Origin of the sequence: Halorussus marinus, from assembly GCF_004765795.1 — an archaeon.
In the GTDB taxonomy this organism is placed as follows: Archaea; Halobacteriota; Halobacteria; order Halobacteriales; family Haladaptataceae; genus Halorussus; species Halorussus marinus.
Genome location: NZ_SBIV01000012.1, coordinates 1 through 55,501, shown reverse-complemented (window position 1 = coordinate 55,501; position 55,501 = coordinate 1). Strand labels below are relative to the sequence as shown.

The following is a 55,501-nucleotide window of genomic DNA, read 5'->3' as shown; positions in this document are numbered from 1 at the left end:
CTGCGACGACCGCTACGCGTTCACCAAGGACCCCGACGGCCACGAGTTCGAAGTGCTGTCGCGGGACTGAGCTACCGATCGACGCCGGTTTAGTGACAGGGCACCCATCGACCGTTCGGTTCCGCGACTCGGCGGGTCGGGATCGGACGCCGTGACAGAATTCGAGCGCGCGCCGCACACGCTCCATTCTACCTCCGTTCCGTCCCTCGAAAGGCACCGTTATGACCCCGAGCTGACTACTCGTACGCGACGGTCGATCGCTCGCCCGAGCGCTCGCCTCGACACGGCGCGCTACCGTGGGAGTGTCCCAGCGGCCGGCACTCGACCGGAAACACTCCGTTTCGGCCGGGACATGCGACATTTCGTGCGCGCAAACGATGCACAACGACGTCGTTCCTCTCTACAGAACCCGGACGTGTGAGGGGTTCGCACGCCCGAATCGGCGGTTAAGATAACACAAAGTATTTACCACACCCGCCGGTTGATTCCTACTGTACCCCTACCCATGGTGGCAGTAGCGAGTACAGTCGGCCCGCGCCCGGAAACGCCGGGTTACGAAACTAGGGTCGCCGGAAAGGTGCTGTCGCCGACCGAATAACCAACCAAACCATGACAACAACAAACGATAAGATCCGCAGTGTGGTGCTGTCTGCGCTGATGGTCATGTCCGTTTTCGCGGGCGCGACCGCCTTCGCAGGTTCAGCAGCTGCGAATCACGGTGAACAAACTGATACTCTGACGACCCCCAATTCCTATTGGGACGGCGAAACGCTCGAAGTCGACGTAAGTGGCTCGAACGTCGGTAACAACGACATCGTCGAGCTGCGTGAGTGGGACGGCAGTGACGGCGTCGGTTCGCGCGTCACGCAGATCCCGCTCTCGGAGGGCACGGCGACCCTCGAAGAGGACGGTCTCGACGGCCAGTACGTGATCACCACCACCGGCCGTGAGCCGATTCACTTCCCGGACGGTGAAAACGCAGTCCTCGACCGGAACGCCGACGGAGAAACCGGCGACGCAGTGTTCTCGTTCTCGCCCCAGGACTTCGAAGTGAGTCCGGACAGCGTGAACGTGAGCTCGGGCAGTGGAACCACGACTGAGGTCACTCTGGACTCGAACCGCGGCCGCTACGCCCTGAACGTTTCGGCCGACGGCGACCTCAGCGCTGACCAGCTCTACGATGCCTTCGTCACCAACGGCGACGTCGCCGACGGTGACGTCACTCTCCACAGTGGAGACGACGACACCAGCAGTGCCGACGCCGAGAGTTCGATCATCATCGCGGGCGCCTCGACCGACACCACCTACAATGCCGACTTCAGTAGCTTCGACGTCGACGAGTACGACCTGACGCTCGCGGCGACTGATTCCTCGGCTTCGGACACGATCGATCTCAACGTCACCGAAGAGGAAGACGCCGCTGTCACCCTCCCCGGGAGCGCGGTCTCCCAAGAGCGCGGTGACGACCTGACGTTCAACGTCAGCATCGAGAACGCCGACTCCACCGACGTCCAGTTCGGTGACACCGGCGCCAACTTCGTCTCGCGGTTCCGCGTCACCAAGAACACGGACACCGACACCGACGAAGTCGAACTCACGATCGAAACCGACGAAATCCACGGCGACAACTACCAGGACCCGACGGACTTCGTCACCGCCGAAAACGGTGAGGTGACCACCGGTCAGCCCGAGCACGGTGTCTGGGTCGGTGGCAGTATCTCGCTCGAAGACGACGACGGGAACGCCGTGACCGACGGTGACCAGCACCTCGAGAACGCGATTGCGGCCGGTAACTACGATCTGGTTGCCTACACCGCGGACGCCTCGTTCGACAACCGCGCGGACAAGACGAGCCTGAGCATCAGCCAGCGCTCGACCGACGACATCAACACCTGGGTCCACCAGGACACCAGCCAGAACAACCTGCCTGACGACGTCGAAGGCCTGCTCGAGGGCGTCTCGCAGTCCGACAGCATCGCCCAGGACGACCTGGTCGTCGTCGAGACCCAGGCGTCGGGTATCTACGGCTACATCGACGATCTCAACAGCTTCTCGTACGCCGCGGACGACGGTGACGTCACGAACCAGGGCACCGGCGTGTTCCTGAACGTGACTCAGCAGGACCCCGGTCCGAACGCGAACGCCGAGCAGTTCAACGCCAACCAGGACGCGCTTGGCTACTACGAGGACGCGGAGAACAACACGTTCTACGCGGTCTTCGACAGCGCGGACATGACCGCCGGCAGCGACTACGCGGCGGACTTCCACGTCACCGACAACAACGACTTCACGAAGAACTCCGAGAACGTCTCAACCGAGTTCAGCGTTGATGAGCAGAGCCTCGAGTTCGACAACCTCAACGAGGACGACGAACTCGAACTGGCGAACTCCGAGAACGCGACGGTCGAAGGCTCGAGTAACCTCGCACCCGGCACGGAAGTCGACATCGAGATCGAGTCCGACAACGACTACTGGTCGACCACCGCTGATCTCGACGAGAACGGCGAGTTCTCCGGCACGTTCGACCTGAGCGCGCTCGAGAACGGCTCGGAAGTCGATGTCACGGCCGAAGCGACCGACGACGCGTCGGCGTCCGTGACCGCGACGATCCTCGAATCCGTCGACACCGGTGAGGACGAGACGACTGAGGAGACGACGACGACCGAAGAGACGACTGAGGAGACGACTGAGGAGACGACGACGACCGAAGAGACGACCACGACTGAAGAGACGACCACGACCGAAGAAGAGGAGACGACCGAAGCGACCGAAACCACGGAAGGTGACGGTGGCGACGGCGGTATCCCCGGCTTCGGCATGGCTGTCTCGCTGGTCGCACTCATCGCGGCCGCGCTGCTGGCAGTCCGCCGTAGCAACTAACGCTCGCTAACCACCGAACCCCCACGGGTTCGGTTCGACGTGCCGTGCGATTCGCGGTTCCCATTCTTTCGTAGCCGACCCACGTAGCGACGGCGCCCGGCGCAGAAACGGTACGTTTCGCGTGAGCTAAGCCGCGGTTACCGGTCGCGGTCGGAGCCGTCAACGCTTTATCCTTCGCGGACTTGGTACCGCTTAACTGTGACTTCCGCGTTCACGGACGCGCTCGCGTGGCTGATCGTCGGACTGTTCGCCGCGGCCGTCGCCTACGACTGGTACGAGGGCGAGCGCGGTCGCGGTCGGGCGCGCTATCTCGCCGCCGCGTCGTGGGTGGTCTTTGGCGTCTTCTGGGCCGCCCTCTTCCCGCACTTCGCGTTCGAGCAGCGCAGTTTCATCGAGGGCGCACTGAGCTTCGCGGCGCTACCGGCGTGTCTCTACGCCGCCTACCTCCTCGTCGACGGCCGCGAGACTCTCTTTCTGCTCTCGCGGGCGGTCGCCATCATGGGGCTGATCTACCTGCCGTTCACGATGATCACGCCCGCAAAGCACCTCCTGATCGAGACCGTGGCGGCCCAGGGGGCGTTCGTCATGGACGCGATGGGCTACGAGTTCGAGGTCATCAACCACGGCCGCGAGATTCAGGGTACGTACCTGTTCGTCCACCCGACGAAGGGCGAGTTCACCACCAACGTCCTGCTGGCCTGCACCGGCCTCGGGAGCATGGCCATCTTCGGCGGACTGATCGGCGCGGTCCGGGCCCCGCTCGGTCGGAAGCTCCGGGCGCTGGCGATCGCGATCCCCGTTATCTGGGGGCTCAACCTCGTCAGAGTCGTGTTCATCACGCTCGCGTTCAGCTTCCAGTGGTTCCAGATCTTCGTCGACCCGATCAGCGGGTTGGTGGGCTACCAGAACCCCAACATGGTCTCCTATTTCATCTCCGATCGGGTGCTCGCCCAGAGCCTCTCGGTCGTCGCGCTGGTGGGCATCGCGTGGGCGGTCGCCCGCGAGGTCCCCGAACTCCTCACCGTCGCCGAGGACGTGCTGTACATCGCGACCGGCGACGACTACGACCTCCACGACGCCGTCGGGACCGACCGCCCCGTCAGGGCCGACGGCAACGGCGAAAAACGGTAGTCACTCGACGTCGAGCAGTTCCTCCGGCGCGCCCGTGAGCGTCCCGAGCGCGTCGGCCTCGATGTGGTGGAGGTCGCCCGGCACCACGAGCAAGTGAAGCGGGTCGCCGAACTCCCGATCGGCGAGCGCCGAGAGCCGATCGGCGGCGACCAGCGGTTCGGGGCTCCCGGCTCGCGCGACCACTACGCCGAGCGTGTCACCGTACTCCGCCGCGAGCAGGCCGGCCGCGTGGTCGGCGGTCATGTACTCCTCGCGATCGGCTTTGATGTCGAGGTACACCAGCGTGTGGAGCCCGCGCTCGCGGTTGTCGTCGATGGTGTCGGTGACGCTGGCCGGCAGTCCGTCGGCGCCGTGGGCGTACTCGAAGGGGAGCGTGGTCGCCTTTCCGAACCGGTAGTTCTGGAGTCCCGTAAGCCCGCTGGCGGCCGACTCGGCGGTCGGAGCGTGGACGATCCGAGTGTCGATCCCCCGGTCTTCGGCGCGCAGTCGGAGGTCGACGTGGGTGGTCGAAATCATCGTGTCGCCGGCGGTGAGGAAGACGGCGTCGCCGTCCTCGGCCGCCCGGAGGACGGGCTCGGGATCGCGCTCGACGCCCGCCCGATCGCGAACGTCGATGTCGACGCCGTGGTACGATTCGAGGTCCTCGACGGTCGCGCCGAGGAGCCTGCTCGTGTAGAACTCCGCGAAGACCCGATCGGCGCTCCGAACGGCGTCTCGGCCCTCGACGGTGATCGAGCGCTCGTCGTAGAGGCCGAGTCCGACGAAAGTGAGCATACCAGGGCTACGAGCGGACCGGTGTATAGCTTTTCGAGTGCGGCCGAGCGAGCCCGGCGTCGCCGTCGGCCGGCGAAGCGTCAGGGTTAACGCCGGACCGACCCAACGCCCGGTCATGGAAGCGCCGTGCGTGCGCGTCGACCGCGAGCGCGGCGAGGAGACTCGCCGCAGGCTCGCGGACGCAGACCTCGTCGCCGAGGACCGCGAGATCGAATCCGAGGACGGCTCTCTGTTCGTGCCGGTCACCGACCCCGAGGCGGTGTCCGAGGACCTGACCGTCGTCGTCCGCGAGGTCGACGAGCGACGCACGCAGGACACCCCCGCCGACCTGCTCGGGTTCGAACCCTCCTACGAGCGGCTCGGCGACATCGTGATCGTCGACGAGGACGACGCCGACCGCGCTCGCGAGCTCGCCGACGCGGTGATGTCGTCGGACGTTCCGGCCGAGACCGTCCTCAACCGCGCCTCGAAGGTCAAAGGCGAACTCCGGGTGCGCGACTGGGAGGTGCTCGCCGGCGACGGGACCGAGACCGTCCACCGTGAGTACGGCTGTGAGTACCTGCTCGACGTCGCCGAGGTGTACTTCTCGCCGCGGCTCGCCACCGAGCGCCACCGGGTCGCCAAACAGGTCGAGTCCGACGAGCGGGCCTTCGACATGTTCGCGGGCGTCGGCCCGTTCGCGATCCCGTTCGCGAAGCGCGGCGCGGAGGTCGTCGGCGTCGATCTGAACGAACGAGCCGTCGAGTACCTTCGGGAGAACGCCCGTCGGAACGGCGTCGCGGATCGGGTCACCGCGAGACGGGGCGACGTCCGAGAGATCGCCCCCGACTACGCCGACTGGGCCGACCGCGTGGTGATGAACCTCCCGCACAGCGCCGACGACTTCCTCGATACCGCGGTCGAACTCGCGGGCGACGACTGCGTGATCCACTACTACGACATCCAGCACGACGAGGACCCGTTCGGACCCGGCGAGGCCGCGATCAGGGAGGCCGCCGAGCCCGAGTACGCGGTCGCGGTCGAGACCCGCCACGCGGTCCGGTCGTACGCGCCTCACGAACTCAACGTCTGTCTCGACGTGCGGCTGAGTCGCTGAGGTCGTGCGATTTCGGAACGCTTATCTTCACCGTCGCAGGTAGTAATGAGTGCAGGCGAGCGCGACGAGGTCGCGCTCGGTGTGCGTACAAGCCGAGCGTGCCGGTGTAGCTCAGACTGGCTAGAGCGATTCCTTCGTAAGGAATAGGCCGAGGGTTCAAATCCCTCCACCGGCTCTTTCTGACGGAACGAGGCGACGGGTCGTTCGGATGTCGTGTCTCACCCATCGGACACTCTCTACCGGGTGGGCTGTCCGATCGACCGGCGACGCCACGTCACTCGAAGGCGCGTTCTTTCTCGCGGGACTGCGATCGGGATCGGGACCCGCCCGAGCCACCGGAGCCGCCGAACAGTTTCGAGACTCCGAGGTACGCCAGATACAGCAACAGCGCCAACACGAGCAGCGAGACGACCGTGCTCACGACCCACGAGAGGAAGCCGAGGACGACGCTCACGACCTCGAAGACCACCCAGAGGCCGACCAGTGCGAGCGCGGCCCACCCGCCGATGCGTAGCCACTTGTTCATACCGAACAGTTGTGAGTCGTTCCACATGAGTGTTTGCCCGGACGGCGGGGTCGCTCTGACCCTACGACGCCTCGAGCATCGCCCCGAGCGCGTCCATCGTCTGGTCGACGCGCTCGATCGTCGCGCCGTACCCCATGTGGCCGACTCGGAGCAGGTCCTCGGCGTGCTCGCCGAGTCCGGTGGCGACGACGATGCCCCGGTCGGCTTCGAGTCGGTCCCGGATCTCGTCCGCGCGGCCCTCGATCTCGAACGCGGTCACGGTCGGCGACGCCATCGACTCGGGCGCGAACGGCTCCAGCCCGAGGTCGCGACCGCGCTCGCGACACCGCTCGGCGGCGGCCTCGTGGCGCTCGAACACCGACCCCAGCCCCTCGTCGAGGAGCAGATCGAGCGACGCCTCCAGCGCATAGAGGTTCGACACCGCGTGGGTGTACGGGAGCATGTCGGGGTCCTTGTCGGCCAGATCGAGGCCGCGCCACGGTTCGAGGCTCGCGTAGAAGCCGCCTTGATCGGTCGCCGCGACTTTCTCCCACGCTCGGTCGCTGACCGAGAGAGTCGTCAGCCCCGGCGGCGAACTGAGACACTTCTGGGACGCGCCCAGACAGACGTCGATCCGGTCGGTCGGAACCGGCGTCCCGCCCAGCGAGGAGACGGCGTCGACCACCGTCACCACGCCGGCGTCCTGTAGCACGCCGAGTAGCTCCTCGATGTCGTTGAGCACGCCGGTCGGGGTCTCGCAGTGGACCAGCGTGGCGACCGCGTAGTCGCCGTCCTCGACCGCGGCTTTGACCGACTCGACGTCGAATCCCGCATCGAACGGAGCCTCGTGGAGCGTCGGCTCGCCGCCGTGGGTCGTCACGAAGTCCGCGAACCCCTCGCCGTAGATCCCGTTGGCGAGCGAGAGCACCTCCTCGCCGTCGTCGACCAGCGACGCGACCGCGGCCTCCAGCCCGAGGATACCCTCCCCGGCGAGCACCACCACGTCGTCGTCGGTGCGGTAGACGCTCGCCAGTTTGTCGAGCAGCGAACGGTAGTAGTCGGCGAACTCGGGCTGGACGTCCGGGTTCAGCGGCGGACGGGACATGGCCTCCCGGACCGCCGGCGGGAGCTCCGTCGGACCGGGCGTCATCAGCAGGTCGTCGCGTTCGTCCATGCCGGCGCTTGGACGCTCACCGCCCTAAAGGTGGCCGAACCGGCAGGGCTCGGCGACGATCTCGCGATCGGGCCGATCGGCGCCCCGACATTTAACACCGAGGGGGCGGCGACCACGCCACATGCGTGACCTGCTGGCGCGACTCGGCGATCCTGCGAGCCCCGATCCGGCCTGCGCGTGCGACCCCGGCTTCGAATCGGGGGCGCTCGTCGTGGACGCGACCGACTGCCCCGGCGACGGCGACCTCGCCGACAGCGCCGACTGCCGAGCCACTGTGATCCGTGCGCTCGCCGACCGGGCGGCCGACGCGGTGGTGACGCGGACCGACTGGCTCGAACGCGCCTACGAGGCCGACGCCGCGGCGCTGCTGGCGGCGGCGGGTCGGTTCGTCGAGCGCGTCGCGTTCTACGACGCTGACCTCGCCGACCGGGCGACGACGGCGCCGATTCGGGCGGCGCGCGACGCCGTCGGTCGCGCCGGTCCCGCGAGCGAGATCGCCGCCGAGACCGGTCTGGCCGCGATCGCCGAACGCGAGTCCTCGGCCGCCGACGCGCTCGCGGCGTTCGTCGGCCCGCCGATCGCGAAGGCCCGGGTCGGGGCTCGCTCGCCCGCGGACGCGACGCTCCGCGACCGCCGAACCGCCGCGAACGGCGCGACCGTCCGGATCTACGACGGTCCGGGGCCGATCGCGACCTATCACCTCGACCCCGTCGAGCGCGACCTCGACCGCCCCGCGCTCGAAACGCTGGCTCGGGCCCACGACCTGCTCGCGGCCGGCGACGTCCCGGGCGGCGAGCGCGCCCCGGGCCGGGCGGTCCGCCGGGCGGCCGACGACGCCGACGCGCCGGTCGCGACCATCGCCGGCGTCCTCGAAAAGCACACCCGCGGGTACGGCGTGCTCGCCGATCTGTTCGGAGACCCCGCGGTTTCGGACGTGTTTGCCACCGCGCCGGTCGGCGACAACGCCCTGCGGGTCGTCGCCGACGGCGAGCGGATGCGGACCAACGTCCGACTCACCGAGACTGGCGCCGAGACGCTGGCCTCGCGGTTCCGGCGCGCGAGCGGCCGGGCGTTCTCGCGGGCCTCCCCGACGCTCGATGCGACCGCCGACACCGCGGCCGGGAGCGTCCGGGTGGCCGGCGTCACCGACCCCGCGAGCGACGGGCCGGCGTTCGCGTTCCGGGCCCGCGATCCGACGCCCTGGACCCTGCCGGCGCTCGTCGCGAACGGGACCCTGCCGGCCGACGCCGCGGCGTTCCTCTCGCTCGCGGTCGAGCGCGCCGGGGCGGGGCTGATCGCCGGGCCGCGTGGCGCGGGCAAGACCACGATGCTTGGCGCGCTGTTGTGGGAACTGCCCGCTCGGATCCGGACGGTCGTCATCGAGGACACGCCCGAACTCCCGGTCGCCGGACTCCAGCGCGAGGGCCGGGACGTCCAGTCGCTCCGGACGTCGACCGACGACGGGACCGGGCTCGACCCGACCGAGGCGCTCCGAGCCGCGCTCAGGCTCGGCGACGGCGCGCTGGTGGTCGGCGAGGTCCGCGGCGAGGAGGCCCGCGTCCTCTACGAGGCGATGCGGGTCGGCGCGAACGGCGATGCGGTGCTCGGCACCATCCACGGAAGCGGGGGCGCGGGCGTCCGCGAACGGGTCGTCTCGGACCTAGACGTGCCGGCCTCCTCGTTCGCGGCGACGGACTTCGTGGTGACCCTCGACGCCGGCGACGCTCCGGAGGGCGGCCGCCGCGCCGCGCGGATCGAGGAGGTCGTCGACGGCGACCGGTTCGAGCCCCTGTTCGAGCGCTCGGGCGGCTCGCTCGACCCGGCGGGGCGGATCGAGCGCGGCGAGAGCCGGTTCGCCGCCCGACTCGCGCGCGGCGACGAGCGCTACGCGGACGTCCGGGCAGCGCTCGCCGACCGCGAGGCGCTGTTCGCCGAGCTAGCCGCCGACGACTGCACCGACCCGGCGGACGTGACGGCGGCCTACGCGGACCGGAGGCGCTCGTGAGACTCGTCGGGCGGTTGGGTCGGCTCGTCCCCGGACCGGCGTCGACCGATCCGGAACTCGAACGCGCGCTCTCGTACCTCGGCGCGGACGCCGACGCCGATGCGGTGGTGCGTGCCGGGCGCGGAGCCGGCGTCCTCGTCGCCTGTCTCGGGGTCCCTGCGCTCGCCGTCGCCCCGACGGGGCTCCAACCGCTGGTCGCCGCGGCGTTGCTCGCGGTCGCAGTCGGCGCGGCTCGGTGCGTTCGACGCGCTCCGATCGCGCTCGCGACGGCTCGGCGGACCGCCGCGATGGGAGCCGCGCCAGCGCTGGTCGCCCGACTCGTACTCCGGATGCGCGTCGAGCCCGCGAGCGAGCGGGCGGCGTCGTTCGCCGCGACCGCCGAGGGGCCGCTCGCGGCCAGCCTCCGCGATCACGTCCGGCGCGCCGCGGGCACGCCGGGATCGGGACTCGCGGCGTTCGGCGCGACGTGGGCCGACCGGAATCCACCGCTCAGGCGGGCGGTCCTGCTCGTCGAGGCGGCCGCCGATGCCCCCGCGAGCGAACGCGCCCGGAGCCTCGATCGGGCGATGACCGCGATCCTCGACGGCACCCGCGACCGGATGGCGTCGTTCGCCGACGACGCTCGGGCGCCGACGACCGGGGTGTACGCGTTCGGCGTCCTGCTCCCGCTCGCGCTGGTCGCGGTGCTCCCGGCCGCACGGGTCGCTGGCGTCCCCGTCTCGATCCCCGCGCTCGCGGTCGTCTACGACCTGTTGTTGCCGGGACTGCTCGTCGGTGCGGGCGCGTGGCTCGTCGTGCGCCGACCGGCGGCGTTCCCCCCGCCCGACGTGGCCCGCTCTCACCCCGACGTGCCCGAGCGCCGCTGGCCGGTCGTCGCCGCGAGCGCGGCCGCGGGACTCGTCGGACTCGCCGTGACGACGCCCCTCGCGGCGTGGACGCGCTGGCCCGCGACGCTCGGGATCGCGGTCGGGGCGGCTCTCGTCGTGCGGTTCCGGCCGGTCACGCTCGTCCGGAACGACGCCCGGCGGGTCGAGCGCCATCTGACCGACGCCCTCTACCTCGTGGGCCGGCGGGTGAGCGACGGCGCGGCCGTCGAGTCGGCGATCGCCGACGCGGCCCCGGAGGTCGCGGGCCGCACGGGCGAGACGCTCGCGACCGCCGCGGGCGTCCAGCGTCGCCTCCGGGTCGGAGTCCGGACCGCGTTCCTCGGCGAACACGGCGCGCTCGCCGACGTGCCGAGCCCGCAGGCCCGGAGCGTCGCCGCGCTACTCGCGCTCGCCGCCCGCGAGGGCCGGCCCGCGGGCCGGGCGATCGTCTCGATGGCCGACCACGTCGAGGACCTCCAGCGCGTCGAGCGCGAGGCCCGCCGCGAGCTCGCCCGCGTCACCGGCACGCTCCGGAACACGGCGGCGGTGTTCGGGCCGCTGGTCGGCGGTGCGACGGTCGCGCTCGCCGACGGGATGGCCGCGAGTGCGCTCGGCGAGCCGTTCCCCACTGGCGCGCTCGGCGTCGTCGTCTCGACCTACGTGCTCGCGCTCGCGGCGGTGCTCACCGCGCTCGCCACCGCGCTGGAACGGGGCTTCGACCGCGCGCTGGTCGGCTATCGGGTCGGACTCGCCCTTCTGGCGGCGGTCGGGTCGTTCCTCGCGGGGTTCGTCGGTGCGGGGCTCGCGGCGTAGCTTTAAGTCCGATCCCGCGACCAACCCGGGCCATGTTCGATGCCCCTGCCGACGCGTGGTACGTCTGGATCGGCGTGGCGCTCGCGAGCACAGTCGCGGTCGGTCTGGCGACGTCGCTGCCGCGCGCCCCACCGCCGGACGCCGCGGGGGTCGCCGACACGGTCGATACGGTCGCCGCGGCCGACCACGCGACGACCGCGGGCCACCCGATCGCGGCCGAACGGGTGAAGGTCGGCCCCTACCGGGTGTGGCTCCGGGACGACGCCGCGACCGGTCACGCGTCGTTCGCCTACGGCCCGGTGGCGCCGGTCCCCCGAGACACCGCGCTCTGGGACGTGCTCCGCGGGACGCCGCCGGACGCCGCGTTCGGGTCGCCGACCGCGTTTCGACGGGCCGTCGCGGCCGCGCGCGACCGAACGCCGGAGTGGCGATCGGTCGACGAACTGACCGTCCGGGCGGTCTCCTGGGAGGGCGTCGATGTCACGCTGGTCGGATAGAGGGCAGGTCGAGCCGCTGGCGGCGCTGGTGGCGGTGTTCGCGGTTTGCGCCGCGCTCTCTACGTACGCGGGCGTGCTCGACGGCGCGGTCCCGACCCCCGATCGGAACGTCGCTTCGCCCACCGTCGACCGCGTCGAGCGTCGAATCGCCGACGCCGGTGTCGTCGACCCCGACCGGATCGCGGACGGACTGCGCGCCGGCCCCGACGGCTACGGGCTGAACCTCACGCTCCGGGCGGCCGGCGAAACGTGGTCCGCCGGCCCGACGCCGCCGCCGAGCGCCGACGCGGGCGCCGCAACCGTGAGCGTCCGGATCGGCTCGGGCCGGGTCCGTCCCGGTCGGCTCCGCGCGGAGGTGTGGCGGTGACTCGCGGGATCAGCACCGTCCTCGACGCGTCGGTCTGTCTCCTGCTCGTGAGCGCGAGCGCGCTCGCGCTCGTCGGGATTCCGGCCGACGAGTCCGACCCGGACCGCGCCGACGAGGCCGCCGAGACGCTCGCGTCGAGCACCGCGCGCGTGTCCTACGACGACGGCTCCCGGACAGCCCACGGTACGCTGGCGGGCCTGCTCGCCGCGACGGCCGTGCGAAACGCAACGCTCGGCGAGTCGCGACTCCTCGCGGATACGGGACTCGCGCGGGCCGTCACGGAGCGCGTCGAACGGTCGCTGGGGCGTGTCGAGTACCACCGCGTGCAGGTGATCGCGCGCTGGGAGCCGTTCCCGAGCGCGAGTCTCCGCGGGCGAGTCGCGGCGGGACCGACCCCGCCGCCCGGCGTCGACGTCCACGCGGCCGCGTTCTCGGTGTCGAGCGGCCTCCCGAGCGTTCGATCGAGCGCCCGAGCGGCGGGCCGCGGCGGCGGGTTCGAGCGCGTCGCCCGAGCGATCGCGGGCGGCGTCGTCCGCGGGCTGTTTCCGCCGATCGAAACTCGGACCGCGCTGGGTGCCCGCCCGGACCGGGCCGCCCGTGCTGTCGAGCGATATCGGACGTCGGCCGACGCGGTCGGCGCTCGGTCGGCGGTCGAGGAGGCGCTCACCGACGGGAACGCGACGCGGGCCACCCGGATCGTGACCGACGCGCTCGCGACACTGCTCGAACCGACCCTCCGCGAGCGCTTCGACGGGGCGACCGACGCGGCCCGCGAAACCGCCGTCGGCCGGGTCCGGATCACGGTTCGGACGTGGTCGCGGTGAGGCTGGCCGACGACCGCCGCGGCCGGGTCCCGTTCGCTCTGGTCGGGGTCGTCCTGCTCGTCGGGAGCGCGGGCCTCAGCGCGACGCTCGCCGGCGGCCCCGCCCCCGAGGTCGACCGTTCGGTCGGGATCGCCGTCGAACGAACGACGGCCGCGAGCTCCACCGCGCTCCGCGGGGCGGTCGCCCGCGCCGGACGGGCGGCCGCCCGAGACCCGGTCGTCGCGCCCGCCGAAACGCCGGCGGGCCGCGTCCTGAACGACTCCGCGCCGTACCGCGACTACCTCCGGGTTCGAATCTATCTCGCGGCGCGGGCCGCTCTCGACGACGTCGCCGTTCGCGCGAACGGCGTGCGCGGAACCGCGTCGCTCCCGGCGGTCGGGAACGCGAGCGCGCTCGGGGACGCCAAGCGTCGAGTCGAGATCGCGGCCGCCGGCGACTCCGAGAGTGCGGGGCTCCGGGTTCGAATCCGGAACGTCACTGTCGTCGCGAGTCGGGACGGGCGTGCTGTCGAACGCGCCGCGGTCTCGCCGACGCTGGTCGTCGCGACGCCCGCGCTGGCGCTCCACGAACGGGTCGAACGCTTCGAGAGTCGACTCGAACGCGGGCCGCTCGCGCCGGGGCTGGGGCGTCGGTTGACCGCACGTCTCTACGCCGTCGCGTGGGCACGGGGGTACGCCCAGCGGGGCGGGGCGCCGATCGAGAACGTCGTGGCGAACCGCCACCTCGAACTCGCGGCGAACGGCGCGCTCGTCCGCGAACAGCGGGCCGCGTTCGGTCGGTCGGACCCCGCGGCTCGCGGAGCGCTCGCGATGGCGACCGCCCGAACCGGCCTGACCGACCTGCTCGCGGGCGCCCACAATCAGCGCGGCTCCAGAGCGACGGAACTCCTGACGGCCGGATTCGACCGCTACCGCTCGGCGACCCCGCTTCCCGGCGGCCCCGCGACGGACGCCCCCGAGCGGCCGCCGTCGCGGACCGTCGCTGTCAATCGGACCGCAGACCGTGCGTTCGCGTCGTTCGTCGGCGACGAGACCGACGAGGGGTTCGACGCGACCCTGCGGTCGGCGTACGCCCCGAACGTGCGAGTCGTGACCGCGACTCGGACGGTCCGCGACGGGCGTCGGCCCTCGCTCGACTCGCCCGGCGGGAACTGGACGCTCCGCGAGCGCCGGGTCGAGACCACGACCCGGGTCGAGCGCGCCGACGGCCCGCGTCCGGCTTCGCCGGGCGGCTGGCACCTGCTGGCCCACGAGACCCGGCGGGTCGTCCGAGCCCACGCGCTCGTCGGCGAGTGGACTCGGGGCAACGACTCGCGGACGACCGTCCAGCGGTGGGCCGACGTCTCTGCGGTCGGAGTGGGCCTCGCGGGCAACCACCGGGGCTCGGTCGGCCCGGATCGCCCGATCCGACACGTCCACGAGCGAGGCGGCGCCCTCGACGGGCCGAAACTCCGGGGGGTCGCCGAGACGGCGACCGAGCGCCTGATTCGGGACCGCGGCGGGTTCGACGCGGCGGCCCGCCGGGCGGTCGAGGGGGGGATCGACGCTCGGTCTGCGTCCGTCGCCGGGCGTCGGCCGTCCGAACTCCGGCCGTGGATCTATCGGGACCTCGCCGGGCTCCGCGAGCGCGTCCGGAACGTCTCGGTCGCGGTAGCGCGCACGGCGACGGTCGCCGACGGGCGGCCGCCGGCCGCCGCGCTCGCCGGGGAACTCCGGTCGCGCCGCGCGGCCCTGCTCGATGTGCCCGAACGCTACGACGGTGTGGCCGACCGTGCGCGCGTCGCGGCGCGGGCGGCATACCTCGACCGGACGGTCGCGCGCCTCGACGCGCGGGCGAATCGGACGCGCGAGACCCGAGCGGGCCTCGACGGTGCGCTCGCCGACGCGGGTGTGGACCTCGACCGTGCGCGGCGGATTCTCGCGGATCGCGGCCGCCCCGCGACCCCGCCCGCGGAGCCGATGGCGGCCGCCGGGCCGGGCGCGCCCGCGAACCTGACCGTCGCCGGCGCGCCGCCGTACCTCACGCTCGCCGAACTCGACCGCGAGCAGGTCGCCGCGATACCCGAAGGCGAGACGCGCCACCCGCTCGCGGCCCGGAACCTGAACGTGTTCTCGGTGCCGTACGGCGACGCCGCCGACGCCGTCGCTTCGGCCCTCGACGGCGCGACCGACCGATCGGCGACCGACCTCCGGACGGCGGGTCTCGCGCTCCGTGCGGCAAACCGGACGCTCGACGCCGTCGGAAATGAGACGCTCGACGCCCGCCGCGACCGGCTCCGGGCGGAGGTGTCGAGGTCGCTTCGAGCGCTCCGCGCGCGACTCGTCGCCGAGTTGGCGACCGCGGGACTCGAACTCACGGCCGCCGAGCGCCGCCGTGCGGTCCGGGCCGGGTTCGATCGGTGGGACACGACCGCGGGGCGCGCGCTCGCGGCGGCGAACGGTTCGGCCGCCGATGGCGTCGTCGCGGAACTGCTCGCGGCGACCCCGTCGCTCCGGGGGACCGAGCGACGCGACTGGACGTCGGTGACCGTCGAGTTGGCGCTCGAAGACGCCCGGTCGGCGGTCGACGGACCGTCACGGTCGACGGTGAACCGGACCCGCTCGGTCGCGCGCGATCTCGCGAGAGACGCGCTCGCCGACGCGGGCGAGCGGGCGGCCGACCGGGCCAGAGAGCGGTGGTTCGGAGCAGTGCTGTCGTCGGTCCCCGCGGGGCTGCCGGTCGCGCCCGTGCCCGGCTACTGGTACGCGACGCTCAACGTCTGGGACGTCTCCGTCCGGGGGGCGTACGAGCGGTTCGCGGTTCGGGCGCCGACTGCGGCCGCCGGGGCGGGCGATCCGGACGGGGCGGTGACCTACACTCGACGGAACCAGACAGTCGAGTTCGACGTCGACGCCGACGGCGCCGTCGAGCGACTCGGCCGGACGACGCGGGTTTCGTTCGAGACCGAGACGGTCGTCGTGGTCGTCGTTCCGCCGGGAGCGCCGGGGGTCGGCGACACCGACGGGAACGCCGACGAGCGCTCGCCGGGGTGGAGTATCCCCCGGCCGGCCCGCGGCGGCTAAGTGAAACCCTTTCAACGCCGGCCCCCTGTGTTCGGGTATGCTGTACGACGACATCGAGGACCCCGAGTCGACGACCCCGGCCGAGCTTCGGGCGGCGTACCTCTCGGAGCTCGCGACGGTCATCGCCGAGGTCGGCGCGCCGACCGTGGCCGACCGGAGCGACGTGGCCCGCGAGACGATCGACGCGATCGCCGCAGGCGAGGAGCCGACGGTCGAGTTGGAGACGGCCGCCGCTGTGCTCGGGGTCGCCGAGGACACCCCGCCCGCGGACGCCATCCTGCTCGAAACTCGCGACCACCTCCTGATGGGGATGACCACCGCGGTCCTTGACGTCGACACGATCGCGGTCGAGATGGACGGGATGGACGCAAAGCAGATCCAACAGAAGATCGAGGGCCGCGCGCCGATGACCCTCGGGGAGTTCGCGCGACTCCAGCACTTCATCGCGTCGCGCAACGACCGATAGTTCGGCGCTCTCGTCGCGGACTCGTCGGTACGCTATCGCGGCGAGCCGTCCGGGCCGTCGTTCGGATCGTCTCGATCGTCCGTCCACCCGCTCTCGCGGCGTCGCTCGGCGTCGCCCGGACCGCTCTCCTCGCGCTCGGCGGCCGCCATGTCGGCGACGAACTCGGTCGTGGCGACCGTCAGCGCGAGCGCGAGCGGAGCGGTGGCGACGGCGCCGACGAGGATACCGACCGGGCCGAAGTTCACCGCGACGACGGTGACGAACACCGATACGATCGCGGTGAACACCGCGTATCCCACGGCGTACGAGAGGTAGGGGCCGGCCGCGGTCGCCCACTCGTAACTCCGGGCGAGCGCGGCCCCGACACCGAGATCCTCGACGACCAGCAGGTACGGGGCGGCGTAAAACAGGTACGCCAAGACGAAGTAGCCCGGAATCGCGAGCACCAACAGCGGACCCGCGACCGCCCCGATCGCGACCCCCGCGAGCGCGACCCCGAACACCAGCAGTTGGTAGCCAAGGACGCGGACGAAGTACCGCTTGACGTTCCGGACGAAGTCGTACGTCCCCGTAGAGAGCAACTGGTGGACGCTCCCCAGGAGGCCGGCGACGAGCGCGGCCTGAACCGCGACGACCACGGGGAGCAAAGAGAGGGTCGGCGAGACGTGGAGACCCGGCCCTCGGCTCGGCAGGCTCACGAACGACCAGAGATCCGGCGGCGACGCCGGGAGTCCGAACGCGATTCCCCCGTGCCAGCCGGTCGAGGAGAGCGCTCGCTCGACGTCGTCCGGGCTCGTCAGGCTCGACATCAGCGGGACGACCGCGAGCGGGAGGGCGTCGGTCGCGACCTCCCACGCGGCCTCGAACCGCTCGGCGAACGGCGTGTCGGTCGCGGGGGCGTCGGCGGAGACCATCGGTCGTCACTGGCACACGTCGCCCGCATAAGTCTTGTCGACGACGTCGGATTTCGTCCCGATCGGGCGGAGTCGGACCGCTTAACTGCGACTGCCGACTACGCCCGGTCGATGAAGTTCGGGGAGTTCGCCGACGCCGCCGCCGAGATCGAGTCGCTCAGCGCCGACACCGAGATCACCGAGCGGGTCACGGCCCTGTTCGAGACCGCCGGCTCGGATCTCCCCGTTGTCGCGCGGTTCGTGCAGGGCCGGGTGTTCCCCGCCTGGTCGTCGCGGACGCTCGACATCGGGCCGAACTACTGCTACGAGGCGATCGCGCGGGCCGCCGGGCGGAACGTCTCGGCCGACGACGTCGAGGCCCGACTCGCGGAGGTCGGCGACGTCGGCGAGGTCGCCGCGAGCTACGAGTTCGGCGGCCAGCAGGGGCTGGGCGCGTTCGGTTCGGGCGGGGCCGAGGACCTGACGGTCGCGTCGGTCGCCGACGAACTCGACGCCCTCGCGGCGGCCGCGGGATCGGGGAGTCAGGACAAGAAGATCGACCTCCTGTTCGGGCTGTTCAACCGCGCGAGCGCCGAGGAAGCCCGATATCTCGCACGGCTCGTGCTCTCGGAGATGCGGATCGGCGTCGGCGAGGGGACCGTCCGGGACGCGATCGGGGCCGCCTTCGACGTGCCCGTCGAGTCGGTCGCGCGCGCCCTCCAGGTGTCGAACGACTACGGCGAGGTCGCCCGAGTCTCTCGCGAGGCCGGCGCGGCGGGGCTCGACGAACTGGAACTCGAAGTCGGCCGACCCGTGCAGGCGATGCTCGCGCAGGCCGGGACCGTCGGCGACGCGCTCGACGACTGGGGCGAGGTCGCGGTCGAGTGGAAGTACGACGGCGCGCGCGTCCAGATCCACTACGATCCCGACGGCCTCGGGTGGGACGACGCCGACGGCGAGGTGGCGGTCTTCTCGCGGAACATGGAGGACGTGACCGACGCGCTCCCCGAGGTGGTCGAGCACGTCCGCGAGCACCTCTCGGCGCCGGCCATCCTCGACGGCGAAGTGGTCGCGACCGACGACGACGGCGACCCCCTCCCGTTTCAGGCGGTGCTCCGTCGGTTCCGGCGGAAACACGACGTGGCTCGGGCCCGCGAGTCGGTCGCGCTCGATCTGTTCGCGTTCGACTGCCTCCACGCCGCCGGCGAGGACCTGCTCGACGCGCCCGTGCCCGAGCGCCGCGATCGGCTCGACGGCGTCCTCGACGCGGGCGTGTCGGCGTTCTGGACGACCGACGATCCCGACGAAGTCGCCGAGATCGAGGCCGACGCGCTCGAAGCGGGCCACGAGGGGATCATGCTCAAAAACCCCGAGTCGACGTACACGCCGGGCCGCCGCGGGCGCAACTGGCGCAAGCGCAAGCCGGACGTCGAGACGCTCGACCTCGTCGTCACCGGCGCCGAGTGGGGCGAGGGCCGCCGGGCGGAGTTTCTCGGCACCTTCCTGCTGTCGGCCCGGGCCGACGGCGGGTTCGAGACGATCGGGAAGGTCGCGACCGGCATCACCGACGAGGAGCTCGGGGACCTCACGGCGCTGCTCGAGCCCCACGTCCAGTCGCAGGACGGCCAGACGGTCGACGTTCGCCCCGAGGTGGTGTTCGAGGTGGGCTACGAGGAGATCCAGCGCTCGCCCACCTACTCGTCTGGGTACGCCCTGCGGTTCCCCCGATTTCTCGGCGTTCGGGACGACAAAGACCCCGCGGACGCCGACTCGCTTCCGCGGGTCGAGCGACTCGCGGAACGTCAGTGATCGACCGACAGGTATCGCTCCCCGGGTCGTTCGCCGTCCGGGCCGCCGGAGAGACGCGTTCGTGGCCCCGCGGCGCAGATGTCGAATAGTTTATGGGATGCGACGAGCTACTCGGCGACAAGGATGCGAGAGTACGCGTACCTCGCCGCGGCGATCGCGGCCGAAGTCGGCGGCACGACCGCGCTCAAGTTCTCCGACGGGTTCACGAACGCCGTTCCGTCGGCGATCGTCGTCGTCGGATATCTCGGGTCGTTCTACCTGCTCAGTCTCACCCTCCAGGAGCTACCCATCGGGCTGGTGTACGCGACGTGGTCGGCCGTCGGCATCGTGGCGGCCGCGCTCGTCGGGGTTCTCTTTTTCGACGAGACGGTCGATCTCGCGGGTCTGGTCGGGATCGCGCTCGTAATCGGGGGCGTCGTCGTGCTCAACGTCCTCTCGGAGACGTACAGCCCCGCCCACTGATCGCCGCGCTCGGCGCCGCGTCGAGCGCGACAGCAATCCGAACCGTTTACTACGGACTGTCCGAACGCCCGACCATGACCGTCCGACACCGCGACCTGACCGTCGAGTGGCTCGGCTACGCCGGGCTCCGGCTCGAATCGCCCGGCGACACCGTCGTCTACATCGACCCCGGCCGGTACGGCACCCTCACCGGCGAGTACCGCCCCGAATCGGCCCAGAAGCCCCACCCGGACCCCCGCGATTACCGCCCCGAGGACGGGGACCTCGTCCTCGTCACGCACGATCACCACTACGACTCGGACGCCATCGAGCGCGTGGCCGACGCCGACGCGACCGTCGTCGCCTACGAGGCGGTCTACCCGCCGAAGATCGACCGGGACGTGGTCGACCTCGACGATCTCCCCTACGAGACGCTCCGGGTCGACGAGGAGACCGACCGGCTGTTCGGCGACGCGATCGTCAGGACGGTCCCGGCGTACAACGAGCCCGACGGCCCTCGCACGGACGCGAGCGGCGACCCGTACCACCCCGAGGGGTTCGGCGCGGGCTTTCTGGTGACGCTGGCGGACGCGACCGTCTTCTTCCCGGGCGATACCGATCCGCTCGACGGTCACGCGGAACTCGACGTTTCGCTGTTTTGCCCGCCGATCGGGGGCTCGCTCACGATGGACCGGCGCGAGGCCGCCGAACTCGCGGCGGCGCTGGACCCCGACCTCGTGGTCCCGGTCCACTACAACACCTTCGAGTCGATCGAGACCGACTCTGGGGCGTTCGCCGCCGACGTGGCGAGCCGCGGCGTCCCGGTGGTGCTCGACGAGGCCTGAAAGGTTAGATTCTTAACTCTTCTGCCGGAACGTGGGCGTATGTCGCGACGGGAACCGACGGCGGCGGTCCCCGACGGGTGGCCCTACACCGACGAGCCGACGGCGTGTGCCGCCTGCGGGAGCGACGACGACCGCTACGCCGTGGTCGACTCGCTCGGACTCGTCTGGGGCGGGGCGACCGACGGCGGGCTCGCGCCGACCGACCTCGGCGACTACGTGGGGACGCTCGCGTTCCGGTGCTGTCACGACTGCTGGACCCGCGAGGGCGTCGCGGCCCTGGCTGATGCCCGGACGCTCACGAGACCGGACGCGGTCGGCGCCCGCGAGGCGGTCGCGCTCGACGACGCGAAGGTGGCCGCGGCCGCGAGGCTCGCCGCCGACCGTGTCGCGGTGGACACCCTCCACGAACTCGACGTCCGGAGTGCCGCCGAGCGCGAACACCTCCGGGCCCGCGACGCGGCGATCGAGGACGCGCTGGCGTCGTGGAGCCGGGAGTGAGCGGACTGCGGGCGACCGACGCGACCGCTCAAAAACCGCGGGCGCGTTTCGCGGGACGGAAACGTGTGACCAGCATTTACTTACTGGGGGCCTAACACCTTCGCATATGAGTCCTCCAAACGGCTCGAACTTCTGCTCGCAGTGCGGGTCGGCGCTGGGTCCCGACGACTCGTTTTGCTCGGACTGCGGGGCGCCGATCGGGAGCCGCCGGTCGAACCGCCGCGACGACTTCCGGCGCCGAGTCGAGGACCACACGGTCGAGGGGTGGGACGTGAAACACGACTACGGCGATCGGGTCGTGCTGATCGACCGGGGGTTCGGCTCGCTTGGCGTCCACGCGCTCTTGTTCCTGTTCACCTGGGGCTTTGGCAACCTCCTGTACGCGTGGTACAGCTACTCGCCGGGGGCCGACCGGATCGAACTTCGAGCCGACGGCACCGAGCGGTACGTCTCCGGGGGCGGCGAGGACGACGCCTCGGGCGATGACCTCGTCTCGGATCCGGCGAGCTACTTCCTCAGCTTCCTGTGTGCGATCTTCGGATTCGCGGTCCTCGGCGACGCGGTCGCCCTCCCGGCCGCGCTCTTCGGCGTGACGTGTCTGGCCGTCGCGCTGTTCGCGTTCCCCCCGTTCCGGAAGCGGTTCGCCGACCGCGAGTCGGTCACCACGTTCGGCAGGGTCCGATCGACCGACGAGGAGGTCGTCGAGGCGCCAGACGTGCCCTGCACGGCGTGTTCGCGGCCGGTCGGCACGGGCGTCAAGCGCACGTTCGGGGAGACGCTGTACGTCGCGGGACTCCCGATCTCGACCGACGAGAAGGGCGAGAACTGGTACTGTCGGTCCTGTGCGCAGGGCGATCCGTTCACGGGCGGTGAGGTCGGGGACAGCGCGACCCGAGACGCCGACGAGTTCGTCAGGGAGCGCTAGAGGACGCCCATCTCGTCGAGGCGCTCGGGCAGGTACGTCTCGGTCACGAAGTCGAGTCCGTGGGACGCCAGCGACTGCTGTTCGGACTTTTTCTCGATGTCGAGTTGGATCTCGATCTGTTTTTCCCAGTAGTCGGTCTGGTAGCGGGGGTCCTCTAGCTCGCTCTCGAGGGCGTTGACGTCGGAATCGCTCAGCGGGTCGGTCGGGAGGTCGTACTCCACGATGTCCTCGGGCTGGATGCCGATGAACTGGGCTTCCGGGGTCGCGAGGTAGTCGCTGAGGTGGGCCGACTTGATCGAGCCGTACGCCACCGAGCCGAAGATGCGGTACGACCACGGGTCCCCGTCGGTGAACACCGTCACCGGAAGGTCGAGTTCGTCGTGGAGTCGCTTCGTGATCCGGCGGGTCGCGCGGGCGGGCTGGCCCTTGAGGTGGACGATGATGGTGTTGTACTCCTCGTCGAAGCCGTTTTCCACCAGCCGGTCGCGCATGCCGCCGGTCTCGACGCAGAGCACGAAGTCGGCGTCGTTGTCGAGGAACTCGATCGTGTCGGGGTTGTTCGGGATCTGGTAGCCGCCCTCCCCGACGTCCTCCTGACAGTGGATCTCGCGTTCGCCCCGTCGGGTCTGCTCGCGGAGGTACAGCGGCCCCATGATGGTCGCGCCCGACTCCTCGGGCCGCATGTGGAAGTCCTCGCGGGTGACCTCCGAGACGATCTCTAAGTCCTCGACGAGCTGGTTCGACTCGTCCTGAGAGGAGAACTGCGCCTCGTCGACGTCCCAGCTCTCGCTGAGGTAGTAGAGTTCACGCAGGGTCGACGACCGGTCGGCGTCGAGCTGGTCGGCGAGGAACTCGATCGTGTAGATCGCCTTGAGGAGTTTGCGCGCCCCCCGGACGCTGTTTGCGCTCCGGGTGCTCTCGCGGTCGCCGTACACCCACACGTCCGAGTCCTCGTCGAAGACGATGTTGCTCTTGGTCCGGGTGGGGACCGACATCTCGGGGATCTCGCCCCGCTCTAGCTGATCGTAGAACTCCGCGGCGAGGTCGATGAGTTTCTCTTGGGCTGTGGTGTCCGTGCTCATTGGTTGAGGGTGAGTTTGGGGTCTTCGATTCCTTCGACGCTGAGGTCGAACGATGCCTCCGCCGAGACTTCGTACTCCAGGACGGCCTCCTCGCCGCTGGGCACGGTGGGCGACCACTTGACGAACCACTCGCCGTCCATGTCGACCGCGGTCGCGCCGTCCGAGAGGTTCGACGGCTCGGCGGTCACGATGTCGGTGATGTCGGGCGACTCGTTGGTGTCGGTGTGGTTCTCGACGACGAGCCGAACGCGTCCGTCCTCGCGCTCGCGTTCGACGAGGACGTTGTTCATGATCCGGGCCAGCGCGTCGTCGTACTGGGGCTCGTCGTTGTCGGTGACCTCCGCGACCTTCTCGGCCATCTTCGGGAGGATCGAGGCGATGACGTTTTGCTTTTTCTTGCGCTTTTCGAGGGACTTGCGCTTGTTGAGATACGACTTGAGCTCGCGGGCGGCCTCCCGGATCGCGAGCTCGATCTCGTCTTCGATCTCGGGGACGTTCGCCACCGCGTCCTTGCTCTCGCTCGTGAACGGGACGTTCGTCGAGGCGACGTGGACCATGATCACCGCCGGGCCGTTCGGGATTCCGGAGCCGCCGGGCTGGCTGAGGTTGTAGTTTCGCCACCCGATCGACTTCACCACGTCGGTCGTCGCGCAGGCCCCGCGCTGGTAGACCAGCGGCACCCGGTTGGCGAACCGCAGGACGTCGGCCTGCCCGTCCGCCTCGAGGTCGCCGCCGTACGCGATGCCCGCCTCGACGATGAACGGGTCGCCGCCGTGGACGTCGGCGTCGCGGGTCGAGGCGGCGTAGAAGTCGGCGTCGTACTCCTTCTTGAGTCCGGCCTCCACGAGGTCGGCGGTGATCGGCGACAGACAGTTGGTCGGCGGCGAGATGATGTCGGTCTCGCGCATCGCCTCCAGCAGGTCGCTGGCGGCGTCGCGATCCTCGGCGAGGTCCCGTACCTTCGGCACCTCGTCGGGCACCGTCACCATCACCGACCAGAGCTCGGTCACGACGTTCTCGCGGGCGGTCTCGCCGAACGTCGCGTCGTCGTACTCCTCGGTCTGGTCGGCGGCGCGGTCGACGTACTTTCGGAGTTCGGAGTGGGTCGCCCGATCGCGCTCGCGGCCCTTCTCGAAGCGCTTTGCGAGTCGCTCGGCCAGCCCGTCGATCGCCTCGTCGTCTTTTCGGGTGGTCGTGGCCGCGTCGACCAGCTGGTAGAGGTCGCTCGTCCGGTCGGCGGTCAGCTCGTCCCACGCCGCCCCAATCGCGTTCTCCCGGACCGTCGCGCCGAACGTCACGCCGTGGTCGTCGCCGATCTCGGCGGCGTCGGCGACGATCTCGCGGAGCTCGCTGTGGGCCACCCGGTCGCGGGCCGCGACCGCGTTCGCGACCTCGTCGGCGAAGGCGTTCGTCGCCTCCGCGCCCTTGTTGGCGACCGCCTGCTGGACCGCGCGGGCCACGTCGGCCTCGTCGTGGGACCGCGGCGCCCGCCAGGCGGCCTCCCGGCCGAAGTGGCGGTCACGGAAGTTGTCGACGATCGAGTCGGCGGTCTTCTTCCCGACGCGGGTGAACTCCGATTGGACGAACCCAGAGACGCTGTGTGAATCGGTCTCGGCGAGCATCTTCAACACCGTGCCGAGTTCGACTCCGTGGGGGTGCGGGCGGATCTCCTCGGTCTCGGCCGGGAGCTGGTCGGTCGCCCGCTCGAACTGGCGGGGCTCGTCCATGCTCGGCTCCTCGAAGGTGATCCGGGCGTGGGGGTTGACGACCGCGGTGTGTTTGATGTACTTGAGCAACTGGGACCGCGCGCGCATGTTGCCCTCCATCTCCAGCTCGATGCGCGTGCCGTGGGTCCGGTCCCACGAGGTGGTCTCGGCGTGCTGGATCTCGGGTTCGTTCTCGTCGGTGTCGATGATGAGTTCGAAGTACTCGGCCTCGGCGCTACCTTTCGTCCGGCTCGTGATCTTGGCGGGCTTGCCCGAGGTGAGCTGGGAGTACAGGACCGCGGCCGAGATCCCGATCCCCTGCTGGCCGCGGGACTGCTCGCGGGCGTGGAACCGCGAGCCGTAGAGGAGCTTCCCGAACACCTTGGGGACCTGTTCTTTGGTGATGCCGGGACCGTTGTCCTCGACGACGAGGGTGTAGTAGTCGCCCGCGTCGTCGATCTCGACGTAGATGTCGGGAAGAATGCCCGCCTCCTCGGTCGCGTCGAGGGCGTTGTCCACCGCCTCTTTCACCGCGGTCACCAGCGCCCGGGCGCCGCTGTCGAACCCGAGCATGTGCTTGTTCTTCTCGAAGAACTCGGCGATGGAGATCTGTTGTTGGCTCTCGGCCAACTCCTCGGCGATCCCCTCCTCCTCGCCGAGCGTCGACTGAATAGATGGCATTCTGTGGGCTCAGGTAACGACGGGACATTTATAGCCTTCTCGGTGGACCGGAGTGAAAGTGAAAGTGGAGACGGCGGTCGGGGGCGACCGCGATACACACCATTCGACTATACGAATTGCCGAACCGAGATGACACCCGACGTGACAGGACGCTCTCCGCGCCGTTCGCGGCGAAACCCTCAGTCACCTGACTTAGCATTCGCGCGCGCGTGTGCGAGGGTTTTATCCGTACCCGACTACTACCGTGAGACAGTCTTTATGAGTCAGGAAAGTGAGTACGGGGCCGGGCAAATCCAGGTCCTCGAAGGGTTACAGGCGGTGCGCAAGCGCCCGGCGATGTACATCGGGTCGACCGACGCGCGGGGGCTCCATCACCTCGTGTTCGAGGTCGTTGACAACTCTATCGACGAGGCGCTCGCCGGCTACTGTGACTCGATTGATGTAACTATCCACGGTGACGGGTCGGTGAGCATCTCCGACGACGGCCGGGGCGTCCCGGTCGACACCCACGAGGAGTACGACAAGCCCGCGGTCGAAGTCATCCTGACGGTCCTCCACGCTGGCGGGAAGTTCGACAACAAGTCCTATCAGGTCTCGGGCGGCCTCCACGGCGTCGGCGTCAGCGTCGTCAACGCGCTGGCCGCCGAGCTCCGGATCGAGGTGAAACGCGACGGCGCGCTCTGGCGACAGGAGTTCGAGCGCGGCGAGCCCGCCGCCCCGCTACAGCGGGTCCGGGATCTCGACCCCGACGAGGGGACCGGCACCACGATCCGGTTCTGGCCCGACGGCGACATCTTCGAGACCACCGAGTTCACCTACTCGACGCTCGAGAGCCGACTGCGCGAACTCGCCTTTCTCAACTCCGGGGTCGAGATCGGCCTCGCCGACGAGCGCGAGGCCGACGGCCAGTCGGACACGTTCAAGTACGACGGCGGCATCCGGGAGTTCGTCGCGTACCTCAACGAGACGAAGTCGCCGCTCCACGACGACGTCATCTACTTCGAGGACGAAGCGCAGGACATCCGGGTCGAGGTGGCGATGCAGGCGACCGACGAGCTCCAGGGGTCGCTCCACGCGTTCGCCAACAACATCAACACCCGCGAGGGCGGCACCCACCTCACCGGATTCAAGACCGCGCTGACGCGGTACGTCAACGACTACGCCGACGAGAACGGACTGCTCGGCGACCTAGACGAGAACCTCAAGGGCGAGGACGTCCGGGAGGGGCTGACCGCGGTCATCTCGATCAAGCATCCCGACCCCCAGTTCGAGGGCCAGACCAAGACCAAACTGGGCAACAGCGAGGTCCGGGGCATCGTCGAGTCGGCGATCCACGAGGGGCTCGCTACGTACTTCGAGGAGAACCCCCGGACCGCCGAGGCGATCGTCTCGAAGGCGGTCGAGGCCGCGAAGGCGCGCAAGGCGGCCAAGAAGGCCGAGGAGCTGACCCGACGGAAGAACGCGCTGGAATCGAGCGCGCTCCCGGGCAAGCTCGCGGACTGTCAGTCCAGAGACCCCAGCGACTCAGAGCTGTTCGTCGTCGAGGGCGACTCGGCGGGCGGATCGGCAAAGCAGGGTCGAAACCGCGAGAATCAGGCCATTCTCCCGCTGAAGGGGAAGATCCTCAACGTCGAGAAACACCGGCTCGATCGCATCCTCGAGAACGACGAGATCCGGTCGCTCATCACCGCGCTCGGGACGGGTATCGGCGACGAGTTCGACATCGAGGAGGCCCGGTACAACCGGATCATCATCATGACCGACGCCGACGTCGACGGCGCCCACATCCGGACGTTGTTGTTGACGCTTCTGTATCGCCACATGAAGCCGCTGATCGAGGCGGGCTACGTGTACGCGGCCCAGCCGCCCCTCTACCGGGTCCGGTATCGCGGCGAGACCTACGACGCGATGACCGAGGCCGAGCGCGACCGGATCGTCGAGGAAGTGTGCGACGGCAATCCCACGCAGGTCCAGCGGTTCAAGGGCCTCGGGGAGATGAACCCCGACCAGCTCTGGGAGACCACGATGAACCCCGAGAACCGCGTCCTCAAGCAGATTACCATCGAGGACGGCGCGGCCGCCGACAAGATGTTCTCGGTGCTGATGGGCGACGCCGTCGAACCGCGAAAGCAGTTCATCAAAGAACACGCAACCGAAGCGGAGTGGGTCGACATATGAGTTCGGAAGTACCCGATCCCGCCGACGTCGGCGCCGCGGAAGTCACGTCGGCCCGGATCGAAGACGAGATGGAGCAGAGTTACATCGACTACGCGATGTCCGTCATCGCGGGGCGTGCGCTCCCCGACGTCCGCGACGGGCTGAAGCCGGTCCACCGCCGGGTCCTCTACGCGATGCACGAGGAGGGGGTCACCAGCGGCTCCAGCCACCGCAAGAGCTCCTCGGTGGTCGGCGACACGATGGGTGACTACCACCCTCACGGCGACTCGGCGATCTACGACACGCTGGTCCGGATGGCACAGGACTTCTCGATGCGGTATCCGCTGGTCGACGGACAGGGGAACTTCGGTTCGATCGACGGCGATCCCGCCGCCGCGATGCGGTACACCGAGGCCCGGATGAGCCCCATCTCCGAGGAGTTGCTCGCCGACATCGAGATGGACACCGTCGACTTCCAGCCCAACTACGACGACCGCCTCCAGGAGCCGGAGGTCCTTCCCTCGGCGTTCCCGAACCTGCTGGTCAACGGGTCGTCGGGCATCGCGGTCGGCATGTCGACGAACGTCCCGCCCCACAACCTCGGGGAAGTGATCGACGCGACCGTCGAGCTCATCGAAGACCCCGACGCGACCGTCGAGGACCTGATGGACCACGTCAAGGGGCCCGACTTCCCGACCGGCGCGAACATCGTCGGCCGGAACGCGGTCCACGCCGCGTACAAGACCGGCCGCGGACGCATCCGGATGCGCGCGGAGTTCGAGGTCGAGGAACGCGAGAACGGGAGCGACCGCATCGTCATCACCGAGCTCCCCTACCAGACCAACAAGGCCCGGATGATCGAGAAGATGGCCGACGCGGTCAACGAGGGGTCCCTGGAGGGCATCCGGGACCTCCGCGACGAGTCCGACCGCGACGGCATCCGAGTCGTCGTCGAACTCAAGCGGAACGCGATGACCGAGGTCGTCAAAAACCAACTGCTCGAGAGCTACCTCGAGAAGACGTTCGGCGTCATCAACCTCGCGCTGGTCGATGGCGAACCCCGGGTCCTCTCGCTGAAAGAGACCCTCGAACACTACCTCGACCACCGCAAGGAGGTCGTGCGCCGGCGGAGCCAGTACGAACTCGACGAGGCCCAGGACCGCGCCCACATCCTCGAAGGCCGGCTCACCGCGCTCGAACACGCAGACGACGTGGTCGAGATCATCCGCGACGCCGAGGACCGCGACGCCGCGAAAGACGGCCTCCAGTCGGCGTACGGCTTCTCGGACGATCAGGTCGATCACATCGTCCGGATGCAACTCGGGAGCCTCACCTCGATGGAGGCCGCCGAGATCGAAGACGAGTACGAGGACGTCCAGGCCCGCATCGAGCGTCTGGAGACCATCCTCGGCGACGAGTCCGAACTGCTCTCGGTCATCGAGGAGGAACTGCTGGAGATCAAAGACCAGTACGCCGACGAGCGGCGGACCTCGTTCATCGACGACGACGAGGAGGTCACCCGCGAGGACCTCATCGCCGAGGAGGACGTGGTCGTGGTCGTGACCGAGCAGGACTACGTCAAGCGGATGCCCGCCGCCCAGTTCGACGCCCAGAACCGCGGCGGCAAGGGGATCATCGGCGCCGACGTGAAGGAGGGCGACCGGGTCTCGAAGGTGTTCCGGGCCAACTCCCACGACTACCTGCTCTGTTTCACCAATCAGGGGCAGGTCTACCGGCTCAAGACCTACGAGATCCCCGAGATGTCCCGGACCGCCCGGGGCAAATCGGCGGTCAACCTCCTCGATCTGGACGACGGCGAGGAGATCACCGCGGTCGTCAACACCGACGAGTTCGAGGACGACGAGTCGATCAGCATGGTGACCCGGGACGGCTACGTCAAGCGGACCGCCGCCGCCGAGTTCGAGAACATCCTCTCGACCGGCATCATCGCCGCGAAACTCGAAGACGGCGACCAGTTGGTCGACGTCGAGGTCACCGACGGCTCGAAGGACCTGCTGTTGGCCACCGCCGACGGGATGGCGATCCGGTTCGACGAGTCGGAGGCTCGCGAGATGGGTCGGAGCGCCCGCGGGGTCCGCGGCGTCGACCTCGAAGGCGATGACGAAGTGGTCGGCATGGTCGCGGCCGACGCTTCGGGACCGTCGGACGGCGACGACCGGGACCTGCTGACGGTGACCGAGCGCGGCTACGGCAAGCGCACGCCCCTCGGCGAGTACCGGCGCCAGTCCCGAAACGGGAAGGGGCTCGTCGACATCAAGACCGGCGGCCGCAACGGACGGGTCACCTCGGTCAAGGCGGTCGGCCCCGACGAGGACCTCGTCATCATGAGCGCCGACGGCCAGATCATGCGGATCCGGGCGGCCGACATCTCCGAGGTCGGCCGGAACACGATGGGCGTGACGGTGATGGAACTCGAAGGCACCGACGCGGTCGCGAGCGTCGACGTGTTAGCCGAGGCCAGCGACGAGGCGAACGCGGACGCCGAGTAGCTACGTTCGGCCCGCTATCTCTGCGACGCCCCAGAGGTCTTCGACCTCGTAGGTCGGATCGACCGACAGTTCGAGGTCGGCGCGGTGGCTGCGCCGGACGAACGCCGAGTCGAGCCCGGCCCGATCGGCGGCCTCGACGTCGCTCTCGCTGTCGCCGACGAACAGCGCCGATTCGGTGTCGAGATCCGCGAGCGCGCGTTCGAGGTAGTGTGGATTTGGCTTCTTGCGCCGGACGCTCTCGACGGTTAGCTCCCGGCCGTAGTACGTGTCGAACAGCTTCTCGAATCCGAAGAACTCCACGACGAACTCGATCGTGAGGTGCTGGTTCGAGCTCACGACACCGAAGTCGTGATCGAGGTCCGCGAGCGCCGCCACGTCGTCGTAGCGGTCGCGCTCGCCCTCGCGGAACTCGGTGCGCTGGGCCGCGGCGGCCCGGCGGTCCCGGGCCTCCCAGAAGGCCGCCCGGTCGAGCCCGTAGTGGTCGCACACGCGCCCGAGCAACTCCGGGGTCACGCCGTACATCACGTCCTCGACGTGGCGCTCGTCGGCGTCGTCGACGCCGACCGCCTCGAAGGCGGTCCGGGCGGCCTCCCGAAGCGTCTCCCGAGACGGGGGTTCGACCAGCACGCCGTCGTTGTCGAAGAGGATCGCGTCGTAGTCGGTCACAGTAGCCGACGCGCGCGAGACACTCTTGAGGCCGTCGGTTTTCGCCAAGCCGGCGGGCAGACGGGGGAAGAAAATCACGCATCGAACAGTGCGTCGCTGGCGCGCACACCAGCAGTGCTCCCGCGAGCGACCGCAGGGAACGGTCGCGTTACAGGATGCGCTTTCCCAGTCCGCTCGCCGCGAGTTCGGTCGCCAACTCCGCGGTCTCGTTGTGCTCGTCGAGGATCGGGTTGACTTCGACGACCTCCATCGAGCGCAACACGCCCTCGGCCTCGTCGCGTTCGGCGACCGTCTCCAGCGCCGAGTGGGCCTCTCGGTATGTGACCCCGCCCCGGACCGGCGTCCCGACCCCCGGCGCCTCCTTCGGGTCGAGCCAGTCGAGGTCGAGGCTGACGTGGATCCCCTCGGTGCCGTCGCTCGCGATATCGAGGGCGTCCTCGGTGACCGGACCGACGCCGCGCTCGTCGATGTCCGACATGGTGAACGCGGTCACGTCGCTGTCGCGGATCTCCTCGCGCTCGGTGTCGTCGAGGCTCCGGAGCCCGACGATAGCGACGTTCTCTTCGGCGAGGGTCGGGACGTTCGCCCACTCGGTGTCCGCGAAGTCGCCGATGCCCAGCGCGGCCGCCAGCGGCATCCCGTGGACGTTGCCGCTCGGGGACGTCGCCGGCGTGTTGAAGTCGCCGTGGGCGTCGAACCACACCGCGCCGAGGTCGGCGTCCCGGCCCGCCCCGCGCATGGTGCCGACCGCGATGGAGTGGTCCCCGCCGAGCACGAGCGGGAACGCGCCGTCGTCGAGTGCGGCCGCGACCTCGTCGGCCAGCCGCGTACAGACGTCGGCGGTCTCCCGGAGGAACTTCGCGGTCCCCTCGCTTGGCTGTTCGGCGTCGGGGTCGCGCTCCTCGGCGTGTGGCACCAGCAGGTCGCCGGTGTCGGTCGTTTCGACGCCCGCCGCCCGGAGTTCGTCGGCCAGTCCCGCGTATCGGATCGCCGAGGGGCCCATGTCGACGCCGCGTCGGTTCGCGCCGAGGTCCATGGGAGTCCCGATCAGCCGCACCTGTCGGCTCATACACGGGCGTTCGGCCGGGTAGTCTAAAGAAGGGTCTGTTTTCGGTTCGGACCGGACCGGAACGGCGGGCGGCGATCGCGAGCCGTCAGGAGACGATCACTTGTACTGGGCACAGACCCGCTCGATGCCCTCCTCGAACCCGATCTCGGGCTCCCAGCCGGTCGCCTCGGCCATCTTGGTGGCGTCGGCCATCGTGTCGTGGACGAACATGTCCTCGGGGATGGGGTTTTCGACGTGTTCGGGTTCGACGTCGGCGTCGAGTTCGTCGGCCAGCAGTTCGACCACTTCGTTCGCGCTGTAGGACTCGCCGGTCCCGAGGTTGTAGATTCCGGTGAGCCGGTGGTCGGCCGCGAGTTCGAGCCCGCGGACGATATCGGAGACGTGCGTGAAATCGCGGGTGTGGCTCCCGTCGCCGTAGATGACCGGCGGTTCGCCGTTCGCGATGTCGTCGGCGAACTGCGCGATGATGTTGGCGTACTCGCCCTTGTGGCCCTCCGAGCCGCCGTAGCCCTGATACACCGAGAAAAACCGCATCCCCGCGACGTCCATGTCGTGGGCGTTCGAAAAGTACTCGCCGTAGCGCTCGCGGGCGAGCTTCGAGGCCTCGTAGCCGGTGTGGGCCTCCACGGCCATGCTCTCGGGCGACGGGTCGGTCCGACTCCCGTAGATCGAGGAGGTCGAGGCGTAGACGACGGTGTCACACCCGTCCCGGCGCGCCTGCTCGACCGCGTTCGCGAACCCCTCGACGTTGACCCGCGCCCCGCGCCGGAGTCCGTCGATGCTGTCCTCGTGCATCGTGAGCGACGACAGCGCCGCGAGGTGAAAGAGCACGTCGACGCCGTCGGTGGGGAGGTCGTCGTCGAGCACGCTCGCGTCGTGGAACTCGACAGACTCGTCGAGGTTCTCGGGGGTTCCGAGATAGCAGTCGTCGACCGCGATCACGTCGTTGTCGGCCGCGAGGTGGTTCGAGAGGTTCGATCCGATGAACCCCGCGCCGCCGGTCACGAGAACGCGATTTCCTTGCATGGTTCGAGAGTCCAGAGCCAGCGCCAAATCGGTGTCGTTCCGTCGTCGATCGGGGGCCGCGGGAAGCACGAGCCCCCTATCCCCGAATTCCGAAAATATCGGGCGCCACCGGCCGTTCGCCGCATTTAAGGAAATCTACCCCCAAGGTTCGGTAATGTCTACTATCGAACTGACCCCGAGCCAGAAGACGATTCTCACCGCCCTCGTCAATCTCCACCGCGACGCCGGCGACGCGGTGAAAGGAGAGGACATCGCCGCGGAGGTCGACCGCAACCCCGGCACCATCCGCAACCAGATGCAGAGCCTCAAAGCGCTCCAGTTGGTCGAGGGCGTCCCCGGGCCGAAGGGCGGCTACAAGCCGACCGCGACCGCGTTCGAGGCCCTCGATGTCCAGCAGATGGACAGCGCCGCGGAGGTACCGCTGGTCCACGACGGCGAACTCATCGAGGAGTCGAACGTCGAGGAGGTCGACCTCACGAGCGTCCACCACCCCGAGCTCTGCCGGGCCGAGATCCACCTTCAGGGGTCGGTTCGTGACTTCGACGAGGGCGACTCGGTTCGCGTGGGTCCGACGCCGCTGTCGAAGCTCGTCGTCGAGGGCACCGTCGACGGCACCGACGACACCAGCAACATCCTCATCCTGAAGATCGACTCGATGGAAGCCCCGTCCGAAGAGCCCGCCCACTGAGTTCGGCCGCCGATATCGGTCTCGCGGCGCCCGCCGGCTCTCACAGATCGGTCTCCGCCTCTCGACGTTCTCTCGTGGTCCCGCGACGCCGGTCGTGTCCGTTCGTCCAGTCGCGTGCTTCGGGTTCGAGCCGTCGGGTTGGCCGCCGTTCGTGGTAGGTACTCTCACTCAACCGCGTGAGGCTTCCAAAGCCTTTGTATCGGAGGACTCCGGAGTTGGCGGTATGACTGAACAGGTCGTCGTGCTCGGCGCGGGGTACGCCGGGGCAGGCGCGATTCAGCGACTCGAAGACGAACTGGACGCCACGGACGCCGAGTTGACCTGGGTCTCCGAGAACGACTACCACCTCGTCCTCCACGAGGCCCACCGTGCCATCCGGGACCCGACCGTCGAGGACGACATCACGATCCCGGTCGGCGAGATCGCCGATCGGTCCACCGAGTTCGTGCAGGCGACGGTCGAAGGGGTCGACACCGAGGCCCAGACGGTCGCGCTCGACGGCGGCGAGGACCTCGACTACGACTACCTCCTCGTCGCGCTCGGGAGCCAGACCGCCTACTACGGCATCCCGGGGATGGAAGAGCACGCGCTCACGCTCAAGAGCCTCGACGACGCGATGGAGATCCACGAGCGAGTCACTCAGGCCGCCGCCGAGGCGTCCCGGAACGACCCGGCGACGATCGTGATCGGCGGCGCCGGACTGTCGGGCATCCAGAGCGCCGGCGAGGTCGCGGAGCTCCGCGACGAGCGGCGCGCGCCCATCGACGTCTACCTCGTCGAGGCGCTCGAAGAGATCATGCCCGGGCAGGACTCCGAGCTTCAGGGCGCGGTCCGAAAGCGCCTCGAAGACGCCGACGTCGAGATCCTGACCGACGACCCGATCACCGAGGCCGACGAGTCGACGATCCACTTCGACGAGGGCGACCCCCTCGATTACGACGTGTTCGTCTGGACCGGCGGCATCACCGGTCAGCAGGCGCTCGACGAGTGCGAACTCGAAAACGAGCACAACCGCGTGACCTGCGAGTCGAACTTCCGGACGAGCGACGACCGGGTGTTCGCCATCGGCGACTCGGCCATCGTCGATCAGGGCGACGGCCCCGCGCCGCCGACCGCCCAGGCCGCCTGGCAGGCCGCCGAGGTCGCCGGCCAGAACGTCGCTCGCGCGATCAACGACCAGCCGCTCGTGACCTGGACCTACGACGACAAGGGGACGCTCGTCTCGGTCGGCGAGAAGGCGATCGCCCACGACGTCGACGTGATCCCGATCCGGACGTTCAACTCCGTGCCCGCGAAGTTCCTCAAGAAGTTCGTCGCCGCCCGGTGGATCGCCGACCTCACCTCGTGGCCTCGCGGTCTGAAGGCCTGGGACTCGCTGTAAGCCGACGGATTTTCTCCGCGATCAGGACCGGCTTCGCTCTTCGAGTATCCGGTCGATGATCCGGCCCGTCGAGAGGAGTTCGCCCTCGTAGGCGGGCTCGCAGGCGCTCGCGCGCCGGACCTCACAATCGAGCCCGCGCCGCGCCAGTTCGTCCGCGATGGCGGCCTCGTCGTGGTGCTGGTCGTGGCCGAGCGCGATCACGTCGGGCGCCAGCTCCTCTATCGGCGCGAAGATGTCCTCGGGGTGGCCGACGATCGCGTCGTCGACCGCCCCGAGCGCCGCCACCACGTCGCGTCGCTGGCGGTTCGCGAGCACCGGCGGCTGTTTGTGCGTGACGTTCTCGCGGCGGGCGACGATGACCGTCAGTCGGTCGCCCATCGCGGCCGCGTCCCGGAGGTAGTGGACGTGTCCGGGGTGGAGCAGATCGAAGGTTCCCTGCGCGATGACGTGAGTCATGGTGAGTCCTGATCGAAGTCGTAGTCGAGTTCGGCGTCGATGTCCGCCTGCGTGAAGTCGAAGAACGATTCGCCTTCGGGGAGCGAAACGTCGAGCACGTCGAGATCGCGGGGCTCGCCCTCCCGACCGAAAGCCGCCCAGTCGTCGTCGCCGTAGGGGTAGCCGATGATGATGTGGACTTTCCCCCGCCCGAAAGTCGCCAGATCGGCGTCGCTGGGCTTGAGCACGCCGTTCGGGTGCGAGTGGACCGATCCGACCGAGTTGAAGTCGTTCGGTACCTGACTGGTCTTGACCGTGGCGCTCACCGGGTTCGACTCGGTGCCGGGGATGACCAGCACGTCGGTGATGACGGTCCCGTCGCGGTCGAGTCCGAGCGAGCGGGCGTCTTCGCCCCTGAGAAACCCCATGTACTCGTGGGGGTGGGCGTCCTCGGACGCCGCCAGAGCGAACTGGAGGGCGTCCTCGGCGATGCCGAGAATCTCGCTCGAACGGAACAGCCGCATGGAGAAAACTCCGGGCGGGCGCGTTCTAAAGGTTGCGAACGGCGCGTCGATCCGTCCGGGCCACTTGCAAACCCTTAAAATCGGGCGAACCGAAACCACCGACAAGAATGACTGCTTCAGATTCCGACGCCGAGGGGGACGCCGTGGTCTACGACCTCGACCCGGCCTGTACCGTCTCGGACGTCGAAACCGGCGGCTACTACGCCGCGACGGTCAACGGCGTGGTCGACTACGGCGTGTTCGTCGACCTCTCCGAGTCGGTCTCCGGACTCGTCCACGAGTCGACCTACGACGGTAGCTACGCGGTCGGCGACGACCTCGTGGTCGAGCTGACCGAGATCCGAGAGAACGGCGACCTGAGCTTCGAGCCCGTCGACCTCGGCGACTGCGAGACGGTCGCGGTCGAACACGACTACGATATCGCCGACATCGACGAACTCGTCGATCGGGTGGGCGACACCGTCCACCTCGAAGGCGAGGTCGTCCAAATAAAACAGACCGGCGGCCCGACCATCTTCCACCTGAGCGACGAGACGGGAGTCATCCCCTGTGCGGCCTTCGAGGAGGCGGGCGTCCGGGCGTACCCCGAGGTCGAGATCGAGGACGTGATCCGGGTGACGGGCGTAGTCGACGAGCGCGAGGACGGCCTCCAGGTCGAGGTCGAGCGCCTCGACGCCCTGACCGACGGGGACGCCGAGGCGGTCGAGGGGCGGCTCGCGGACGCGCTCGACGACCGCGCCGAACCCGAGGAGACCGAACCGCTGGTCGAGTGGCCCGCGCTAACCCAGATGTTCCCGGATCTTCGCGAGGTCGCCGCCCAACTGCGCCGGACCGTCCTCGAGAGCCGGCCGATCCGGGTGCGCCACCACGCCGACGGCGACGGGATGTGCGCCTCGATCCCGGTCCAGTACGCCCTCGAACGGTTCATCGAGGAGACCCACCAAGACCCCGAGGCCAAGCGCCACCTGTTCAAGCGCCTCCCCTCGAAGGCGCCGTTCTACGAGATGGAGGACGTCACCCGCGATCTGAACTTCGCGCTCGAAGACCAGGCCCGCCACGGCCAGAAGCTCCCGCTCCTGTTGATGCTCGACAACGGGAGCACCGCCGAGGACGTGCCGGCCTACGAGAACCTCGCACACTACGACATTCCCATCGTCGTCGTCGACCACCACCACCCCGACCCCGACGCGGTCGAGCCGTTCGTCGACGCCCACGTCAACCCCTACCTCCACGGCGAGGACTACCGCATCACCACCGGGATGATGTGCGTCGAGCTCGCCCGGATGATCTGGCCGCCGATCACCGACGAGCTCCGCCACGTCCCCGCGGTCGCGGGTCTCTGTGACCGGTCGAAAGCCGACGCGATGACCGACTACGTCGCGCTCGCCGAGTCGGAGGGGTACGCGGAGTCGACGCTCCGGGACGTCGGCGAGGCACTCGACTACGCCGCCCACTGGCTGAAGTACGACGCCGGGCGAAACATCATCAACGACGTGTTGAACGTCGGGACCGACGACGAGGAGCGCCACCGCGAGCTCGTCGAGTTCCTCGCGGGGCGGGCCGAATCCGACGTCGACGACCAGCTCAACGCCGCGATGGCCCACGTCGAACACGAGCGCCTCGACAGCGACGCTCACCTCTACCGGATCGACGTGGAGAACCACGCCTACCGGTTCACCTACCCCGCCCCGGGTAAGACCACCGGCGAGATCCACGACCGGAAGGTCCAAGAGACCGGCGAGCCCGTCATCACCATCGGCTACGGCCCGGACTTCGCAGTGCTCCGGAGCGACGGCGTGCGCCTCGACATCCCCGAGATGGTCTCGGAGCTCAACGAGGAGATCGTCGGCGGCGGCGTCTCGGGCGGCGGTCACCTCGTCGTCGGCTCGATCAAGTTCGTGCCCGGCATGCGCGAGGAAGTCCTCGACGCGCTCGTCGAGAAGATGGCCGACGCCGAACTCGATGAAGACCTCCAGAGCACGGTCGTCGGCCACGAGCAGAACGACTAGCGCTCGAACGTCACCTCCCTTCTCGCGAGCAGTATCGCCGCGAGCGCACCGACCGCGACGGCCCCGATCAGCCCGACGGCCGGGGGCTCGCCGCCGGCCGCGCTCGCCGACCAGTCGCGGTCGAAGGCCGCGGCGTAGTAGCCGCCGACCTCCTCACCCCGGAGCACGGCGACGACCTCCCGGTTGTCCCGGGCCGAGTTGTTGTTCCAGTTGAGGCTCCCGACCGCGGCCGCCTCGCCGTCGACGACCACGCCCTTCGCGTGGATCTTCTCGTAGCGGCCCGCCGGACGGGCGAGCCGCGCCTCCAGCGAGAGGTCCGCCGCGGCGGCACGCTCGTTTAACCACTCGACCAGCGCGCGGTTCTCCGACTCGACGTACCACGCGTTGCTCACCAAGAGGCGCACCTCGACCCCGCGGCGGGCCGCCCGGAGCGCGGCCCGCACGAACGGCTGTGCGCGTCCGCCGACCGCGGGCTGTTGGACGCGGATCGACTCGTCGGCCGCGTCGAGCAACGCGACCAGCTCGGACTCGGCGTTGTCGGGCGCGACCAGCACCTCCGTCGATTCGACCCGGACCGACGCCGACGCGATTTCGGCCGGGAACGTCCCGTTCGCGGGAGTCGACGGCTCGAAGCTCCGGCCCTCGCTGAACGCCGACCACGCGATCGCGCCCCGACCGTCGGCGTCGGCTTCGAACACCCTCGCCAGAGCGTCTGCGGCCTCGGGGTTCCGGAGGGTGACGCCCCAGCCCCGACTCGCTCGGCCGCCGGTGCCGGCCGGCTTCCAGTTTTCGGTGAGCACGAGCGCCCGGTCGTCGGCGACCGCGTACTTCGGGTGGTGGAAGTCGTAGCGGGCGGTCGGCCCGCCGACGACTCGGACGTCGACCCCGCGCGCGACCAGCGAGTCGAGGAGTCTGGCCTGCCGACGGGTCATCCCGCCGACCGGCGCGCCGTCGAGCAGGAGTCGAACGTCGACCCCCCGTCGCTCGGCGTCCGCGAGCGCGTCGGCGACCCGCGCCGACCCGAAGGTGTACCCCGCCACGAGGAGTCGATCGTCGGCGTTCCGGAGCGGGTCGAGCGCCGCTTCGGGAGCGTCGGGCAGGACGAACGCGGTCGCGTTCGCGGGCCCGGTGTCGGTCACCCGGAAGTCGGTCGCGCCGAGCGGTTCCCACGCCCAGTCGCCGCCCTCGCGGTGCCAGCGGTCGCCCTCGGGCGCGTCGGGGTACGAGACGGTCGCGACGGTCTCGTTGCCGACCAGCCGGACGGTCTCGCCGCCGTTCGCCAGCGCGAGGTGGCCCGCGAGTCCGACGACTCGCTCGTCGGTCAGATTCCGCGCGACTTCGGGGTCGGTCGAGAGGGCGACGGTACCCGAGAGGGTGCGGTTCGGGAGCCGCGCGCTCGACTCGTCGTCGCGCAGGCGCCACCCCGAGACGTCCGTCGCCGCGGGCATCCGAACGACGACGAACTCCCCGGCGTCGTTGGGCGTCGCGGGGTTCGGATAGACGGCCCGAATCTCCGGGGCGGTAGCGCTCTGGGCGCGAACGGCGTCCGGAGAGACGCTCGCGGTGGCGGCCGGCGGGACGGCACAGATCGCCGGACCGGCGACCGCAAGCACGACGAGGACTGCGAGGATGGACGGGCGCACGGGTCGGGGTGGTCCCGCCTTCGGATTTAAAGCCTCGGGAACCGGTGGATTTTTGCTCGACAGGTTCGGCGGTGTTCGTATGGTCGCGACCGCGTTGGCGATCGAACTGGCGGGGTACGCGCTCGGCGCGCTGGGAGCCAGCCTCGTCTTCTTCGAGTTCTTCCAGATGCCGAGCTACGTCGAGTACAGCTCCGAGTACAACGACTACAGCGTCGACATCTCGCCGGCGGAGGTGACCGAACACACCTGGGCTGGGCGGGTCGGCGCGTTCCTCATCGCGGTCGCGTTCGCGCTCCAGTTTCTGGCGGCGTTACTCCGCTGACGGGTGGACGACGTCCCGACAGTCGGGACACTCCGCGAACGCGGCCGGCCGGCCCTCCGACTCGTACTCGATGAGCACGTAGTCGCGGGTGATCGACCCGTGACAGTTCGGACACTGGCCGAACGGCTGTCGGCGTGTCATGTCCAGCTACCCGAAGAAAGCTCACCGCGGCCTTTGTTATCCGGCGTGTAAGACGGAGTAATCGGGTGTTACCGATTCAGAGCGCCTTCTCGGCCTCGCTCTGGACGAGGAACGCCCGGTCGTCGGTGTACGGACGGACGGCGTCGAGCGCACGCTCGGTGCCGATCTGGTTCAGCGCCCACGCCGCGCTGGCCCGCACCTCGTCGGCCTCGTCGTTTTCGAGGGTGTCCGCGAGCGGTTCGATCGCGCGGGTGTCACCGATGAGCCCCAGCGCGCGGGCGGCCTGACTCCGGACCGACGGGTCGTCGGCCACGAGCCGGTCGGCCACCGGCTGGGTCGCTTCGTCGCTACCGATCTCGCCGGCCGCCTTGAGCGCGGGCTTGGCGAGGTTGGGGTCCGAATCGACGTAGTCGAGCACGGCGTCGAGGCCCTCTTCCTCGCCGATCTTGCCGAGGATGCGGATCGCGGGCTTGTCCCGCCGACCCGCCCGCTCGACCATCGCGTCGAGCGAGTCGGGGTTGCCCATCCGTTCGAGCGATTCGAGGCAGTGGCGCTCCATGAAGTTCGACTCGAGGCTCTCGAGCGCGAGCAACACCATGTCGGCCCGGTCGCGCTTCTCCCAGACCTTCAGGGCGTGCCACTCCGGCGGGTAGTCCTTGCGGTGGTCGAGAACCTCGTAGAAGCCCTGTGCACGGAGTTGATCGCGGGTTTCGAGGTCGTCCCACTCCTCGGCGTCCTCGACGCCGGTTTGGAGCGTCTCGGCGGCCTCGACCAGTTGCGCGATCGTGTCGGCGTCGTCGTCGGGATCGAGCGCCGCGTCGCCCACCGCGACCGCGGCGTCCGAGAGCGCCGACGAGAGGTCCTCGATGTCGGTCGTGAGGCTCGCGGCGAGCTCGGTGTCGAGAATCTCTTCGACCTCGGCGACGAAGGTCTCGACCGTCTCCCGGAGCTGGTCGCGGCCGTCGTCGGTCCACCGGGTGTCGGCGACGGTCGACTCGACGCCCTCGATCTCCTCGATGACGTCCTCTGCGTAGGGGCCCCGGGCGGCTTCGAGGTCCCCGCGCAGATCCGAGAGTTGCGACTCGTACTCCTCGCGCCGGCTCTCCTCGTCCTCGTCGTCGGGCTCGGGGAGGTCGGCGCTCTCGAGCAGTCCCTCGATCTTGTCGAGTTCGGCCTCGACGGCGTCGAGGTCGGTCTCGGTCTCGGCGGCGTCGAGGTTCTGGGCGGCGGCGTCGAGTTGGTCCTCGACGGTGTCCGCCGAGACGGGCGTCTGGGCGTCCGCCTCGGCTGGGTCGTCCTTAGCGTCCTCCGCGGGCGCGTCGGCCTCGTCGTCGCTCATGCGGCCCACCCCGCTGGACTGGCTCGGCTCATATACCCGAAACTGGGTTCGTACGCCTCAAGAGCGTTTCCCTTCCATCTGAGCCGCGGGCCGGGCGTCCGAGCCCTCGCGCCAGTAGAATCGGGGCGCGAGCAGGAGGTACGCGAGCGCCGCCCCGAGCAACAGCCGGGGGAACGCCCGCCCGAACGCGGTCGGCGCGAGCACCGCGAGGAGCTGTACGCCACCCATCGCGATCGCATCGCGGGCGAACAGGTCGGGGTAGGGAATGCAGGTCACCATCAGGTACGCGAACGCGGCGGTCGCGCCGACGAGCACGGCGGCGCTCTCGACGCCCGCCAGCACCGCCGCCGCCAGCAGGGTGGCCGCGAGCGTCGAGGGGACGCCCTCCGTGCGGTGGTCGCCGACGTCGTAAGCGGTGTAGAGGCCGAGTCGAACGACCGCCATCGCCACGAACAGCGCTGGCACGCAGAACGCCGCCGCGGTCGCGAGCGACGGACCGCCGAGCCCCCACTGCTCGCGCGCGATCACGAACGAGATGAACGCCGGCGCGACTCCGAAGGAGGCGACGTCGGCCAGCGAGTCGAGGTACTCTCCGGCGGGCGTCCCGCCGGTCCGGCGCGCGACGACCCCGTCGAGGCCGTCGGCGATCGCCGCGAGCAACACTACGCGCGCCGCGAGTTCGGGTTCGACGGTGGCGGCGACGGCCGCGAGAAAGCCCAGTCCGGCGTTCGCGACCGTCACGGCGTCGGCGAGGCCGAGCCGACCGACGAACCGAGGTTGCATACGTTCGGGGTCGGTGATCGGCCTTCATACGTTTTTATAATCGACCGCCCCCGCGTCGGCCCGACCGCCGGGCTTCCGTGAGCCATATACCTTCGCCGTCCCGAGAGTCGACCATGGACCGCCGAACGTTTCTCGCCGGGGCGTCTGGCGTCGCGACGGTCGGGCTCGCTGGCTGTGCGCGGCTCGGCATCACCGAACCGGACGACTCGGGAGGCGACGACGCCGACCACGACGTGGGGATGGGCGCGTCGTTCTTCCGGCCGGCCGAGATAACCGTCGAGGCCGGAACCACGGTCGTCTTCCAGAACACGGGCAACCGCCGCCACACCGTCACCGCGTACGAGTCCGGGATCCCCGAGGACGCCGAGTTCTTCGCGTCGGGCGGGTTCGACACCGAGCAGGCCGCCCGCGAGGGGTGGATGGCCGGCTTCGAGGGTCGCATCGAGTCGGGCGAGGTGTACGAACACACCTTCGAGGTGCCCGGCGAGTACCAGTACTTCTGTATCCCCCACGAGCCGTCGGGGATGGTCGGAACCGTCGTCGTGACGGAGTAGCCACTCTGGACCGTCGATAAAACGAAAAATGCGACCGGCTCAGACCTCGACTTCGTCTTCGTCGACGTCGACCGCGGTCTCTTCCTCGGCGGCGACTTCCTCGGGTCGGGCTTCGAGGGTCGTCTTCTTGATCTCGACGCGTCGGAGGGGGTAGATCGTCTTCGCGTCGCCGTAGATGGCCGACGAGAGTCGGCCCTCGACGATGGAGTCGACGAGGTCTTCGAACGTCCGGTCCTCGGCGGCCTCCTCGACGATGCGGGTCATCGTGTCCCGGATCGCCTTCTCTTGGCTCGCGTCGGCGTCTTTGGTCGTGAACGCCACCGGCTGGACCTGCACGCGGTAGTCGTCGGTCGTGAGGACCGTGACGTACGCCTCGACCTTCGAGGCGCCGCGCCGTACCAGACTGCGGAGGTAGTCGCGGGTGAGTTCGTGCTTGACGAACTCGGTGTAGGCCGCGTCGCTTCCCACGTCGTTGATCTTGAACGTGAGCTTCGTGTTGTTCTCGCTGGCGTCGCCCTGCAGGTCGCCGAGCGTCGTCTCGACGTTGCGACCCAGCACTTTGTCCGGTTCGTCCGCGGGGGTCTCACCGAGTTCGGCCCGGTCGAACTGCTGTGGGGCGTGAATGGTGTACCACCGCTTCTCCTGTTTCTGCTTGGAAACTGATCGTTCGCTCATGGTTGTGTTGTAGCGTCTGCGTGTCGTTTGGCTGCCTGTACCACTCGCTTGGCCACCGCGAGGTTCACCACGTAGTCGTCGACCGTGGTCCGGAGTCCGCCGGTCGTCTCGCGCTCGACGGTCGTCACCACGACGCCGTCGGCGTCCCCGCTCGTCTCGTCGACGCGAGTGTCGATTTCGGACGTGTTGTCGGGGCGGACCGCCGCCGCGATCGTCTCGGCGTCGTCGAGTTCCGTCCGGATCGTCGCCGTGCGACTCATGCGTTGGCCTCCCGGAAGGCGGTGAGAAACTCCTTGGCGTCCGTCTCGGGATCGAACCGCGCGTAGCCGCGTCGGGCGGTGCCGCCGCCGACGCCGCCGACCGCGTTGACCGCGTCGGTCATCGCGGCGCCGATCGCCCGCTCGTCGGTCGCGGCCGCGGCCGCTTCCTCGTCGGTCACGACGAGCGCGACGGGTTCGGGCGACCGGAAGTCCTGGAGGAGTCGGGCGACCGTCTCGACGGGCGCGGCGTCGGTTCTGGCGGCGAACAGGCCGTCGTACCGGGCGGTCGTGGCCGCCCGGAGCGCCCCGTGGGCGGCTCGGGCGTGGTCGCGCCACGCGTCGAGCGCGTCGGTCCGCGCGTCGTGACCGAGCGCGAGCGCGCTCGCGGTGCCCGGTCGTTCGCGGGCGACCGCCGCCAGCACGTCGGCGTACCCCTCGACGGTCGCGAAGGGACCGTCGGCGAGCGCGTGCGGTCTGAGCGCGCGCTCGACCGCCTCGGCCGCCCGCGCGGTCGCCTCGGGGCCGCCCGTAACCGCGAGCGCGAACTCGGAGGCCACCGTCCGTCGGGCCGACTCGTCGAGTTCGGCCGGGAGGCCGAGTTCGGCGAGCGTCGCCTGCGCGGCGCCGGCGTCGCCGGAGTAGTCGGCGTGGGCGAGCGTCGTGTGCGCGAGCCCGTCGGCGAGGTCGTCGGTCGGCACCCCGACGCCGGGTCGGCGCTCGACGCTCGACTCTCGGGCGGCCTCGCGAACGCGGACCGCTCGGTCGCGGGGTGGCGCGTCGCTCGCGAGGACGCCCGCCAGCGCGAGCGCCGGATCGGGCGAGGCGTCGAGGTCGCCCGCCGCGTCGAAGGCGGTCGCGCTCGCCGGCGTCGCCTCGGCCGGCAGGTGGGCGTCGGCCGACGGATCGAGTCCGACGCCGACGGTCGCGTCGCGGCGATCGCCGTCGGCGAGCGTCTCGCCGAACCGGCCGACCCGCACCTGATAAGGGACGCCGCGCTCGGCGAGCGCGCCGGCGAGTAGCCCGGCCGCGGCGAGGCAGTCGCCGTCGGCGCGCGCGAGCAGCCGGACGAACTCCGACTCGCGGAGCGTCGCGGCCACGTCGCTGGCGTCGGGAGCGTGCCCGTCGGCTGTGCGGCGACCCGAGGTGGACATCTACTCTTCGAGGAGCGCCTTGGCGGTGTCGTACGAGTACGTGAACTCCTCGTCGAGCTCGTCGCCGCGATAGTAGTCGACGAGGCGACGGACCTTCGACTGGGTGTTCTGGAGCGCGCGCTTGTTGGCGTGGTCCTGGGGGTTCTCGTCCATGTGCTCGCGCAGGCGGACGGCCCGCTTCATCAGATTCCGGAGGTCCTCGGGGAGGTCGTCGTCGGCGTCGTTCTCCTCGAGGATCTCGGTGACCTTCTTGCCGGTCGCCAGCTTCACGTCGGGGACCGGCGTGCCCTTCACGCCCTCGTCGCGCAGTTTCAGCCCGATCTCGCTGGGGCTGTGGCCCTGCTCGGCCAGCTCGACGATGCGGGCTTCGATCTCGTCTTCGTCTACGTCGCTCCACTCCGGGGGTTCGTCTGCCACCGGCTTGTCCGAGTCGGACGAGCCGCGGCGGCGGGTGTGCATTCGTGCCATTGTTGGTGATTGGAACTGCACAGTCCGCTGTGGTCCTGTGGGTGTGCGGTGCGTCGGTCCGACGCGTGCACGTCCGCAATCCCGAGCCGGTCAAGAGGTGGGGTCCGAGACCCCGTCGCGGGCGAGGCCCGCGAGCGCCGGCGAGTCAGATTTGCGGCTGTGCCGTTCCCGTAGCTCAAGGAAGTGCCCGGAGGTAATTAAATGGTCACATTCCCCGCCGGCGTGTGAGCGCCCACCGGGGTGGCCGGATTCCGAGAGGTTTATCAGTAGCCCCGGACAACGTGAGGATGCGTTCGAGGGCTCGTAGATCAGCGGTAGATCATCCCCCTGGCACGGGGAAGGCCCCGGGTTCAAATCCCGGCGAGTCCATCCAGATTTTAAAGCTGTATCTGGGGAAACTAAACAGACAGCTACGCGTCTGTTCTCCCCGGAAACCGGCGAATCAACATCTCAACATACCCCCAATAGAAAGCGAGTAGCTTCGCATCCGGCACGCGGGTCACCGCCTTCCCGCGGTCAGATTAGGGAACTGGGGTGGTCAGCGTGAGCATCGACCGCTACACGCCCGTCTGTATCTACTGCGGTTGTGCCATCGACACGCCGAAGAAAGACTGCCCGGCCCTCAACGACGGGAGGTGTCGGCCCTGATGGCGGTCCTCCACAATCCCGAAGCCACCCAGGCCGACAACTCGGAGGCTGCCAGTGACGACCTCGCGGACGCGAGCAACGATAACCCTGAACTCGACCAGTGCCAGTTCTGCGGTACCCACGTCACCGAGCAGTTCCGCCGCGTCTTCGGTGACGACCAGGACATCGTCCACCGCTGCATTGAGTGCGACACCATCACCCGTCTCCAGAAGGGAACCGGCGCGGGTCGCGATGTCAATCACACTGACCCTGCCGACGAACCCTGGCGGTTGCGCAACAGTCACGCGAAGGCAGGAGGTGCGTTCCAGTGAGTGAGTCCGATGCGCCCGCGGTTCCCCATCCGAAGGTCGCGGGTGAGTCTGTCGAGGCGAATGTTCTCCAGCGCGTCGAACAACTTGCGTACGTCAGCGACCGCGAAGCCGAGTGGTGCGACGCGCAGGCCGACTCGCTGCTCGACCCGACTACGACCGATGTCGTCATCTTCCGCGGTATCAACTTGATCGCGAAGGGCACACACGTCGAAATCAAGAGCGCTCAGATACGCCTCGCCAGTGGCGCGCGCGGCCGCATCTTCATCCGCGAGCGCCAGCATGAACGCCTTCTCGACGAGGATGCCGCATACTTGGTCGCGGTGTACGACCCGCACCCGGGCCGCAACCAGCACGTCCTCGCGATGGCCGTCATCCCGGCGTCTCTCCTCGACGAGGTTCTGCCTGAGGGATGGACCACCGTCGAGGGAGACCGCTCGGAGCGAGGTTACCGGCAACTGGCGTGGTCGCGCATTATTGATCCCGACGACATCGAGGGAGGTGACCGGCGGTGACGCTCTACACGACCTACTTCGGCGGTCTCGGGTCCCTTGTCCACCCCGACGACGGCGACCTCGTCCTCGGCGTCGTCCGCTACCCGAAGGACTTCGTTCTCCGCGTCACCGACCGCAACGTTCCCGCGGTCGCCCCGCCCGACGATCTCCTCAACGCGTTCAAGACTGTCGAGGAAGCGGGCGACCGAGATGGAGTCGCCAACCCGAGCGCCGCTGCATGGCGTACGGTCAACTTCGAGGACCGCTATCGAGACCACCTCGACGGTGCGGGCCAACAGCAAGTCCTCGACGAACTCCGCGACAGAGCCGAATATCGCAACGTCTGGCTCGTCTGCTGGGAGAAGAACCCGCGGTACTGCCATCGACACGTCCTCGCCGACGTGCTGGCCGACGACCTCGACGTCGAGGTCTCGCATCACCCCGACCCATCGGACCTCGACGAGCCTACCGACGAGCAGGACGGTCCAGAACTCGCCAGCCTGACCGAGTTCTCCGGAGGTGAGACAGCATGACGGCAAAGTACTCGACCGGTCAGGACCCCGCAAAGCGATGGGAGTCAGACCGACAGCATGTTCTTTCCGAGTGGTCGACGAAGCCGTTCATCGGGATTCGCCACAGGCACGAGACGGTTGAGCACCGACTCGTCATCGAGTACTTCCACGGGGTCGGCGTGGATATCCACCACGAAGTTCGGTCACAGGACTCCGAAAAATTCCCAGACGACTGGGCAGCTGCCGAGACAATCGAGGTGCGCGAGTACGGCGCTCGTCACGACCTCCGTCCCGAAGCGAGGTGGTTGAAGTGACGAGTGAGCAGTCAGCGAGCGGAACTCATCAGTTGACCGCCGTGGACCTGTTCTGCGGTGGCGGTGGCTTCAGTACGGGTCTCGCGCTCGCCTGCGAGAACCTAGACATGGACGTCCGGCTGATCGCGGTGAACCACGACACGGACGCCATCGAAACCCACCGCCGAAACCACGCGTGGGCCGAACAGCACAACGCGAAGGTCGAAGAACTCCACCCGCCGAACGTCGTCGGCGACGACGACGTCGATCTGCTCGTCGCCGGCCCCGAATGCACGCACTTCTCAAGTGCACGCGGCGGCAAACCCGTGAACGAGCAGCGCCGCGCGTCGCCGTGGCACGTCGTCGACTGGGTGCAGAAAACCCGACCCAACGCGCTGCTCGTCGAGAACGTCCCCGAACTCAAGTCCTGGGGGCCGATCGACGATGACGGTCAGCCGACCCGGAACGGCGAGACCTTCGAGGCGTGGACTGACGCCCTCTGCTCGCTCGGCTACTCTATCGACTGGGACGTGCTGAACGCGGCCGACTACGGCGATGCCACCTCGCGCCGCCGGTTGTTCGTCGTCGGCCGTCGGGACCGACGTGCGACGCATCCAGCGCCGACGCACGCCCGAAATCCCACCGAGGACGGCGACCGCGAGCTGTGGCGGCCGGCTGCGGAGGTTATCGACTGGTCGGACATGGGCGAGTCGATCTGGACACGCAGCCGACCGCTGTCGAACAACACGATGCAGCGCATCGCGAAGGGCATCCGCGAGCACTGCGGCGAGGAACTCGCCGGGTACGCGGACGTACTCGCCAGCATCACCCCGGAGGACGTTGAGGCGATGCAGGAGGACGTCGTCTCTGCGGACGCGGTCGCGGACGCCGTCGAGAACCGCGACGCGCCGTTCCTCGTGGAAGCCGAGGCGACGACCGTGGCGGCCGACGGCGGTACGCCGACGTCGATGGTGATGGGCCAGCACTCGAACGCTCGTGCACGGGACGCCAGCGAGGACCCCGTGCCGACCATCGCCACCCGGGGCGCGATTCACTGCATCCACGCGGAGAAAGCGTTCGTGAAGCCGCGGAACGGCCCTCAAAGAGGCCTCCACAGTAACGCGACGTACGACCCCAGCGAGCGGCCGCTGCACACGGTGACGGCGTCGAACCACGACGGTCACCTCGTCAGTCCGTTCCTCGTCGAGTACTACGGCAACAGCGACACCGCCGACGTTGACGAGCCACTGCCGACGGTGACGACGAAGGACCGCCACGCGCTGTGCGTTCCCGACCTCTCCCCGTGGGGACTCGGGCTCCGCTACCGGATGCTCCAGCCTCGTGAACTCGCCGCAGCCCAGGGTTTCCCGCCGGAGTACGAGTTCGCCGGCGGGACGAAGGCCGCGCGCACTGCCCAGATCGGGAACGCGGTGCCGGTGCATCTGGCGAAGGCGCTCGTCACGGAGGCGCTAACCGGGGAGGAGCCGAGTCTGCGGACTTTCACCGGTGCCAAGGAGGTGTCGTCCGATGACTGATCGGTCCACGGACGGTACTGAGCAATCGGACTACGACCACGAGGTGGTCGTGGACTCCGTTGACGAAGTGACGCCCGTCCCCATCGAATGCCCGGGTTGTGGAGGACAGTTCAGAGAAGCGCTGACTGACAAACTCGGTGGAACCACCTGCCACGAGTGTAACGACTGGATTCGGTACGTTCGCCGGCACGAGATCCGCGATCGCAGCCGCAGTAGCGAAGACACCACAGAGCAGGCCACTCTTCTCCAGACCGACGGCGGAAGCGCCCGCACACAAGATACGAGAACTGAGCAGTCCAGCACGGAAACCCAGCAGGGCGGTGATTCGGCGTGACGGTGCGCGAGTCTTCGTCTGACCTCGTCGAACCGCGCACCATCGTCCTCGTCGCCGACTACGACGAGCACCTCGACGCCGCGTTCTGTCCGCTCTGCGGCTCCGAGGTAACCAGCACCATCGGGACGCCGACCGTCCCAGGTGACCTTCTGGAGGCGCGCGTTGTTGACGATCTCCCGGTCTACGGCTGGCGCTGCGAGTGCCGCCGAGTCGACGTCGTACTCCCCGCTCCCGACGAAGTCGCGCCGGATCACTTTGAGCGCGTCGACGCCCAGATTGAGGGCGAGACCGTCCGGGTCGCGAGCCCCGAGCCAGCGCTCGCGGAGGCAGCATGAGCGCCGACGCCCCGACGCAGACCGCGACCATCTCGCTCGACGATCAGGATCCTCAGCAGAGCGCCCACATGGCCCACGACTACACGTCGACGGGTCGCCTCGCTCCCGTTCCCGACGAGGATGACGAGAGCGAGGTGCTGCTGAAAGACTACGACGCGATCGACTATCCGGACCCCATCGAGCACGGCCACGGCATCGAGGCCGTGCTGCAAGACCTTGCTGACGAAGACGACGAAGGCGAGAGTTTCTACACCCGGCTGTGGAGCGGTTGGCAGCACCTCGATATCGAACCCGAGGACGAGCCGATCGTCCTCGACGAGGACGTTCACCAGCAGTTCGACTGGCTCCACGACGACTACCCCGCCCACCTCGTCCTCTCCTCGAAGGGCTGGAAGGTCGGTCGCGACGTCGACGACGAGATCGCCGGCCCGCAGGCCGGCGCCGAAGCGCTGGTCTCGCAGTACTACGAGTACAACGTCTCGGTGATGCGCTACGAGGAGGACTCCGGAGAGCTCGCCGCGAACATCGACGACAACCTCCGCACTCCGGTCTCGTTCCAGTGCTGGATCCAACCCCAAGACGAGAGCCTCGTCTTACCGTCCGGCGACCCGATGGTCGCCCAGCACGGCGAGGGAACGAAGTTCCGGACCCAGACGACCTACGCCGGTTCGAAAGAGTCGCTCGTCCGCACGATCGAGGTCGCCAACCGAGCCGCAGCAGCGCTCGGCGTCGATCGGCCCGACTGGTCGGCGTTCAACCGCGACTCTTGGAAGGTCTGGAAGGGCGAGGTTCACCATCGGTTCGAGAGTAAGTACATGGACGCTGTCGTCAAGCGCCTCCGCGAAGCGAAGTCGATGCTGGAGTACGGTGGCTCCGGGGATGTCGACGGTGACGGGACCATGCGCGAGGGGATGTTCGTCGAGGAGATGGTCCGTAGCGACCGCTGGGACGTGCTCGGATTCAACGCGTTCGCTCAGCGCGACGGCATCGAGCTCGGCGCGAAGGTCTACCGGATCAACGGCAGTCCGCGCGACGAGCGACTCTCCGAGCCGAAGCTCGAAGCGTTCTTCGCCGGGACCGACCACGAGACCGAACTTCCACACGCCGACGAGTGGGCTGCGCTCCGGGCGACGCTGCGCCAACTCGCCTCGACGATCGCCGTCCGCTCCGGGTTGAATCTCGGCCTGCTCCGTGAGGACGACTACTACAAGCCACGAGATCGCGAGCGCATCGACACGCTCGTTCCGACTGGCTGGCGGGCCGCCGTCCAGGAGGCGAACGAGACGCGACTCCGCCGCATCCTCAACACGGTCTACGGTCAGTCCGGTACACAGAGCAAGTGGGATCTCCTCTACGCCATCGCGACGATGAACGGCGCGTCCTACGAGGAACTCGCCGAGATCACTGGCTTCACCGAGGATTACGTCCAGGAGATGGTCGCCGACTTCGTCGAGGACGACGTGCTACTCCGGATCAGCATGCCACGACTCATCGTGTTCAACAACGAGGAGCTGCGGCTGAACGCGCTCGACGAACTCGAAGCCATCCATCCCGAAGAGGATCTCAAGGACATCCGCGAGCGCGCCGAGCAGCGCCGCGAGGATCGCCAGCAGAACCGAGAGGAGCGCAAGGCCGACTCCGAGGACGATGGTGGTTCCGAGGACGATAGCAGCGACGAGAGCGATAGCGACGATCATGACGAGTCAGCGAACTGGGAGACGTTCGACGACATCCACCTGACTGGCGAGCAGCTCGGCGCTGCGCTCGACGGCGAGCATATCGACGGCGAGCACGTCGAGATCCGGACCGACCCGTACCCGGCGCTGTTCGCGAGAGGATAGCGGTCTCTCGCGGCCGGGCTTGCGTCGGTATGCAGTGGCGACACTCTCCTTTTCAACATTATTTCGCTGGTTCGTTTAGCGATTCTTTTCGCTCCGCATTAATTTCTATCTTGCATATATTTCCAGTCCGGTTTGATCGCGGCCTCGGCGACACGATCGCCAGTTTCGGCCAGCTTTCGACCCCACTGTTTCCGCTGATTCGTCCGAATACCACTCTACCAGGCCTTCTATCCTACTTGAAGAGTTTCGGTCTGGGGGTCCGGGATCTCCTAACACCCCTACGGTAGTTGCCCCTAAGGGGCAAGAACAATGCGGGCCGGGCCAGAACGGCCCGGCCCTCACCGCATATGTCCAATCGGCCGAAACCACACGGTAGGACGAGCGAAATGCCGGTATCCCGGTTAGGGAAGATCGGGAAGAACGACCCCTATCTCCTCTACGGTAGTGCGCGCTCGTAGCGCGCGTGAGTTCTTCGCATCCAGCGAAGCAAATAGCGAAAAGGGGGATTTAATCGACAGACGAAGAACCGAGAACCCCTGTTTCTATTGGATTATATGAAAGGAAAATCAGATGCGGCCATCAACTCAGACGGTGATCAACCGGTCCTCGGCCACCCCGTCTTCGAATTTGGTCAGTCGGCAGGGAGTTCAGCGGACTGGCTGGTAGTCGCGTCCATGTCGACGAGCGTGATCTCCCACTCGCCGTCATCAGTCATCCGAACGCGGGCGTACTGTTCTTCGAAGAGGAGGTTCCCGTCCATGTCTGCGAGCCCGAGCTCTCGCAGATCGTCGATCGGGACGGTCAGGCCCGCGGTCGATTCATCGAGCTTCCGGAGTTTGTGCAGTGCCATTGGATGAATCAGGCCGACAGAAACCTTGACCTCCCTTTAATGTTGGTCTTGTGGTGGTAAAACCACTACAAAACAACCATTTTACTGACTATTTAGAGGATTGAAAAAGTCTGGGTGTGTGACGGGCGCGCCCGCATTTACTGCGCGCTCGGACCCGAACTATGGCTAACCGAACTGCTGACCCAACAGATGACGGGTCACATGACGAACGAACTGACTGGACAACCGACTGGCGGAACCTCGAAAAGCGCCGCGGAGGACGGCATGACTGACGGAGAAGTGGCCGTCCAGCAGAACGGTCACACCCACGCCGTCCAGGCACCGAACCTCGACGGCACCGTTACCGTCGACGTCGACCAGAACACCGTGCACCTGCCGGCGAGCTTCGGCGCGGTGTATCACGAGGACCGCCTCGACGACGTCGACGAGGAGATCGCGACCGACGGCGGACACGCAGCTCGGACGGAGGTCGAGATGTCCGGGTTCGGTCTCACCGACTACCAGTCGTTCTGGTCGCTGATCGGCTCGGGGCTCGGCCTCGCGGCGAGCGGCTACCTCTGGGGCCTCCCGAACACAGGGCTGGCTGCGCTCATCGTGTTCTGCGTTTCAATCGGGATCGGCTACATCGCCGCACGGTCGTTCGGAGGTGGTCTCGATGCGTAACCGGCTCCAGCAGGTGTTCGCGCTGACCGCCGTGCTGCTGATGGCGACGATGCCCGCCGCCGCACAATCCTCGACCGGCCTCGCGGTCGGCACCAGCGACAAGGTGCCGAACCCCGAGTTCACCGGCACCGTCGAGAAGGCCGCCCACCAGCTCGGGACGAACAACACCACGCTCGACTACCAAGACGACAACGGGAACTGGAAGACGCTGAACGGCTCGCTCGCGAACGAGTCGAACCCGGTCACGTTGCGCGCGGATAATCTCGCTTTCGATGCTGCTTCTCAGTTTCCGTCCGAATCGAACTCGACACTCGACGCGAGCGAGTGGACGACCACGTCCGGCACCAACTCGGACGTGAGCGTATCGAGTCCTGACGCGGACGTTCAGACGCTCTCGGTCGACGCCAACGTGGCGAACACCGAGTCTGTCACCATGTCCTTCGATGGCGTCTCGATCACCAGCGATGTCGGCAAGCGCGTGTTCTGGGCCGCCGCGAACATCCAGACGCTAAACGGTACTGCCGAGCTCGTCATCGCGGACAGTGACGGCGACGAGAAGCGCCTCCACCTCAACGGCTCGGCGTCGGCCAACGACGCGGACGTCCTTGCGGACGGCACCGGCAACGGATTCGTCTCCCAGGCCGACGTCTCCGGCCTCGCGGTCGAGGGGTCGGGCGATGGCACGTTCGACGGCATTCAGTCGATCAAGATCATCGTCAACGACGGCGACCTCGACGCTGATTTCACGACGCTGTCGACGGATCGGCTAAGCAAGGTCAGCTACGGTGTCCAGCACATCGATCAGGACGGCGACAACACGACCGAGAACGTCACCGTCTACGAACCGACGGGCGCGTACGACGTCCACAGCGTCGACTCGCTCGGCGCGCCGTTCGACAACGCGACCGTCTACGGCATGGAGTTCGATTACGTCCTCGACGCGGCGGACGCGAACAACGCCGAGTACGAGTTCGCTGACGCCGAGGAGTACAACTACGACTCGCGGTTCGGCGTCTACTACTCGTACGAGTTCCCGGACGTCCAGGACCTCGATCTCCGGAACGCCCAACTGACCGACACGGTGACGTTCCCGTCCTCGCGTCTGCTGTCGTCGCAGTACATCGAGGGCGCAGGGACCAGCAGCTACGAGGACCTCGAAGACTCCTCGGCATGGGTCGACCTCGTCGCGGACTACGAGGACGCGGGCCACAACGGGACGGTGACGGTTGACGACACGATCCAGCAGGGCGTTCGGTACGTCGTGTATCAGGAGTGGCTCGTCAACGACGACGACGAGGACGAGATGACGACGTCGGGCGGCATCGGCGGCCCGATCGGCGGTGCTGCGGACGGGTTCATCGGGTTCCTCAAGAGCATCCCCGGCATCCTCATCGCGGGCGTGACGGGCTACGGCGTCCTGTTCAAGAACTGGATCGGGAGAGTCCTCAGCGGTCTCGGGATCGGAGGGTAACGATGGCGAAATCAGTCGGAGACATCATCGAGGAAGCGCAGGGCGAAGGGGTGAGCGGGACGATCCGCAAGATCCTGATCGCGGGGCCGATCGCGACGGCCGGGTATTCGATCTCGTACGGGATCGACAGCCTCCAGAACGTGTTCACGAACCCGCTGGATTCGCTGGCCGAGCAAACGGCGAACCTGACGGAGTCGTCGCTCGGCGGGATGGCGGAACTGCTCGACGCAGGGTCGCTCTCGTCGGCGAACGCGATCATCAACGAGTGGGGTCTCCTCGGCTGGCTGATGGCTCTGCTGTTGATCATCGCCACGATGTGGCTACTCGGGACCGCGTACGACCTGCTCGACATCGATTTCCTGTCCGGCGTCGACGTCCCGATCCTCAGCCGGTTCTCGGGCGCGTCAGACGAGGAGTAGCCATGCAGGGGCCGAGCCACTACGAATCGCCGCGGTTCGCCTCGCCGCTCATCGAGTACCATCAAGGGGGTAACTTCGATGAGCGGTAGCGACACCGAGTTCGCGGATGCAGGTAGTGGCGGCGGTGACTCCGGCAGCGGGTTCATTCTACCCAGCACAGACGACGTCCGGGCGGTGTTTCGAGGGTCGTTCGACTGGAGCGATTACTCGAAGGTCGGAGCCGGCGGACTAATCGCGTGGAGCGTGCTGGCCGAGGACATCGCGGCCTCGGGGATCGGTGCGTTCGCGGTTGGAATCGCGTCCGCGATCGCGTCGGTGAGCGAAGCGAACTCGATCCTTCTGAGCGGGGTCGCCGAGTTCCTCGCCGCGCTGGTCTCGGAGGCGACAGCGACCACGATGCTGACGACAGCGTTCGCGACCGCGAGCGCTGAGCTCCGTGAGGCCGGGGTGGTCGCTATCGTGATCGCGATTGCGGAGGTCATCGTCCTGACCTGGATGACGCGGACGGCGTGGGAGGCGATCCGGAGATGAGCCAAGCACCGGACGATCCATCCGATGATGGGTCAGATGGAGGTGTTGGCCTCGTCTGGGATGCCATCTCAGACAAACCCGGATGGCTGTCGAGCCCCGAGTCGTTCGTCAGAGAGATCATCCGGA

The 55,501-nt window shown here is 68.6% G+C and carries 55 protein-coding genes and 2 tRNA genes (1 of these 57 cut by a window edge); 37 read left to right on the top strand and 20 right to left on the bottom strand.

The genetic code is table 11. The features are described 5' to 3' along the window. The 3 genes from EPY72_RS17785 to artA form a co-directional block, all read left to right on the top strand. Positions 1-70, top strand: the 3' end of a protein-coding gene (locus tag EPY72_RS17785; RefSeq protein WP_135807302.1) for a VOC family protein. The gene continues 689 nt to the left of window position 1, outside the view; the window shows 70 of its 759 coding nt (coding positions 690-759); its start codon lies beyond the left edge, outside the window; the stop codon is at positions 68-70. Positions 71-609: 539 nt separating this feature from the next. Further along, positions 610-2,880 (top strand): BGTF surface domain-containing protein, encoded by a 2,271-nt coding sequence (locus tag EPY72_RS17780; protein WP_135807301.1) that lies wholly within the window; start codon positions 610-612, stop codon positions 2,878-2,880. A gap of 198 nt (positions 2,881-3,078) precedes the next feature. Then, positions 3,079-4,011, top strand: coding sequence for an archaeosortase A (gene artA / locus EPY72_RS17775; RefSeq protein ID WP_135807300.1), 933 nt, complete (start codon positions 3,079-3,081; stop codon positions 4,009-4,011). Here artA and dph5 read toward each other — a convergent pair whose 3' ends face one another. Next, a complete protein-coding gene (dph5, locus tag EPY72_RS17770; protein WP_135807299.1) occupies positions 4,012-4,785 on the bottom strand; it encodes a diphthine synthase in 774 nt (257 codons plus the stop codon). A gap of 115 nt (positions 4,786-4,900) precedes the next feature. Between dph5 and EPY72_RS17765 the strand changes: the two genes are divergently transcribed. Further along, positions 4,901-5,881 carry a class I SAM-dependent methyltransferase gene (locus EPY72_RS17765; protein WP_135807298.1) on the top strand — a complete coding sequence of 327 codons (981 nt, stop codon included), beginning with the start codon at positions 4,901-4,903 and terminating at the stop codon, positions 5,879-5,881. 100 nt (positions 5,882-5,981) lie between these two features. Next, positions 5,982-6,056: transfer RNA gene (locus EPY72_RS17760), tRNA-Thr, on the top strand. Between the two features lie 99 nt (positions 6,057-6,155). Here EPY72_RS17760 and EPY72_RS17755 read toward each other — a convergent pair. Further along, positions 6,156-6,407 (bottom strand): hypothetical protein, encoded by a 252-nt coding sequence (locus EPY72_RS17755; RefSeq protein WP_134671962.1) that lies wholly within the window; start codon positions 6,405-6,407, stop codon positions 6,156-6,158. 61 nt (positions 6,408-6,468) lie between these two features. Then, positions 6,469-7,560, bottom strand: coding sequence for a pyridoxal-phosphate-dependent aminotransferase family protein (locus tag EPY72_RS17750; protein WP_135807297.1), 1,092 nt, complete (start codon positions 7,558-7,560; stop codon positions 6,469-6,471). A gap of 121 nt (positions 7,561-7,681) precedes the next feature. On the opposite strand from EPY72_RS17750, the gene EPY72_RS17745 reads away from it, so the two are divergent. Genes EPY72_RS17745 through EPY72_RS17715 form a run of 7 tightly spaced genes read left to right on the top strand, consistent with a single transcriptional unit; the run spans position 7,682 to position 16,460 of the window. Continuing rightward, on the top strand, positions 7,682-9,565 hold the full coding sequence (locus EPY72_RS17745; protein WP_135807296.1) for an ATPase, T2SS/T4P/T4SS family: 1,884 nt from the start codon (positions 7,682-7,684) through the stop codon (positions 9,563-9,565). Further along, positions 9,562-11,244 carry a type II secretion system protein gene (locus EPY72_RS17740; RefSeq protein ID WP_135807295.1) on the top strand — a complete coding sequence of 561 codons (1,683 nt, stop codon included), beginning with the start codon at positions 9,562-9,564 and terminating at the stop codon, positions 11,242-11,244. Before EPY72_RS17745 ends, EPY72_RS17740 begins: the two co-directional genes overlap by 4 nt. Before the next feature lie 32 nt (positions 11,245-11,276). Next, complete coding sequence (locus EPY72_RS17735) at positions 11,277-11,741, top strand: DUF7283 family protein (protein WP_135807312.1); 465 nt, start codon at positions 11,277-11,279, stop codon at positions 11,739-11,741. Beyond that, entirely contained in the window at positions 11,722-12,108 is a 387-nt protein-coding gene (locus tag EPY72_RS17730) for a DUF7285 family protein (RefSeq protein ID WP_135807294.1), read from the top strand. Before EPY72_RS17735 ends, EPY72_RS17730 begins: the two co-directional genes overlap by 20 nt. Beyond that, entirely contained in the window at positions 12,105-12,932 is an 828-nt protein-coding gene (locus EPY72_RS17725; RefSeq protein WP_135807293.1) for a DUF7284 family protein, read from the top strand. The genes EPY72_RS17730 and EPY72_RS17725 overlap by 4 nt, the downstream gene beginning before the upstream one ends. Then, positions 12,929-15,994, top strand: a complete 3,066-nt coding sequence (locus EPY72_RS17720; protein ID WP_135807292.1) for a DUF7286 family protein — start codon at positions 12,929-12,931, stop codon at positions 15,992-15,994. Before EPY72_RS17725 ends, EPY72_RS17720 begins: the two co-directional genes overlap by 4 nt. A 37-nt stretch (positions 15,995-16,031) precedes the next feature. Next, entirely contained in the window at positions 16,032-16,460 is a 429-nt protein-coding gene (locus tag EPY72_RS17715) for a DUF5791 family protein (RefSeq protein WP_135807291.1), read from the top strand. 32 nt (positions 16,461-16,492) lie between these two features. Here EPY72_RS17715 and EPY72_RS17710 read toward each other — a convergent pair whose 3' ends face one another. Then, positions 16,493-17,374: a hypothetical protein gene (locus EPY72_RS17710; RefSeq protein WP_135807290.1), complete on the bottom strand. Its 882-nt coding sequence runs from the start codon at positions 17,372-17,374 to the stop codon at positions 16,493-16,495. 111 nt (positions 17,375-17,485) lie between these two features. Between EPY72_RS17710 and ligA the strand changes: the two genes are divergently transcribed. The 5 genes from ligA to EPY72_RS17685 all read left to right on the top strand — a co-directional run bounded on the left by ligA (position 17,486) and on the right by EPY72_RS17685 (position 21,871). Further along, on the top strand, positions 17,486-19,162 hold the full coding sequence (gene ligA, locus EPY72_RS17705; protein ID WP_134671972.1) for an ATP-dependent DNA ligase LigA: 1,677 nt from the start codon (positions 17,486-17,488) through the stop codon (positions 19,160-19,162). 123 nt (positions 19,163-19,285) lie between these two features. Then, on the top strand, positions 19,286-19,624 hold the full coding sequence (locus EPY72_RS17700; protein WP_134671973.1) for a DMT family transporter: 339 nt from the start codon (positions 19,286-19,288) through the stop codon (positions 19,622-19,624). Between the two features lie 74 nt (positions 19,625-19,698). Then, positions 19,699-20,448 (top strand): MBL fold metallo-hydrolase, encoded by a 750-nt coding sequence (locus tag EPY72_RS17695; RefSeq protein WP_134671974.1) that lies wholly within the window; start codon positions 19,699-19,701, stop codon positions 20,446-20,448. A gap of 39 nt (positions 20,449-20,487) precedes the next feature. Continuing rightward, positions 20,488-20,946: a hypothetical protein gene (locus EPY72_RS17690; RefSeq protein ID WP_134671975.1), complete on the top strand. Its 459-nt coding sequence runs from the start codon at positions 20,488-20,490 to the stop codon at positions 20,944-20,946. Positions 20,947-21,052: 106 nt separating this feature from the next. Continuing rightward, positions 21,053-21,871 (top strand): zinc ribbon domain-containing protein, encoded by an 819-nt coding sequence (locus tag EPY72_RS17685; protein WP_135807289.1) that lies wholly within the window; start codon positions 21,053-21,055, stop codon positions 21,869-21,871. On the opposite strand, the gene EPY72_RS17680 is transcribed toward EPY72_RS17685, so the two are convergent. Beyond that, complete coding sequence (locus EPY72_RS17680; RefSeq protein ID WP_134671977.1) at positions 21,868-22,953, bottom strand: DNA topoisomerase IV subunit A; 1,086 nt, start codon at positions 22,951-22,953, stop codon at positions 21,868-21,870. The two genes, EPY72_RS17685 and EPY72_RS17680, sit on opposite strands and share 4 nt — an antisense overlap. Then, a complete protein-coding gene (locus tag EPY72_RS17675; RefSeq protein ID WP_135807288.1) occupies positions 22,950-25,340 on the bottom strand; it encodes a DNA topoisomerase VI subunit B in 2,391 nt (796 codons plus the stop codon). The genes EPY72_RS17680 and EPY72_RS17675 overlap by 4 nt, the downstream gene beginning before the upstream one ends. 258 nt (positions 25,341-25,598) lie before the next feature. Here EPY72_RS17675 and gyrB point away from each other — a divergent pair, with 258 nt between their 5' ends. Both gyrB and gyrA read left to right on the top strand, forming a co-directional pair. Continuing rightward, entirely contained in the window at positions 25,599-27,518 is a 1,920-nt protein-coding gene (gene gyrB, locus EPY72_RS17670) for a DNA topoisomerase (ATP-hydrolyzing) subunit B (protein ID WP_135807287.1), read from the top strand. Further along, positions 27,515-30,007 carry a DNA gyrase subunit A gene (gene gyrA / locus EPY72_RS17665; RefSeq protein WP_134671980.1) on the top strand — a complete coding sequence of 831 codons (2,493 nt, stop codon included), beginning with the start codon at positions 27,515-27,517 and terminating at the stop codon, positions 30,005-30,007. The genes gyrB and gyrA overlap by 4 nt, the downstream gene beginning before the upstream one ends. On the opposite strand, the gene EPY72_RS17660 is transcribed toward gyrA, so the two are convergent. From EPY72_RS17660 to EPY72_RS17650, 3 genes are all read right to left on the bottom strand, one after another. Further along, a complete protein-coding gene (locus tag EPY72_RS17660; RefSeq protein ID WP_135807286.1) occupies positions 30,008-30,673 on the bottom strand; it encodes an HAD family hydrolase in 666 nt (221 codons plus the stop codon). It abuts the gene before it with no gap. A gap of 148 nt (positions 30,674-30,821) precedes the next feature. Next, complete coding sequence (rocF, locus tag EPY72_RS17655; protein WP_134671982.1) at positions 30,822-31,742, bottom strand: arginase; 921 nt, start codon at positions 31,740-31,742, stop codon at positions 30,822-30,824. A 96-nt stretch (positions 31,743-31,838) separates the two neighbouring features. Next, complete coding sequence (locus EPY72_RS17650; RefSeq protein WP_134671983.1) at positions 31,839-32,768, bottom strand: NAD-dependent epimerase/dehydratase family protein; 930 nt, start codon at positions 32,766-32,768, stop codon at positions 31,839-31,841. 154 nt (positions 32,769-32,922) lie between these two features. Between EPY72_RS17650 and EPY72_RS17645 the strand changes: the two genes are divergently transcribed. Both EPY72_RS17645 and EPY72_RS17640 read left to right on the top strand, forming a co-directional pair. Then, positions 32,923-33,456 carry an Rrf2 family transcriptional regulator gene (locus EPY72_RS17645; protein ID WP_134671984.1) on the top strand — a complete coding sequence of 178 codons (534 nt, stop codon included), beginning with the start codon at positions 32,923-32,925 and terminating at the stop codon, positions 33,454-33,456. A 223-nt stretch (positions 33,457-33,679) separates the two neighbouring features. Further along, positions 33,680-34,837: an NAD(P)/FAD-dependent oxidoreductase gene (locus EPY72_RS17640; protein WP_134671985.1), complete on the top strand. Its 1,158-nt coding sequence runs from the start codon at positions 33,680-33,682 to the stop codon at positions 34,835-34,837. Between the two features lie 21 nt (positions 34,838-34,858). On the opposite strand, the gene EPY72_RS17635 is transcribed toward EPY72_RS17640, so the two are convergent. Together EPY72_RS17635 and EPY72_RS17630 are read right to left on the bottom strand one after the other, a co-directional pair. Continuing rightward, positions 34,859-35,293, bottom strand: a complete 435-nt coding sequence (locus EPY72_RS17635; RefSeq protein WP_134671986.1) for an FAD synthase family protein — start codon at positions 35,291-35,293, stop codon at positions 34,859-34,861. Next, positions 35,290-35,796, bottom strand: a complete 507-nt coding sequence (locus tag EPY72_RS17630; protein ID WP_135807285.1) for a Mov34/MPN/PAD-1 family protein — start codon at positions 35,794-35,796, stop codon at positions 35,290-35,292. The genes EPY72_RS17635 and EPY72_RS17630 overlap by 4 nt, the downstream gene beginning before the upstream one ends. Positions 35,797-35,903: 107 nt before the next feature. On the opposite strand from EPY72_RS17630, the gene EPY72_RS17625 reads away from it, so the two are divergent. Further along, positions 35,904-37,805 (top strand): Hef-associated nuclease, encoded by a 1,902-nt coding sequence (locus tag EPY72_RS17625; RefSeq protein WP_135807284.1) that lies wholly within the window; start codon positions 35,904-35,906, stop codon positions 37,803-37,805. On the opposite strand, the gene EPY72_RS17620 is transcribed toward EPY72_RS17625, so the two are convergent. After that, the gene (locus EPY72_RS17620; protein ID WP_135807283.1) at positions 37,802-39,448 is read right to left on the bottom strand and encodes a phospholipase D-like domain-containing protein; all 1,647 of its coding nucleotides are present in this window, start codon (positions 39,446-39,448) and stop codon (positions 37,802-37,804) included. The two genes, EPY72_RS17625 and EPY72_RS17620, sit on opposite strands and share 4 nt — an antisense overlap. Positions 39,449-39,527: 79 nt before the next feature. Here EPY72_RS17620 and EPY72_RS17615 point away from each other — a divergent pair, with 79 nt between their 5' ends. Beyond that, positions 39,528-39,770 (top strand): hypothetical protein, encoded by a 243-nt coding sequence (locus tag EPY72_RS17615; protein WP_209019640.1) that lies wholly within the window; start codon positions 39,528-39,530, stop codon positions 39,768-39,770. Here EPY72_RS17615 and EPY72_RS19590 read toward each other — a convergent pair. From EPY72_RS19590 to EPY72_RS17605, 3 genes are all read right to left on the bottom strand, one after another. Continuing rightward, positions 39,759-39,911 carry a DUF7837 family putative zinc-binding protein gene (locus EPY72_RS19590; protein ID WP_168216066.1) on the bottom strand — a complete coding sequence of 51 codons (153 nt, stop codon included), beginning with the start codon at positions 39,909-39,911 and terminating at the stop codon, positions 39,759-39,761. The two genes, EPY72_RS17615 and EPY72_RS19590, sit on opposite strands and share 12 nt — an antisense overlap. Before the next feature lie 76 nt (positions 39,912-39,987). Beyond that, positions 39,988-41,250, bottom strand: coding sequence for a HEAT repeat domain-containing protein (locus EPY72_RS17610; RefSeq protein ID WP_135807282.1), 1,263 nt, complete (start codon positions 41,248-41,250; stop codon positions 39,988-39,990). Between the two features lie 57 nt (positions 41,251-41,307). Beyond that, positions 41,308-42,033 carry a protein sorting system archaetidylserine synthase gene (locus tag EPY72_RS17605; RefSeq protein WP_135807281.1) on the bottom strand — a complete coding sequence of 242 codons (726 nt, stop codon included), beginning with the start codon at positions 42,031-42,033 and terminating at the stop codon, positions 41,308-41,310. 113 nt (positions 42,034-42,146) lie between these two features. On the opposite strand from EPY72_RS17605, the gene EPY72_RS17600 reads away from it, so the two are divergent. Then, positions 42,147-42,587: a plastocyanin/azurin family copper-binding protein gene (locus EPY72_RS17600; protein WP_135807280.1), complete on the top strand. Its 441-nt coding sequence runs from the start codon at positions 42,147-42,149 to the stop codon at positions 42,585-42,587. A 39-nt stretch (positions 42,588-42,626) separates the two neighbouring features. Here EPY72_RS17600 and EPY72_RS17595 read toward each other — a convergent pair whose 3' ends face one another. The 4 genes from EPY72_RS17595 to EPY72_RS17580 are packed head-to-tail and all read right to left on the bottom strand — an operon-like array spanning position 42,627 to position 45,141. Continuing rightward, the gene (locus tag EPY72_RS17595) at positions 42,627-43,262 is read right to left on the bottom strand and encodes a 30S ribosomal protein S3ae (RefSeq protein WP_134671993.1); all 636 of its coding nucleotides are present in this window, start codon (positions 43,260-43,262) and stop codon (positions 42,627-42,629) included. Then, positions 43,259-43,522, bottom strand: coding sequence for a KEOPS complex subunit Pcc1 (locus tag EPY72_RS17590; protein ID WP_135807279.1), 264 nt, complete (start codon positions 43,520-43,522; stop codon positions 43,259-43,261). The genes EPY72_RS17595 and EPY72_RS17590 overlap by 4 nt, the downstream gene beginning before the upstream one ends. After that, on the bottom strand, positions 43,519-44,673 hold the full coding sequence (locus tag EPY72_RS17585; protein WP_135807278.1) for an exonuclease RecJ: 1,155 nt from the start codon (positions 44,671-44,673) through the stop codon (positions 43,519-43,521). Before EPY72_RS17585 ends, EPY72_RS17590 begins: the two co-directional genes overlap by 4 nt. Further along, positions 44,674-45,141: a 30S ribosomal protein S15 gene (locus EPY72_RS17580; protein WP_134671996.1), complete on the bottom strand. Its 468-nt coding sequence runs from the start codon at positions 45,139-45,141 to the stop codon at positions 44,674-44,676. Positions 45,142-45,438: 297 nt separating this feature from the next. On the opposite strand from EPY72_RS17580, the gene EPY72_RS17575 reads away from it, so the two are divergent. The 9 genes from EPY72_RS17575 (at position 45,439) to EPY72_RS17535 (ending at position 51,441) form a co-directional block, all read left to right on the top strand. Continuing rightward, positions 45,439-45,510, top strand: a tRNA-Ala gene (locus EPY72_RS17575). A gap of 278 nt (positions 45,511-45,788) precedes the next feature. Continuing rightward, positions 45,789-46,100: a DUF7563 family protein gene (locus EPY72_RS17570; RefSeq protein WP_210423568.1), complete on the top strand. Its 312-nt coding sequence runs from the start codon at positions 45,789-45,791 to the stop codon at positions 46,098-46,100. Then, positions 46,097-46,612 (top strand): PD-(D/E)XK family putative nuclease, encoded by a 516-nt coding sequence (locus EPY72_RS17565; RefSeq protein ID WP_135807277.1) that lies wholly within the window; start codon positions 46,097-46,099, stop codon positions 46,610-46,612. The genes EPY72_RS17570 and EPY72_RS17565 overlap by 4 nt, the downstream gene beginning before the upstream one ends. Further along, positions 46,609-47,124, top strand: a complete 516-nt coding sequence (locus EPY72_RS17560) for a DUF488 domain-containing protein (protein ID WP_135807276.1) — start codon at positions 46,609-46,611, stop codon at positions 47,122-47,124. The genes EPY72_RS17565 and EPY72_RS17560 overlap by 4 nt, the downstream gene beginning before the upstream one ends. Next, positions 47,121-47,417, top strand: coding sequence for a hypothetical protein (locus EPY72_RS17555; protein ID WP_135807275.1), 297 nt, complete (start codon positions 47,121-47,123; stop codon positions 47,415-47,417). The genes EPY72_RS17560 and EPY72_RS17555 overlap by 4 nt, the downstream gene beginning before the upstream one ends. Next, positions 47,405-48,931, top strand: a complete 1,527-nt coding sequence (locus EPY72_RS17550; RefSeq protein WP_368280864.1) for a DNA cytosine methyltransferase — start codon at positions 47,405-47,407, stop codon at positions 48,929-48,931. Before EPY72_RS17555 ends, EPY72_RS17550 begins: the two co-directional genes overlap by 13 nt. Then, positions 48,924-49,265 carry a hypothetical protein gene (locus tag EPY72_RS17545; RefSeq protein ID WP_210423567.1) on the top strand — a complete coding sequence of 114 codons (342 nt, stop codon included), beginning with the start codon at positions 48,924-48,926 and terminating at the stop codon, positions 49,263-49,265. Before EPY72_RS17550 ends, EPY72_RS17545 begins: the two co-directional genes overlap by 8 nt. Then, positions 49,262-49,600, top strand: coding sequence for a hypothetical protein (locus EPY72_RS17540; RefSeq protein WP_135807273.1), 339 nt, complete (start codon positions 49,262-49,264; stop codon positions 49,598-49,600). Before EPY72_RS17545 ends, EPY72_RS17540 begins: the two co-directional genes overlap by 4 nt. Then, a complete protein-coding gene (locus EPY72_RS17535; protein ID WP_135807272.1) occupies positions 49,597-51,441 on the top strand; it encodes a hypothetical protein in 1,845 nt (614 codons plus the stop codon). The genes EPY72_RS17540 and EPY72_RS17535 overlap by 4 nt, the downstream gene beginning before the upstream one ends. Before the next feature lie 631 nt (positions 51,442-52,072). Here EPY72_RS17535 and EPY72_RS17530 read toward each other — a convergent pair. Continuing rightward, entirely contained in the window at positions 52,073-52,291 is a 219-nt protein-coding gene (locus EPY72_RS17530) for a DUF8053 family protein (RefSeq protein ID WP_135807271.1), read from the bottom strand. A 264-nt stretch (positions 52,292-52,555) separates the two neighbouring features. Here EPY72_RS17530 and EPY72_RS17525 point away from each other — a divergent pair, with 264 nt between their 5' ends. The 4 genes from EPY72_RS17525 to EPY72_RS17510 all read left to right on the top strand — a co-directional run bounded on the left by EPY72_RS17525 (position 52,556) and on the right by EPY72_RS17510 (position 55,375). Next, the gene (locus EPY72_RS17525; RefSeq protein ID WP_135807270.1) at positions 52,556-52,954 is read left to right on the top strand and encodes a hypothetical protein; all 399 of its coding nucleotides are present in this window, start codon (positions 52,556-52,558) and stop codon (positions 52,952-52,954) included. Continuing rightward, positions 52,947-54,425, top strand: a complete 1,479-nt coding sequence (locus tag EPY72_RS17520) for a hypothetical protein (protein WP_135807269.1) — start codon at positions 52,947-52,949, stop codon at positions 54,423-54,425. The genes EPY72_RS17525 and EPY72_RS17520 overlap by 8 nt, the downstream gene beginning before the upstream one ends. 2 nt (positions 54,426-54,427) lie before the next feature. Continuing rightward, a complete protein-coding gene (locus EPY72_RS17515; protein WP_135807268.1) occupies positions 54,428-54,844 on the top strand; it encodes a hypothetical protein in 417 nt (138 codons plus the stop codon). A gap of 78 nt (positions 54,845-54,922) precedes the next feature. Further along, complete coding sequence (locus EPY72_RS17510) at positions 54,923-55,375, top strand: hypothetical protein (protein ID WP_135807267.1); 453 nt, start codon at positions 54,923-54,925, stop codon at positions 55,373-55,375. The last annotated feature ends 126 nt before the right edge of the window (positions 55,376-55,501 follow it).

Bases quoted from the DNA above. Each gene is read 5' to 3' on its own strand.
- rocF (WP_134671982.1), bottom strand. From the start codon at position 31,742: ATGAGCCGACAGGTGCGGCTGATCGGGACTCCCATGGACCTCGGCGCG.
- EPY72_RS17545 (WP_210423567.1), top strand. From the start codon at position 48,924: ATGACTGATCGGTCCACGGACGGTACTGAGCAATCGGACTACGACCAC.
- EPY72_RS17520 (WP_135807269.1), top strand. From the start codon at position 52,947: ATGCGTAACCGGCTCCAGCAGGTGTTCGCGCTGACCGCCGTGCTGCTG.
- EPY72_RS17675 (WP_135807288.1), bottom strand. From the start codon at position 25,340: ATGCCATCTATTCAGTCGACGCTCGGCGAGGAGGAGGGGATCGCCGAG.
- EPY72_RS17745 (WP_135807296.1), top strand. From the start codon at position 7,682: ATGCGTGACCTGCTGGCGCGACTCGGCGATCCTGCGAGCCCCGATCCG.
- EPY72_RS17680 (WP_134671977.1), bottom strand. From the start codon at position 22,953: ATGAGCACGGACACCACAGCCCAAGAGAAACTCATCGACCTCGCCGCG.
- EPY72_RS17585 (WP_135807278.1), bottom strand. From the start codon at position 44,673: ATGTCCACCTCGGGTCGCCGCACAGCCGACGGGCACGCTCCCGACGCC.
- EPY72_RS17640 (WP_134671985.1), top strand. From the start codon at position 33,680: ATGACTGAACAGGTCGTCGTGCTCGGCGCGGGGTACGCCGGGGCAGGC.
- EPY72_RS17625 (WP_135807284.1), top strand. From the start codon at position 35,904: ATGACTGCTTCAGATTCCGACGCCGAGGGGGACGCCGTGGTCTACGAC.
- EPY72_RS17765 (WP_135807298.1), top strand. From the start codon at position 4,901: ATGGAAGCGCCGTGCGTGCGCGTCGACCGCGAGCGCGGCGAGGAGACT.
- EPY72_RS17735 (WP_135807312.1), top strand. From the start codon at position 11,277: ATGTTCGATGCCCCTGCCGACGCGTGGTACGTCTGGATCGGCGTGGCG.
- EPY72_RS17555 (WP_135807275.1), top strand. From the start codon at position 47,121: ATGACGGCAAAGTACTCGACCGGTCAGGACCCCGCAAAGCGATGGGAG.
- gyrA (WP_134671980.1), top strand. From the start codon at position 27,515: ATGAGTTCGGAAGTACCCGATCCCGCCGACGTCGGCGCCGCGGAAGTC.
- EPY72_RS17650 (WP_134671983.1), bottom strand. From the start codon at position 32,768: ATGCAAGGAAATCGCGTTCTCGTGACCGGCGGCGCGGGGTTCATCGGA.
- EPY72_RS17610 (WP_135807282.1), bottom strand. From the start codon at position 41,250: ATGAGCGACGACGAGGCCGACGCGCCCGCGGAGGACGCTAAGGACGAC.
- EPY72_RS17590 (WP_135807279.1), bottom strand. From the start codon at position 43,522: ATGAGTCGCACGGCGACGATCCGGACGGAACTCGACGACGCCGAGACG.
- EPY72_RS17715 (WP_135807291.1), top strand. From the start codon at position 16,032: ATGCTGTACGACGACATCGAGGACCCCGAGTCGACGACCCCGGCCGAG.
- EPY72_RS17695 (WP_134671974.1), top strand. From the start codon at position 19,699: ATGACCGTCCGACACCGCGACCTGACCGTCGAGTGGCTCGGCTACGCC.
- ligA (WP_134671972.1), top strand. From the start codon at position 17,486: ATGAAGTTCGGGGAGTTCGCCGACGCCGCCGCCGAGATCGAGTCGCTC.
- EPY72_RS17685 (WP_135807289.1), top strand. From the start codon at position 21,053: ATGAGTCCTCCAAACGGCTCGAACTTCTGCTCGCAGTGCGGGTCGGCG.
- EPY72_RS17530 (WP_135807271.1), bottom strand. From the start codon at position 52,291: ATGGCACTGCACAAACTCCGGAAGCTCGATGAATCGACCGCGGGCCTG.
- EPY72_RS17525 (WP_135807270.1), top strand. From the start codon at position 52,556: ATGACTGACGGAGAAGTGGCCGTCCAGCAGAACGGTCACACCCACGCC.
- EPY72_RS17570 (WP_210423568.1), top strand. From the start codon at position 45,789: ATGGCGGTCCTCCACAATCCCGAAGCCACCCAGGCCGACAACTCGGAG.
- EPY72_RS17780 (WP_135807301.1), top strand. From the start codon at position 610: ATGACAACAACAAACGATAAGATCCGCAGTGTGGTGCTGTCTGCGCTG.
- gyrB (WP_135807287.1), top strand. From the start codon at position 25,599: ATGAGTCAGGAAAGTGAGTACGGGGCCGGGCAAATCCAGGTCCTCGAA.
- EPY72_RS17510 (WP_135807267.1), top strand. From the start codon at position 54,923: ATGAGCGGTAGCGACACCGAGTTCGCGGATGCAGGTAGTGGCGGCGGT.
- EPY72_RS17605 (WP_135807281.1), bottom strand. From the start codon at position 42,033: ATGCAACCTCGGTTCGTCGGTCGGCTCGGCCTCGCCGACGCCGTGACG.
- EPY72_RS17750 (WP_135807297.1), bottom strand. From the start codon at position 7,560: ATGGACGAACGCGACGACCTGCTGATGACGCCCGGTCCGACGGAGCTC.
- EPY72_RS17535 (WP_135807272.1), top strand. From the start codon at position 49,597: ATGAGCGCCGACGCCCCGACGCAGACCGCGACCATCTCGCTCGACGAT.
- EPY72_RS19590 (WP_168216066.1), bottom strand. From the start codon at position 39,911: ATGACACGCCGACAGCCGTTCGGCCAGTGTCCGAACTGTCACGGGTCG.
- EPY72_RS17595 (WP_134671993.1), bottom strand. From the start codon at position 43,262: ATGAGCGAACGATCAGTTTCCAAGCAGAAACAGGAGAAGCGGTGGTAC.
- EPY72_RS17515 (WP_135807268.1), top strand. From the start codon at position 54,428: ATGGCGAAATCAGTCGGAGACATCATCGAGGAAGCGCAGGGCGAAGGG.
- EPY72_RS17755 (WP_134671962.1), bottom strand. From the start codon at position 6,407: ATGAACAAGTGGCTACGCATCGGCGGGTGGGCCGCGCTCGCACTGGTC.
- EPY72_RS17600 (WP_135807280.1), top strand. From the start codon at position 42,147: ATGGACCGCCGAACGTTTCTCGCCGGGGCGTCTGGCGTCGCGACGGTC.
- dph5 (WP_135807299.1), bottom strand. From the start codon at position 4,785: ATGCTCACTTTCGTCGGACTCGGCCTCTACGACGAGCGCTCGATCACC.
- EPY72_RS17710 (WP_135807290.1), bottom strand. From the start codon at position 17,374: ATGGTCTCCGCCGACGCCCCCGCGACCGACACGCCGTTCGCCGAGCGG.
- EPY72_RS17635 (WP_134671986.1), bottom strand. From the start codon at position 35,293: ATGACTCACGTCATCGCGCAGGGAACCTTCGATCTGCTCCACCCCGGA.
- EPY72_RS17690 (WP_134671975.1), top strand. From the start codon at position 20,488: ATGTCGCGACGGGAACCGACGGCGGCGGTCCCCGACGGGTGGCCCTAC.
- EPY72_RS17645 (WP_134671984.1), top strand. From the start codon at position 32,923: ATGTCTACTATCGAACTGACCCCGAGCCAGAAGACGATTCTCACCGCC.
- EPY72_RS17630 (WP_135807285.1), bottom strand. From the start codon at position 35,796: ATGCGGCTGTTCCGTTCGAGCGAGATTCTCGGCATCGCCGAGGACGCC.
- EPY72_RS17700 (WP_134671973.1), top strand. From the start codon at position 19,286: ATGCGAGAGTACGCGTACCTCGCCGCGGCGATCGCGGCCGAAGTCGGC.
- EPY72_RS17580 (WP_134671996.1), bottom strand. From the start codon at position 45,141: ATGGCACGAATGCACACCCGCCGCCGCGGCTCGTCCGACTCGGACAAG.
- EPY72_RS17615 (WP_209019640.1), top strand. From the start codon at position 39,528: ATGGTCGCGACCGCGTTGGCGATCGAACTGGCGGGGTACGCGCTCGGC.
- EPY72_RS17730 (WP_135807294.1), top strand. From the start codon at position 11,722: ATGTCACGCTGGTCGGATAGAGGGCAGGTCGAGCCGCTGGCGGCGCTG.